Annotated in this window: 55 protein-coding genes and 2 pseudogenes (2 of these 57 running past the window's edge); 29 read left to right on the plus strand and 28 right to left on the minus strand. The window is 68.9% G+C overall.

The genetic code is table 11. The features are described 5' to 3' along the window. Both mshD and YWY_RS20705 read right to left on the minus strand, forming a co-directional pair. Positions 1-60, minus strand: partial view of a mycothiol synthase gene (mshD, locus tag YWY_RS0106855; protein WP_028847000.1) — the beginning only. It extends 837 nt beyond the left edge of the window; only the first 60 of its 897 coding nucleotides appear in the window; its start codon is at positions 58-60; its stop codon lies off the left edge, out of view. 103 nt (positions 61-163) lie between these two features. Then, positions 164-913 (minus strand): winged helix-turn-helix transcriptional regulator, encoded by a 750-nt coding sequence (locus tag YWY_RS20705; protein ID WP_038044669.1) that lies wholly within the window; start codon positions 911-913, stop codon positions 164-166. Positions 914-1,088: 175 nt separating this feature from the next. On the opposite strand from YWY_RS20705, the gene YWY_RS0106865 reads away from it, so the two are divergent. From YWY_RS0106865 to YWY_RS0106885, 5 genes and pseudogenes are all read left to right on the plus strand, one after another. Then, on the plus strand, positions 1,089-1,976 hold the full coding sequence (locus YWY_RS0106865; RefSeq protein ID WP_169725223.1) for an LmeA family phospholipid-binding protein: 888 nt from the start codon (positions 1,089-1,091) through the stop codon (positions 1,974-1,976). A 12-nt stretch (positions 1,977-1,988) separates the two neighbouring features. Further along, positions 1,989-2,399, plus strand: coding sequence for a TlpA family protein disulfide reductase (locus tag YWY_RS0106870; RefSeq protein ID WP_028847002.1), 411 nt, complete (start codon positions 1,989-1,991; stop codon positions 2,397-2,399). 403 nt (positions 2,400-2,802) lie between these two features. Then, positions 2,803-3,245 (plus strand): annotated as a pseudogene (locus tag YWY_RS20710) (DUF4395 domain-containing protein). Between the two features lie 26 nt (positions 3,246-3,271). Then, positions 3,272-4,111, plus strand: coding sequence for a sulfurtransferase (locus YWY_RS0106880; RefSeq protein ID WP_028847003.1), 840 nt, complete (start codon positions 3,272-3,274; stop codon positions 4,109-4,111). An 8-nt stretch (positions 4,112-4,119) separates the two neighbouring features. After that, positions 4,120-4,422 carry a DUF1416 domain-containing protein gene (locus YWY_RS0106885; protein WP_156899139.1) on the plus strand — a complete coding sequence of 101 codons (303 nt, stop codon included), beginning with the start codon at positions 4,120-4,122 and terminating at the stop codon, positions 4,420-4,422. 182 nt (positions 4,423-4,604) lie between these two features. Here YWY_RS0106885 and YWY_RS0106890 read toward each other — a convergent pair whose 3' ends face one another. Beyond that, positions 4,605-5,891, minus strand: a complete 1,287-nt coding sequence (locus tag YWY_RS0106890) for an adenylosuccinate synthase (protein WP_028847005.1) — start codon at positions 5,889-5,891, stop codon at positions 4,605-4,607. Between the two features lie 87 nt (positions 5,892-5,978). Here YWY_RS0106890 and YWY_RS0106895 point away from each other — a divergent pair, with 87 nt between their 5' ends. Both YWY_RS0106895 and YWY_RS0106900 read left to right on the plus strand, forming a co-directional pair. Next, a complete protein-coding gene (locus YWY_RS0106895) occupies positions 5,979-6,617 on the plus strand; it encodes a hypothetical protein (RefSeq protein ID WP_028847006.1) in 639 nt (212 codons plus the stop codon). Between the two features lie 164 nt (positions 6,618-6,781). Then, the gene (locus YWY_RS0106900) at positions 6,782-7,426 is read left to right on the plus strand and encodes an HNH endonuclease family protein (RefSeq protein WP_038044670.1); all 645 of its coding nucleotides are present in this window, start codon (positions 6,782-6,784) and stop codon (positions 7,424-7,426) included. A 180-nt stretch (positions 7,427-7,606) separates the two neighbouring features. On the opposite strand, the gene YWY_RS0106905 is transcribed toward YWY_RS0106900, so the two are convergent. Together YWY_RS0106905 and fbaA are read right to left on the minus strand one after the other, a co-directional pair. Beyond that, positions 7,607-8,017: a DUF3151 domain-containing protein gene (locus tag YWY_RS0106905; protein ID WP_028847008.1), complete on the minus strand. Its 411-nt coding sequence runs from the start codon at positions 8,015-8,017 to the stop codon at positions 7,607-7,609. A gap of 824 nt (positions 8,018-8,841) precedes the next feature. Further along, positions 8,842-9,873, minus strand: coding sequence for a class II fructose-bisphosphate aldolase (gene fbaA / locus YWY_RS0106915; RefSeq protein ID WP_028847009.1), 1,032 nt, complete (start codon positions 9,871-9,873; stop codon positions 8,842-8,844). Between the two features lie 152 nt (positions 9,874-10,025). Here fbaA and YWY_RS0106920 point away from each other — a divergent pair, with 152 nt between their 5' ends. After that, a complete protein-coding gene (locus tag YWY_RS0106920) occupies positions 10,026-10,946 on the plus strand; it encodes an SDR family oxidoreductase (RefSeq protein ID WP_028847010.1) in 921 nt (306 codons plus the stop codon). On the opposite strand, the gene YWY_RS0106925 is transcribed toward YWY_RS0106920, so the two are convergent. Further along, complete coding sequence (locus YWY_RS0106925) at positions 10,943-11,725, minus strand: dioxygenase family protein (protein WP_028847011.1); 783 nt, start codon at positions 11,723-11,725, stop codon at positions 10,943-10,945. The genes YWY_RS0106920 and YWY_RS0106925 overlap by 4 nt on opposite strands. Positions 11,726-11,854: 129 nt before the next feature. Here YWY_RS0106925 and YWY_RS0106930 point away from each other — a divergent pair, with 129 nt between their 5' ends. Continuing rightward, positions 11,855-12,592, plus strand: coding sequence for a hypothetical protein (locus tag YWY_RS0106930; RefSeq protein ID WP_028847012.1), 738 nt, complete (start codon positions 11,855-11,857; stop codon positions 12,590-12,592). A gap of 641 nt (positions 12,593-13,233) precedes the next feature. Here YWY_RS0106930 and dnaB read toward each other — a convergent pair. The 5 genes from dnaB to YWY_RS24885 form a co-directional block, all read right to left on the minus strand. After that, the gene (gene dnaB / locus YWY_RS0106935; RefSeq protein WP_028847013.1) at positions 13,234-14,634 is read right to left on the minus strand and encodes a replicative DNA helicase; all 1,401 of its coding nucleotides are present in this window, start codon (positions 14,632-14,634) and stop codon (positions 13,234-13,236) included. A 452-nt stretch (positions 14,635-15,086) separates the two neighbouring features. Next, a complete protein-coding gene (locus tag YWY_RS0106940; RefSeq protein WP_028847014.1) occupies positions 15,087-15,341 on the minus strand; it encodes a hypothetical protein in 255 nt (84 codons plus the stop codon). A 310-nt stretch (positions 15,342-15,651) separates the two neighbouring features. After that, positions 15,652-16,557: an NAD-dependent epimerase/dehydratase family protein gene (locus YWY_RS23620; protein WP_084609062.1), complete on the minus strand. Its 906-nt coding sequence runs from the start codon at positions 16,555-16,557 to the stop codon at positions 15,652-15,654. A gap of 3 nt (positions 16,558-16,560) precedes the next feature. Next, positions 16,561-18,015 (minus strand): helix-turn-helix domain-containing protein, encoded by a 1,455-nt coding sequence (locus YWY_RS20715; protein ID WP_084609063.1) that lies wholly within the window; start codon positions 18,013-18,015, stop codon positions 16,561-16,563. Between the two features lie 258 nt (positions 18,016-18,273). After that, entirely contained in the window at positions 18,274-18,618 is a 345-nt protein-coding gene (locus YWY_RS24885) for a hypothetical protein (protein WP_342665097.1), read from the minus strand. 3 nt (positions 18,619-18,621) lie between these two features. Between YWY_RS24885 and YWY_RS24890 the strand changes: the two genes are divergently transcribed. After that, positions 18,622-18,819, plus strand: coding sequence for a hypothetical protein (locus YWY_RS24890; RefSeq protein ID WP_342665098.1), 198 nt, complete (start codon positions 18,622-18,624; stop codon positions 18,817-18,819). Between the two features lie 264 nt (positions 18,820-19,083). Here YWY_RS24890 and YWY_RS0106960 read toward each other — a convergent pair whose 3' ends face one another. Further along, positions 19,084-20,280, minus strand: a complete 1,197-nt coding sequence (locus YWY_RS0106960) for an ATP-binding protein (protein ID WP_028847016.1) — start codon at positions 20,278-20,280, stop codon at positions 19,084-19,086. 560 nt (positions 20,281-20,840) lie between these two features. On the opposite strand from YWY_RS0106960, the gene YWY_RS0106965 reads away from it, so the two are divergent. Then, positions 20,841-21,326: a DUF6328 family protein gene (locus tag YWY_RS0106965; protein ID WP_028847017.1), complete on the plus strand. Its 486-nt coding sequence runs from the start codon at positions 20,841-20,843 to the stop codon at positions 21,324-21,326. Here YWY_RS0106965 and YWY_RS0106970 read toward each other — a convergent pair. Then, a complete protein-coding gene (locus tag YWY_RS0106970) occupies positions 21,292-21,507 on the minus strand; it encodes a dodecin (RefSeq protein ID WP_028847018.1) in 216 nt (71 codons plus the stop codon). The genes YWY_RS0106965 and YWY_RS0106970 overlap by 35 nt on opposite strands. A gap of 231 nt (positions 21,508-21,738) precedes the next feature. Here YWY_RS0106970 and purB point away from each other — a divergent pair, with 231 nt between their 5' ends. Both purB and YWY_RS0106980 read left to right on the plus strand, forming a co-directional pair. Continuing rightward, a complete protein-coding gene (gene purB, locus YWY_RS0106975; RefSeq protein ID WP_028847019.1) occupies positions 21,739-23,169 on the plus strand; it encodes an adenylosuccinate lyase in 1,431 nt (476 codons plus the stop codon). A 21-nt stretch (positions 23,170-23,190) separates the two neighbouring features. Then, a complete protein-coding gene (locus YWY_RS0106980; RefSeq protein WP_028847020.1) occupies positions 23,191-24,027 on the plus strand; it encodes an MOSC domain-containing protein in 837 nt (278 codons plus the stop codon). A 26-nt stretch (positions 24,028-24,053) separates the two neighbouring features. Here YWY_RS0106980 and YWY_RS0106985 read toward each other — a convergent pair whose 3' ends face one another. Beyond that, on the minus strand, positions 24,054-24,854 hold the full coding sequence (locus YWY_RS0106985) for an SAM hydrolase/SAM-dependent halogenase family protein (protein ID WP_028847021.1): 801 nt from the start codon (positions 24,852-24,854) through the stop codon (positions 24,054-24,056). A gap of 108 nt (positions 24,855-24,962) precedes the next feature. Between YWY_RS0106985 and YWY_RS0106990 the strand changes: the two genes are divergently transcribed. Continuing rightward, complete coding sequence (locus YWY_RS0106990) at positions 24,963-25,874, plus strand: sulfite exporter TauE/SafE family protein (protein WP_028847022.1); 912 nt, start codon at positions 24,963-24,965, stop codon at positions 25,872-25,874. Between the two features lie 530 nt (positions 25,875-26,404). Next, the gene (locus tag YWY_RS20725; protein ID WP_051309967.1) at positions 26,405-27,082 is read left to right on the plus strand and encodes a DUF2334 domain-containing protein; all 678 of its coding nucleotides are present in this window, start codon (positions 26,405-26,407) and stop codon (positions 27,080-27,082) included. 238 nt (positions 27,083-27,320) lie between these two features. Here the strand turns inward: YWY_RS20725 and YWY_RS0107000 are convergent, their stop codons facing one another. The 3 genes from YWY_RS0107000 to YWY_RS0107010 all read right to left on the minus strand — a co-directional run bounded on the left by YWY_RS0107000 (position 27,321) and on the right by YWY_RS0107010 (position 30,955). Further along, entirely contained in the window at positions 27,321-27,965 is a 645-nt protein-coding gene (locus YWY_RS0107000; protein ID WP_028847023.1) for an MBL fold metallo-hydrolase, read from the minus strand. 441 nt (positions 27,966-28,406) lie between these two features. Beyond that, positions 28,407-29,732 (minus strand): S8 family peptidase, encoded by a 1,326-nt coding sequence (locus tag YWY_RS20730; protein ID WP_245566583.1) that lies wholly within the window; start codon positions 29,730-29,732, stop codon positions 28,407-28,409. Between the two features lie 224 nt (positions 29,733-29,956). Then, positions 29,957-30,955, minus strand: coding sequence for an NAD-dependent epimerase/dehydratase family protein (locus YWY_RS0107010; RefSeq protein WP_028847024.1), 999 nt, complete (start codon positions 30,953-30,955; stop codon positions 29,957-29,959). A 164-nt stretch (positions 30,956-31,119) separates the two neighbouring features. Here YWY_RS0107010 and YWY_RS0107015 point away from each other — a divergent pair, with 164 nt between their 5' ends. From YWY_RS0107015 to YWY_RS25010, 5 genes and pseudogenes are all read left to right on the plus strand, one after another. Then, a complete protein-coding gene (locus YWY_RS0107015) occupies positions 31,120-31,590 on the plus strand; it encodes a L,D-transpeptidase (protein WP_051309971.1) in 471 nt (156 codons plus the stop codon). Positions 31,591-32,184: 594 nt separating this feature from the next. Continuing rightward, positions 32,185-32,424, plus strand: coding sequence for a phosphoribosylformylglycinamidine synthase subunit PurS (gene purS, locus YWY_RS0107020; RefSeq protein WP_028847026.1), 240 nt, complete (start codon positions 32,185-32,187; stop codon positions 32,422-32,424). Continuing rightward, positions 32,421-33,101, plus strand: coding sequence for a phosphoribosylformylglycinamidine synthase subunit PurQ (gene purQ, locus YWY_RS0107025; RefSeq protein ID WP_028847027.1), 681 nt, complete (start codon positions 32,421-32,423; stop codon positions 33,099-33,101). The genes purS and purQ overlap by 4 nt, the downstream gene beginning before the upstream one ends. Then, positions 33,098-35,377 (plus strand): phosphoribosylformylglycinamidine synthase subunit PurL, encoded by a 2,280-nt coding sequence (gene purL, locus YWY_RS20735; protein ID WP_038044672.1) that lies wholly within the window; start codon positions 33,098-33,100, stop codon positions 35,375-35,377. The genes purQ and purL overlap by 4 nt, the downstream gene beginning before the upstream one ends. Before the next feature lie 636 nt (positions 35,378-36,013). Further along, a pseudogene (locus YWY_RS25010) lies at positions 36,014-36,520 on the plus strand (HAD family hydrolase); the annotation flags it as partial. Positions 36,521-36,622: 102 nt separating this feature from the next. Here YWY_RS25010 and mgtE read toward each other — a convergent pair. Then, positions 36,623-37,954 carry a magnesium transporter gene (mgtE, locus tag YWY_RS0107040; protein WP_028847028.1) on the minus strand — a complete coding sequence of 444 codons (1,332 nt, stop codon included), beginning with the start codon at positions 37,952-37,954 and terminating at the stop codon, positions 36,623-36,625. Positions 37,955-38,349: 395 nt separating this feature from the next. Between mgtE and YWY_RS23120 the strand changes: the two genes are divergently transcribed. Then, complete coding sequence (locus tag YWY_RS23120; protein WP_156899132.1) at positions 38,350-38,982, plus strand: hypothetical protein; 633 nt, start codon at positions 38,350-38,352, stop codon at positions 38,980-38,982. Positions 38,983-39,100: 118 nt separating this feature from the next. Here the strand turns inward: YWY_RS23120 and YWY_RS0107050 are convergent, their stop codons facing one another. The 4 genes from YWY_RS0107050 to YWY_RS0107065 all read right to left on the minus strand — a co-directional run bounded on the left by YWY_RS0107050 (position 39,101) and on the right by YWY_RS0107065 (position 43,354). Further along, positions 39,101-39,577 carry a hypothetical protein gene (locus YWY_RS0107050; RefSeq protein WP_028847029.1) on the minus strand — a complete coding sequence of 159 codons (477 nt, stop codon included), beginning with the start codon at positions 39,575-39,577 and terminating at the stop codon, positions 39,101-39,103. Positions 39,578-40,147: 570 nt separating this feature from the next. Continuing rightward, a complete protein-coding gene (locus YWY_RS23125) occupies positions 40,148-41,140 on the minus strand; it encodes a hypothetical protein (protein ID WP_156899133.1) in 993 nt (330 codons plus the stop codon). A gap of 465 nt (positions 41,141-41,605) precedes the next feature. After that, positions 41,606-42,445, minus strand: coding sequence for a lysozyme (locus YWY_RS0107060; RefSeq protein WP_028847031.1), 840 nt, complete (start codon positions 42,443-42,445; stop codon positions 41,606-41,608). 189 nt (positions 42,446-42,634) lie between these two features. Continuing rightward, positions 42,635-43,354: a lysozyme gene (locus tag YWY_RS0107065; RefSeq protein ID WP_051309975.1), complete on the minus strand. Its 720-nt coding sequence runs from the start codon at positions 43,352-43,354 to the stop codon at positions 42,635-42,637. 301 nt (positions 43,355-43,655) lie between these two features. Here YWY_RS0107065 and YWY_RS0107070 point away from each other — a divergent pair, with 301 nt between their 5' ends. From YWY_RS0107070 to purM, 6 genes are all read left to right on the plus strand, one after another. Beyond that, complete coding sequence (locus tag YWY_RS0107070) at positions 43,656-44,036, plus strand: sterol carrier family protein (protein WP_169725224.1); 381 nt, start codon at positions 43,656-43,658, stop codon at positions 44,034-44,036. Between the two features lie 869 nt (positions 44,037-44,905). Next, positions 44,906-45,727 (plus strand): helix-turn-helix domain-containing protein, encoded by an 822-nt coding sequence (locus YWY_RS0107075; RefSeq protein WP_342665099.1) that lies wholly within the window; start codon positions 44,906-44,908, stop codon positions 45,725-45,727. 668 nt (positions 45,728-46,395) lie between these two features. Beyond that, entirely contained in the window at positions 46,396-46,632 is a 237-nt protein-coding gene (locus YWY_RS0107080) for a DUF397 domain-containing protein (RefSeq protein WP_028847035.1), read from the plus strand. Next, the gene (locus YWY_RS0107085) at positions 46,616-47,002 is read left to right on the plus strand and encodes a hypothetical protein (RefSeq protein ID WP_028847036.1); all 387 of its coding nucleotides are present in this window, start codon (positions 46,616-46,618) and stop codon (positions 47,000-47,002) included. Before YWY_RS0107080 ends, YWY_RS0107085 begins: the two co-directional genes overlap by 17 nt. 131 nt (positions 47,003-47,133) lie before the next feature. Continuing rightward, positions 47,134-48,621 (plus strand): amidophosphoribosyltransferase, encoded by a 1,488-nt coding sequence (purF, locus tag YWY_RS0107090; RefSeq protein WP_245566585.1) that lies wholly within the window; start codon positions 47,134-47,136, stop codon positions 48,619-48,621. Positions 48,622-48,657: 36 nt separating this feature from the next. Further along, positions 48,658-49,737 carry a phosphoribosylformylglycinamidine cyclo-ligase gene (gene purM / locus YWY_RS0107095; protein ID WP_028847038.1) on the plus strand — a complete coding sequence of 360 codons (1,080 nt, stop codon included), beginning with the start codon at positions 48,658-48,660 and terminating at the stop codon, positions 49,735-49,737. A gap of 240 nt (positions 49,738-49,977) precedes the next feature. On the opposite strand, the gene YWY_RS0107100 is transcribed toward purM, so the two are convergent. Continuing rightward, on the minus strand, positions 49,978-50,169 hold the full coding sequence (locus tag YWY_RS0107100) for a DUF3073 domain-containing protein (protein ID WP_028847039.1): 192 nt from the start codon (positions 50,167-50,169) through the stop codon (positions 49,978-49,980). A 202-nt stretch (positions 50,170-50,371) separates the two neighbouring features. Here YWY_RS0107100 and YWY_RS0107105 point away from each other — a divergent pair, with 202 nt between their 5' ends. Beyond that, a complete protein-coding gene (locus YWY_RS0107105; RefSeq protein WP_028847040.1) occupies positions 50,372-51,277 on the plus strand; it encodes a DUF8083 family protein in 906 nt (301 codons plus the stop codon). Between the two features lie 27 nt (positions 51,278-51,304). Here YWY_RS0107105 and YWY_RS0107110 read toward each other — a convergent pair whose 3' ends face one another. Both YWY_RS0107110 and ygfZ read right to left on the minus strand, forming a co-directional pair. Then, positions 51,305-51,859 (minus strand): RsiG family protein, encoded by a 555-nt coding sequence (locus YWY_RS0107110; protein ID WP_028847041.1) that lies wholly within the window; start codon positions 51,857-51,859, stop codon positions 51,305-51,307. Between the two features lie 72 nt (positions 51,860-51,931). Continuing rightward, a complete protein-coding gene (ygfZ, locus tag YWY_RS0107115) occupies positions 51,932-53,083 on the minus strand; it encodes a CAF17-like 4Fe-4S cluster assembly/insertion protein YgfZ (RefSeq protein WP_038044675.1) in 1,152 nt (383 codons plus the stop codon). A gap of 36 nt (positions 53,084-53,119) precedes the next feature. Between ygfZ and YWY_RS0107120 the strand changes: the two genes are divergently transcribed. Further along, the gene (locus tag YWY_RS0107120) at positions 53,120-53,953 is read left to right on the plus strand and encodes an aminodeoxychorismate lyase (protein WP_028847089.1); all 834 of its coding nucleotides are present in this window, start codon (positions 53,120-53,122) and stop codon (positions 53,951-53,953) included. Here YWY_RS0107120 and YWY_RS0107125 read toward each other — a convergent pair. The 3 genes from YWY_RS0107125 to YWY_RS0107140 all read right to left on the minus strand — a co-directional run. After that, positions 53,950-54,564, minus strand: coding sequence for a heme-binding beta-barrel domain-containing protein (locus YWY_RS0107125; RefSeq protein ID WP_028847043.1), 615 nt, complete (start codon positions 54,562-54,564; stop codon positions 53,950-53,952). The genes YWY_RS0107120 and YWY_RS0107125 overlap by 4 nt on opposite strands. A gap of 119 nt (positions 54,565-54,683) precedes the next feature. Further along, positions 54,684-55,532: a CAP domain-containing protein gene (locus YWY_RS24580; RefSeq protein WP_245566586.1), complete on the minus strand. Its 849-nt coding sequence runs from the start codon at positions 55,530-55,532 to the stop codon at positions 54,684-54,686. Between the two features lie 153 nt (positions 55,533-55,685). Then, positions 55,686-56,379 carry the 3' portion of an amidohydrolase family protein gene (locus tag YWY_RS0107140; RefSeq protein ID WP_038044676.1) on the minus strand. 623 nt of this gene lie beyond the right edge of the window, so only the last 694 of its 1,317 coding nucleotides appear in the window; the start codon falls outside the window, past its right edge — the gene reads right to left on this strand; its stop codon occupies positions 55,686-55,688.

The following is a 56,379-nucleotide window of genomic DNA, read 5'->3' on the forward strand; positions in this document are numbered from 1 at the left end:
CAGAAGGGCACGCACGGCCGCCTCGTCCTGGGAGAGGTCGTCGACCCAGCGAATGTTCACGCGGCCGACGGTAGCCGAAGATCGGCGCCGACGCGGCGGCTCGCGCGCCTGGTCCCGCGCAGCTACCGGGGCTTGCCCTGCTGCCGGACCTCCGCCGGCGCGGTCATCGGGTCAGCTCGCGCAGCTCCCGGTCCAGCGCGTCCTCCCGCTCGGGCGCCATGTCCTGCGACTCCGACGCCTTGGCCGGGCGCTCGAACTTGTAGCCGACGTTGCGCACGGTGCCGATCATCTGCTCGTACTCGGGGCCCAGCTTGGCGCGCAGCCGCCGTACGTGCACGTCCACCGTGCGGGTGCCGCCGAAGAAGTCGTAGCCCCAGACCTCCTGCAGCAGCTGAGCGCGGGTGAACACCCGGCCCGCGTGCTGGGCGAGGAACTTGAGCAGCTCGAACTCCTTGTAGGTCAGCTCGAGCGTGCGCTTGCGCAACCGGGCGGTGTAGGTGGCCTCGTCGATCACCAGGTCCCCGACCCGCAGCTCGGACTCCGGCTGCGTGGTCACGCCCTCCCGCGTGGTGGCCAACCGCAGCCGGGCGTCCACCTCGGCCGGGCCGGACGACGGCAGGATGACGTCGTCCACCCGCCACTCGCCGTTCACCGCCACCAGGCCGCCCTCGCCGACCACGGCGATGACCGGCACGGTGTCGTCCTCGGTCGCCCTGGCCAGCAGGCGGCACAGGCTCTTGGCCGACGCCAGGTCGTGCCGCGCGTCCACCAAGATCACGTCCCGGTGACCGCCGTCGAGCAAAGCGGTAACCTCGGGCGTGCGAACCCGGACCGTGTGGGGAAGCAGGCCAAGAGCAGGCAGGACCGAATTCACCGAGGACTCGTTGGTGAGCAGGAGCAGGTTCAGGCTCATCGCCTCGCACCGCCTCATGTCGTGCCGGACCGAACGCGCCGAGCTGGATTCGGCTGATACCTGAGAATAACCGCTGAATGATGCCGGATCAGCCCCCTGACGTCGGCATCACAGTTGCTTACCTGGGAAAAACGCGCTTGTCACATGCCGTTAACACGGCGGGATTGGAGCAAGGGTGACCGACCGAGACCGACGCGCTGCGCGCACCGGCCAGCCCCGGCGAGGGCGCAAACCCCGTCGTCGTGGCCGGGTTCTGCTGGTCACGCTGCTGGTCGTGTTCGGGCTGCTGGTGGCGGCCGACTTCGGTCTCGCCGCGTTCGCCGAGCACACCGTGTCGCAGAAAGCGCGAGAAAAATTCGGTTTGCGCGACGATCCCGCGGTGAACGTGCACGGTTTTCCGTTCACCACCCAGGCGCTGACGGGCGAATACGATCGCATCACCGTCGAGGCGCAGGGAATCGCCGTGCGCAACACGCTGCGCGATCTGACGCTGCTGGCCGAGCTGCGCGAGGTCACCGCGCCGCTTTCCGATTTGATCGACGGCCGGACCGACTCCATGGTGGTCGGCGACCTGGAAGTGGTGGCCAAGATCAGGCAGGCAGACATCGGCCGGCTCACCCGGCTGCCCGACTTGACCATCGAACCGGCCGCGCTGCGCTACGTGGAGACCGGCGACGAGGAGGACAAGGTCAGCATCGACGAGCTCGACGAGCAGCGCGACGCGATGGACGAGTTCCCGCCGCAGGCCGGGGTGCGGCTGGCCGCCACCACACAGATCTCAGGTCGTGAGACGCAGATCGTGGTGTTGGGCATCATCGAGTTGAGCAGCAAGGCGGTGCGCATCATCCCGAAGCGGCTGGAGTTCCAGCAGGGCAGCGAGGTCATCACGGTGCCCGATCAGGTGCGGGAGGCGTTCCTGCCCCGGTTCGACCGGACCATCCAGCCGGGCAGCCTGCCGTTCGGCGTGCAGCCGGGCGGCGTGGCGGTGGAGAACGGTGCGCTGCTGGTGCAGGGCAAGGCCAAGGACGTGCGCTTCGACCAGGGGGTGCCGTTCCACGGATAGCCGGGAGGACGGATGACGGGCCTGGTGGTGACCGCCGCGGTGTTCGCCGCCGGCCTGGTGATCGGGCTCGTCCTCCGTGGCCGTGAGGGCAAGGTGCGCAGCGGGAAGCAGCGAGCGGGACTTCCGGCCCCGGTGGCGGAATCACTGGGGCCCGGTGTGACGCTGGTGCAGATCTCCACGACGTTCTGCGCGCCGTGTCGGCACACCCGGGCGCGGCTGAGCGCACTGGCCGAGCGACAGGAAGGGCTGCGCCACGTCGACATCGACGTCACCAACCAGCCGGAGGTCGCCCACGCGCTCGGCGTGCTGCGCACCCCGACCACCATCGCCTACACCGCATCCGGCACGGAGATCGTGCGGGTTTCCGGCCTGCCGGAGACCGACAGCCTGCTCGCCGCCCTACGGCCGCACCTGGCAGCCTGATCCATTGCACGACCGACTGCAGGACCCGGCTGCCGGAGACCGAGAGCCCGCACACCACACGACAGCCCCGCCCGGCAGCCCCAACCCCACGACACAACCGACCCACCGCACGACCAGCTGCCAGACACCGACAACCCACACACCACACGACAACCCCACCCGGCAGCCCCAACCCCACGACACAACCGACCCACCGCACGACCAGCTGCCGGAGACCCAGAGCCCGCACACCGCACGACGCCCCCTCCCGTCACCCCAGCCCACTGCATCACCCTGCATGCCGGAGACCGACGACCCCTCACCACGTGACCACCCGCCCGCCATTCGGCCGACCCGCCGCGGCCGGGCGTCCACATGGTGGACACCGCTCCCATAACCAGGGAAAACGCCGTAGCGTCGGGGCATGTCCACCAGCCAGCAGATCGATCCCCGCGGCCCGCGATTCGCCGCCGGGATCACCACCGTGGTGCTCGCCGTCGTGTTGATCACCAGCTGGTGGCCGTTGCTGGCCGCGCAAGCGGTGGTGTTCGCCGCGGGCGCGTTGTTCGGCCTCCGGTTCTCGCCGTATGGGGCGCTGTACCGGGTCGCGGTGCAGCCGCGCCTCGGTCCTGCCACAGAACGAGAGGACGAGGCCCCGCCGCGGTTCGCGCAAGCGGTCGGGTTCGTCTTCGCCGTGACCGGGGTGATCGGCTACGCCTCCGGGTTGACCACGCTGGGGATCGTTGCCACGGCTGCCGCGCTGCTGGCGGCGCCTTTCTCAACGTGGCATTCAATTTCTGCCTCGGTTGCGAGGCCTACCTGCTGATCAAGCGCCTCGGCCGGCCGGCCGGCACGCAAACCACCTGATTCGCAGCCTGGGAAAGGGAGCAGTTATGAGCCGCGAAGACGTCCTGGTGTCCACCGCGTGGGCGGAGGAGAACCTGGACACGCCCGGCATCGTGTTCGTCGAAGTCGACGAGGACACCTCCGCTTACGACAAGGGACACATCCGCAACGCCGTCAAGATCGACTGGAAGAACGAGCTGCAGGACCCGGTCCGCCGTGACTTCGTGGACAAGGCGGGCTTCGAGAAGCTGCTGAGCGAGAAGGGCATCGCCAACGACGACACGGTCGTGCTCTACGGCGGCAACAACAACTGGTTCGCCGCCTACGCCTACTGGTACTTCAAGCTGTACGGCCACGAGAAGCTGAAGCTGCTCGACGGCGGCCGCAAGAAGTGGGAGCTGGAGGGTCGCGAGCTGGTCACCGAGGTGCCGCAGCGGCCGCAGACCAGCTACGTGGCCAAAGAGCAGGACCTGTCGCTGCGGGCCTTCCGGGACGAGGTCGTCGAGGCGATCAACCAGAAGAACATCGTCGACGTGCGCTCGCCGGACGAGTTCGCCGGCAAGCTGCTGGCGCCTGCCCACCTGCCGCAGGAGTCGGCCCAGCGTCCCGGTCACGTCCCGTCCGCGGTGAACGTGCCGTGGGCCAAGGCGGCCAACGAGGACGGTACGTTCAAGTCGAACGAGGAGCTGAAGCAGATCTACACCGAGGCGGGCCTGGACCTGAACAAGCCGACCATCGCCTACTGCCGCATCGGTGAGCGCTCCAGCCACACCTGGTTCGCGCTGCACGAGCTGCTCGGCCTGCAGGACGTCAAGAACTACGACGGCTCGTGGACCGAGTACGGCTCGCTGGTCGGTGTGCCGATCGAGACGGGAGCCAACTCGTGAGCGTGCAGGTGGACAGCGGCTGCGCCGCCCCGGCGCAGGAAGCCACACCGGACGACTTCGACACCCGCGGCCAGGTGGTCATCGCGGGCACGGTGACCGCAGGCGGCCAACCGTTGCCGAACGCCTACGTGCGGCTGCTCAACGCCGACGGCGAGTTCGCCGGTGAGGTGCAGGCGTCCGAGCAGGGCGAGTTCCGCTTCTACGCCGCGGCGGGCAAGTGGACGGTGCGGGCGTTGCACGCCGAGGGAACAGGTGAGGCCGCAGTGGAGACCGACGCGCCGAAGTTGTACCGGGTGTCGGTGTCCGTCTGAGACCACCTGACGCCCCGTTCTTCCTTCCGGATGTTTCCCCGGTGCCGGTTCGGCACCGGGGAAACGCGTTTTTCGGGGCCTCAAGCGGTCGTACCTGGACCGCCGCCCGGCAGGCCGCACCTCGCGGCCGCCGCACCGCTCCGGGCGGCGTACGGCGCAACTGGCCGGAGCCGCCCCTGTCCTCAGACGAACTCGTGCCGGACGATGGTCTGCTCGCGGCCGGGTCCCACGCCGATGGCCGACACCCTGGCCATGGCCAGCTCCTCGATCCGCTCCACGTAGCGCTGCGCGTTCGCCGGCAGTTCCTCGAACGTCCGGCAGCCCGAGATGTCCTCCTGCCAGCCGGGCAGCTCCTCGTAGACCGGCACGGCGTGGTGCACGTCGGTCTGCGTCATCGGCATGTCCTCGGTGCGGAAGCCGTCCACCTCGTAGGCCACGCAGACCGGGATCTTCTCCAAGCCGGAGAGCACGTCCAGCTTGGTCAGGAAGTAGTCGGTGATGCCGTTGACGCGGGTGGCGTAGCGCGCGATCACCGCGTCGAACCAGCCGGTGCGACGCTCCCGCCCGGTGGTGACACCGAACTCGCCACCGGCCTTGCGCAGGTGGGCGCCCATCTCGTCGTGCAGCTCGGTGGGGAACGGACCGGAGCCGACCCGCGTGGTGTAGGCCTTGAGAATGCCCAGCACCGTGGTGATCCTGCTGGGCCCGATGCCGCTGCCCGCGCACGCGCCGCCCACCGTCGGGTTGGACGAGGTGACGAACGGATACGTGCCGTGGTCGACGTCCAGCAGCGTGCCCTGCGACCCCTCCAGCAGCACCGTCTCCCCAGCCTCCAGCGCCTTGTTCAGCTGCAGCCGGGTGTCGGCGATGCGGTGCGCGAACTGCTCCCCGATGGCCAGCACCTCGTCGGCCACCTGGTCCGGGTCGAGCGCCCGCCGGTTGTAGACCTTGACCAGGATCTGGTTCTTCACCTCGAGCGCGGCCTCGACCTTCTGCCGGAAGATCTTCTCGTCCAGCAGGTCCTGGACCCGCACCCCGACCCTGGCCACCTTGTCCTGGTAGCACGGGCCGATGCCCCGACCGGTGGTGCCGATCTTGCGCGAGCCCAGGTAGCGCTCGGTGACTTTGTCGATCGCCACGTGGTACGGCATGATCAGGTGCGCGTCCGCGGAGATCAGCAGCTTGTCGGTGTTCACCCCGCGGGCTTCCAGCCCGGCCAGTTCGTCCAGCAGCACGCGCGGGTCGACCACCACGCCGTTGCCGATGACGTTGGTGACGCCCGGGGTGAGGATCCCGGAGGGGATCAGGTGCAGTGCGAAGTTCTGCCCGTCCGGCAACACCACGGTATGACCAGCGTTGTTGCCGCCCTGGTAGCGGACGACCCACTGCACGCGATCGCCCAGCAGATCGGTGGCTTTCCCTTTGCCTTCGTCGCCCCACTGGGCACCGATCAGCACGATGGCCGGCATGTGACACTCCTGGTATTGCGGTGAACGTCCTGCGGGCGCAGGTTTGCGCGGGAAACCGCCGGTGCGAGGGTATCGGAGGATGGCCTGGTGTGCGGCACGACGTTGGTTTGCGGTGACCTATCCGACCCTCCTGCTGCCCCCGACGTCGTCCGGGTGCCCGCCCGTCCCGGCAAGAAGCACGTGGACGAGGTCCTGCAGCGCAGCAAGCGGGTCATCGTCGTCGGCGACGACGCGGATCTCGCCGCGGTCGTGGTGCGCATGCTGCGCAGGGAAGTCCTGAGTTCGGTAGCCGTGGGATACGTGCCCGCAAGCGCGGAGTCAGCGGTCGCCGCGCTGTGGGGCCTTCCGCACGATCCGGCCGAGGCACTTCGGATCGCCACCTACGGTGAGCCACGGCCGATGACGCTGGTGCGGGATGACACCGGCGGGGTGCTGCTCGGACGCGGCCTGGTCGAAGCGGTCGACGGCGAGGCGTACTGCGACGACGTGCTGGCGCTGCGGGGTGCGGCCCGTCGTATCGAAGTGCGGCCGGACCCGGCGGGTGTCGCGGTGCGGGTGACCCACGGTCGGTTGCTGCGCAAGACGGCGACCTTCCGCGGCCGGGCCTTCCAGTACGGCGGGCGGGTGCCGGTCCACCCGGTGACCGACGGGGTCCGTCGTGACCGGCCACTGCGCCGCTGGACCGTGTACCGGCACACCGAGGATTTGCTGGCCGTCCGGCCGTGACCGGCCGATCGTCGGGCCGGAACTTCGGGCGATATGCGCGTTCTGTACACGGCCAAGCGGGTGTAGTTATCACCAAGAAGAGAATTCGTCACACTTTCAGGTAGCGCACACCGGCACGAAGCGTCACGTTCCCTCTGTCTGGCCCACGGCAGAAGGGAACCGGCATGTCCTTCACGTTTCGCCGCGCACTGACCGTTCTCGGCTCGACCGCGCTGCTCTCCACCGGAGTCGCGGCCACGTCATCCGGTTCCGCGATCGCGGAGCCACCCAACATCCCGGATCCGGCCACCGCCGCCTCGATGCTCTCCCAGCTGACCGTTCGGCCGGACGGCTCGCAGGACGGCTACGACCGTGACAAGTTCCCGCACTGGAGCAACCAAGGCAACTCGTGCAACACGCGCGAGGTCGTCCTGCGACGCGACGGAACCAATGTGCAAGTCGGCGACGATTGCTATCCGATCTCCGGCAGCTGGTACAGCCCATTCGACGGGGCCACCTGGACCGACCCGTCGGACGTCGACATCGACCACATGGTGCCGCTGGCGGAGGCGTGGCGCACCGGCGCTTCCCACTGGACCCAGGCCGAGCGGAAAGCGTTCGCCAACGACCTGAACAGCCCGCAGCTGATCGCCGTCACCGACGACGTGAACCAGTCGAAGGGCGACAAGGGCCCCGAGGACTGGAAGCCACCGTCACAGAGCTACTGGTGCACGTACGCGCGGATGTGGATCGGGGTGAAGTACAAGTACGACCTCACCACGTCTTCGAACGAGAAGGCCGCGCTGAACGACATGCTCGACCGGTGCTGATCGGGAGAGCGGGTCCCTGGACGCGTCACCGAGCCGATCGCGGCAGGCCGCACCGGCCACCACCGGCCGAGCGGCCGGTGCGGCTGTTCGAACGGTGCTGCATGCCCGCCCGGATCGCCACGTGAGACCGGGACCGAGCGCCGAAGAGCGCCGGCCAGCCAGCGCCGCTCCGCGGCAGTGCTACTTCTTCAGCCCAGTGGCCTCCACCGCCGCCGGGTCGGAGTCGGCCAGGAACTGCAGGCACCGTTCGTATTCGTCGGTCTCTCCGATCCGCTCGGCGGCTCGCGCCAGCGCCGCCAGCGAGCGCAGGAAGCCCTGGTTCGGCCGGTGCTGCCACGGGATCGGGCCGTGCCCCTTCCAGCCGGCCCGCCGCAGCTGGTCCAGACCGCGGTGGTAACCGGTGCGGGCGTAGGCGTACGCCGTCACGTTCTGGCCCGCGGCCAGGGCTTCGTCGGCTAGTTGCGCCCAGGCCTCGCTGAACTGCGGGTGCTCGGCGGCGACGTCGGCGGCCGGGGTGCCCGAGTCGAGCGCGGCCTCGGCGGCGGGATTGCCGGGCAGCTGGATCGGCTCCGGTTCGAGCAGGTTGGTCATGGCGTCATGGTGCCAGGTCATGGTGCCAGGTCAGAGAACCAGGCTGAGCAGCGTACTGCCGCCCGCGGCGACCAGAAGCACGACCATGACCAGAGCAATCGCACGTTTCGACATCATCACTGCCCATCATGACCGGCCGGGGCGGAGCTGGCGGCTCGGCTGATGCGAACGGGCCGGCCGAGGCGCTGAACGGCCGGTGGCTGCTCAGCCGAGCACTACCCGGCCAACCGCCCATCGCGCGCAACGGACCACGTGCCTGCACCGGATGCGGCGCTGCCGGTAATGGTCGAAGCCCGGCCGACAACGGGAGCACCGGCCGGGGTGTCGGGCTGTCGGGCTGCACAAGAAAACCGGCCCAAGCGCCATGCGCACCACAACCCGGCCACACAAGAACCAGTCGCCCCGCCACGCCAGCCAAGCAACCCCCACACCCACGCCACCCGGACAAGACCGAGCGCGTCGCGCCCACCCACACACAAAAGACCGGCCAACGATGCCCTCACGGCACCGGCCAGGCGAAACCGCACACACCCGTCGGCCTGTCGCCCCCAGGCAAGGCTCGTACGCACCCGCATCCAACCACCAACGCCCACCCAACGAGGCCGAGCGCACTCAACCTCCTGACACAAGAAGACCGGCCGCTAGCGCCATGCGCACCACAACCCGGCCACACAAGAACCAGTCGCCCCACCACGCCGACCAGGCACGCCGCACCCCCACGCCACCCGGACAAGACCGAGCGCGTCGCGCCCCCCACACACAAAAGACCGGCCGACGATGCCTCGTGGCACCGGCCGGCCGGTCTGCTGCCAGCGGAACGCGGATCAGCTCATCTTCTTGCCCGCGGACTTCAGGTGCTCGGCCGCCTGGACGACGCGCGCCGCCATGCCTGCCTCGGCGGCCTTGAGGTAGGACCGCGGGTCGTACACCTTCTTGTTGCCGACCTCGCCGTCGACCTTCAGCACGCCGTCGTAGTTCTTGAAGAAGTGGTCGGCGATCTGCCTACTGAACGCGTACTGGGTGTCGGTGTCGATGTTCATCTTCACCACACCGTAGGAGACCGCCTCGTGGATCTCCTCCAGCGACGACCCGGACCCGCCGTGGAAGACCAGCTGGAACGGCTTCGACCCCTCCGGCAGGCCCAGCTTCTGGGCGGCCACCGCCTGGCCGCGCTTGAGCACCTCGGGGCGCAGCTTCACGTTGCCCGGCTTGTACACGCCGTGCACGTTGCCGAAGGTCGCCGCCAGCAGGTAACGGCCCTTCTCACCCGCGCCGAGCATTTCCACGGTGCGGACGAAGTCGCCTTCCGAGGTGTACAGCTTCTCGTCGATCGCCGCCGAGATGCCGTCCTCCTCGCCGCCGACCACACCGATCTCCACCTCGAGGATGATCTTCGCGCGCTTGGCCTGCTCCAGCAGCTCGGCGGCGATCTGCAGGTTCTCCTCCAGGTCGATCGCCGAGCCGTCCCACATGTGCGACTGGAACAAGGGGTTCTCGCCCCGGTCGACCCGCTCCTGGGAGATCTGGATCAGCGGGCGGACGAACTTGTCCAGCTTCTCCTTCGGGCAGTGGTCGGTGTGCAGTGCGACGGTGACCGGGTACTTCTCGGCCACCACGTGCGCGAACTCGGCCATCGCGACGGCGCCGGTCACCATGTCCTTGACCTTCTGGCCGGAAGCGAACTCGGCGCCCCCGGTGGAGATCTGGATGATGCCGTCGGACTCCGCCTCGGCGAACCCACGCAGAGCCGCGTTCAGGGTCTCCGAGGACGTCACGTTGATCGCCGGGTAGGCGAATCCCCCTTCCTTCGCGCGGTCCAGCATCGCGGCGTAGGTTTCCGGGGTTGCGATGGGCATCGGCGCTCCTTGTGCTCGCGGTATCAAGCCTGGTCCAGGGCCCATCCTACGGACGGGACACGGGCCCGTACCACAAGCGGTCTGCCCCTGTGGGCAGTCTCCTGTTAGGCTCGGCTCGACCTACTCTCCGGTAGCTGCTGCGAGGAGGTGCCGTGGCCGGCAACCCGTTCACGTCCAGGTCGCTGAGGAACAGGGTCGTGCTGATCACGGGAGCCGCCAGGGGCATCGGCGCCGGGCTCGCCGAGCGCTTCGCGGCGCGCGGGGCCAAGGTCGCGCTGCTCGGCCTGGAGCCGGAGGAACTGGCCGCGGTGGCCCGCCGCATCGGGCCGGACGCGGCGTGGTGGGAGGCCGATGTCACCAGCTGGCAGGACCTGGAGAAGGCCGTTGCCGAGGTCGTGCAGCGGTGGGGCGGCATCGACGTCGTGGTGGCCAACGCCGGCATCGCCAGCACCGGATTCGTGCGGTCCGTCGACCCGGTGGCGTTCGAGAAGGTCATCGAGGTGAACCTGCTCGGCGTCTGGCGGACGTTCCGCGTCGCGATGCCGCACGTCATCGAGCGCAAGGGCTACTTGCTGGCCATCTCGTCGCTGGCCGCGATCGCGCACGCCCCGGGGATGGCCAACTACGCGGCGTCGAAGGCCGCCGTCGAGGCGTTCTGCAACAGCCTGCGTGCCGAGCTGCGGCACCTGGGGGTGCGGGTGGGGGTCGCGCACCCCACCTGGATCGGCACCGACCTTGTCACCAGCGCCGACCGGCACCCGGTCTTCGGCAAGATGCGCGGGCGGATGCCCGCCTTCCTCGGCAAGACCTATCCGCTCGAGGTCGCCCTCGATCACCTCGAACGCGGCACCTTGCGCCGGGCACGCACCATTCACGTGCCGCGCTGGGTGGGTGCCATGAAGCTGCTCCGTTCGCTGCTGCCGCCGTTGATCGAGATCGGCAGCGGGCGAACCGGCGTGGCCCAGGCCGATGCCGAAGCGATGCGGGACATCGCCACCAGGGGCGCACGGGAATCCGCGGTGGTCGGCCCGGGCGCGCGAGCGGCGCTGGAGAAGTCCGACCAGGCCGGCTAGCCGAGCTGCACCGACCGTTTCGCCAGGCCGTACCAGAAACCTTCGATCGCCGTCCGCGCCACGCCTGCCTCTTCGCCTGCGCCGAGGCTGACGAACAGCGGCGCGAAGTGCTCGGTGCGCGGGTGGGCTCTGCCGGCGGCCGGCGCTTTGTGGTGGAAGTCCAGCAAGGCGTCGACGTCGCCGGTGGACAGCACCTCGTTGCCCCAGTCGTCGAACTCGACCGACCAGGACGGCGGGGGCGCGTCGGCGGGGCCGGACATCGGGTTCATCTCGCGCAGGTTGTGGGTGAAGAAGCCGCTGCCCACGATCAGCACGCCGGCATGCCGCAGCGGCGCCAGCCTGCGGCCGATCTCGTACAGCTCGCGCGGGTCGAGCGACGGCATGGAAATCTGCAGCACCGGAACGTCCGCCTGCGGGTACATCTCCATCAGCGGCACGTAAGCGCCGTGATCGAGCCCGCGGTCCGGGGCGTCCGCGGTGGGATAACCGGCGCCGGCGAGCAGTCTGCGTACCTCGGCAGCCAGCTCCGGAGCGCCAGGGGCCGGGTATTGCACGTCGTAGTAGCGCTGCGGAAAACCCCAGAAGTCGTACACCAAGGGGCGGGTGGAGGTTGCCCCGATGGTCAACGGGGCGGCTTCCCAGTGCGCCGAGACCACCAGAACGGCTCGCGGCTTCGGTAGCCGCGCGGACCAGGCGGCCAGCTCGGCCGGCCAGACGGGATCGTCCGCCAGCGGCGGTGCGCCGTGGCTGAGGTAGAGGACCGGCATCGGTTGGCTCATGCCGTAGGGAACCCTTTCGGCGACGGAGCTATTCCTGGGGCCAGGTCGGCCGGGGAGTCCTGCTGCCGGGGCGCCCGGGCGAAGAGAATTCCCTCGGCCGGTGGGCCGCATCTCGGTAGCGTTCGGCCCATGCAGACGGTCACGCTGGCCCAGCGCCCCGAGCTCGCCGACAGGCTGTGGGACTTCCCCGGCGTCTGGGGGGAGTTCATGTACCAGGACCGGACCGCCGACCTGTACTACGACACCTGCGTGCGGCTGTATCCGGAGTACGTGATGCTCGCGCTGGACGGTGACCGGCCGATCGCCCGCTCGTTCAGCGTGCCGCTGGCCTGGGACGGTGATCCTGCGGCCGGGCTGCCCGAGGACGGCTGGGACTGGGCGATCCGGCAGAGCGTGCAGACCCGGTTCTCCGGCAGCAACCCGAACCTGGTGTGTGCACTGGAGATCAGCGTGCAGGCCGACCACCGTGGCAAAGGGCTGTCCGGAGTCATGCTGGAGGCCATGCGACGCAACGTCGCGGCTCTGGGCTTCACCACCCTCGTCGCCCCGGTCCGTCCCAGCGGCAAACACCAGCGCCCGGACGAACCGATGACCAGCTATGTCGCGCGCACCCGCGACGACGGGCTCCCGGAGGACCCGTGGCTACGGGTGCACGTGCGGGCAGGCGGCACGGTGGTGAACATCGCCCCGATGTCCATGCAGATTTCCGGGACGGTGGCGCAATGGCGTACATGGACCGGCTTGCCGTTCGACCACCGGGGTCCGGTGCACGTGCCCGGGGCACTCGTCCCGGTGTTGTGCGAACCGGACCACGGCTATGCCACCTACGTCGAACCGAACGTGTGGGTTCTGCACCGGATCACCTGATGATCATCGGCGCGCCCTGCGGGCCGCTCCGGCTGGCATCCGCGCGAACGCCGCTCTTCGGAGCTGGTCACCCACCGGGCGAGGTCGGCGATCTCGCAGCGTCTGCTTCAGCGCTGCCAGCAGGCCGTCAGCTGTGAATGGGAGCCGACGTCCATCCCGCAGCACCCGTCGGTACGGCCGATCCCGGGGCACCCCCTCAGCACAGCCCATCCCACGGCATCCCGTCGGCACGACAACATCCCGTGGCACCGCGTCAGCGCGGCCGATCCCACGGCACCTCCTCAGCACAGCCCATCCCGCGGCACCCCGTCAGCACGACCCATCCCGCGACACCCCCTCGGCACGACCTATCCCACGGCACCCCGTCAGTACAGCCCATCCCCCGGCACCCCCTCAGCACGACCCATCCCACGGCACCCCGTCAGCGCGGCCGATCCCGCGGCGCGCCGTCGGCGCGGTCCGCCAGGTACTCGGCTGCGTGGATGTTGCCGGACGGCCCGCAAATCCCGTCCCGCTAGCTTCGATGCCCCGATGCGCTCCGGTGCGGCCTGGCAAGGAGGCCACGACAATGACCGCCGCTCCCCGTACCGCCCCTGCAGGCCGGCCATCGCCCGGCTGACCAACCCGCCTGACCACCGCCGCTACCCCCGGGCGAGGTCGGCGAAGCGGGAGTAGTGGAGCTGGTGGGCGACGGTGACGGTGGTGGTGGGGCCGGCGCGGTGTTTGGCCAGGATGAGGTCGGCTTCGCCGGCGCGCGGGTCGTCGCGTTCGGTGGCGTCTGGCCGGTTGATGAGCAGGACGATGTCGGCGTCTTGCTCGAGCGCGCCGGATTCACGCAGGTCGGCGAGCATGGGGCGCTTGTCGGTGCGCTGCTCCGGGCCACGGTTGAGCTGGCTGATGGCCACCAGGGGCACGTCGAGTTCCTTGGCCAGCAGTTTGAGCTGGCGGGAGAACTCGGAGACTTCCTGCTGGCGGGATTCGACCTTCTTGCCGGAGGTCATCAGCTGCAGGTAGTCGAGCACGATGAGTTTGAGGTCGTGCCGCTGCTTGAGCCGCCGGGCCTTGGCCCGGATCTCCATCATGGTCATGTTCGGCGAGTCGTCGATGAACAGCGGCGCCTGGGAGATCTCGGACATGCGGCGGGCCAGGCGGGTCCAGTCGTCGTCGGACATCCGGCCGCTGCGCATGTCCTGCAGGCGGATCTTCGCCTCGGCCGAGAGCATGCGCATGACGATCTCGGTGCGGCTCATCTCCAGCGAGAAGATCACGCTGGTCATGCCGTGCTTGATGGAGGCGGACCGGCAGAAGTCCAGCCCGAGGGTGGACTTACCGATACCGGGTCGGGCCGCCACGATGATCATCTGACCGGGGTGCAGGCCGTTGGTGACCTCGTCGAGGTCGGTGAACCCGGTGGGCACCCCGCGGGCCAGGCCGCCCTCGGAAGCAATCGCGTCGATTTCGTCCATGGTGGGCTGGAGCAGGTCCTCCAGCGCCACGTAGTCCTCGCTGGTGCGGCGTTCGGTGACTTCGAAGATCGCCGCCTGGGCCCGGTCCACCACCTCGTCCACGGCCGCGCCCTGGGCGTCAGCGGCGCCGTAGCCGTACTGCACGATCCGGGTACCTGCCTCGACCAGCCTGCGCAGCACCGCCTTCTCGGCCACGATCTGCGCGTAATAGGCGGCGTTGGCGGCCGTAGGCACGGTGGCGATCAACGTGTGCAGATACGGGGCACCGCCCACGCGGGCCAGCTCGCCGCGGCGCTCCAGCTCCGCCGACACCGTGATCGGGTCCGCCGGCTCACCCCGGCTGTACAGGTCGAGGATGACGTCGTAGATCGCCTGATGCGCGGGACGGTAGAAGTCGGCAGGCCGCAGCACCTCCAACACGTCGGCAATGGCGTCCTTGGACAACAACATCCCCCCGAGCACCGACTGCTCGGCCGCGATGTCCTGCGGTGGTTGCCGGTCGAACCCGCCACCCGGGGTGGAGGACGCCGGAGCGGACCCGGTGAGTGCCGGACTGCGGTCGTCGGTCAATGCCACCGCCGCTGAACCTCCCCGTCTCGAACACTCGTTCGATTCCCAGTATGCCGCACGAATCCCCCTGCCGCGGGCAGGCTGCGGTCGTGTCGGACCACGAATCGGCGACCCGCCGTCCGCCGGGGTGGCGCCGCCCGCCCCGGCCACGGTGACTCGGCCGCAGGTCGACGCTCACTTTTGTCGGGTTTGACGGGTCTTTCGCCGCAGCTGCCGGCGGCGCGGACGTTGGCACGCTAAACCGCTCCGCGCACCCCTGCCAAATCGGCCTGGGGATGAATTGTGGATGACCTGTGGACTACTTGGGGGCAACTGTCCCCAGTCGCTCACAGGAGCCCGCGAGGCTGTGGACAACTTGGGGACAACTATCCCCCATGTGGGAAAAACCGCAGGTCAGACCCTGTGGATAAGTTGTGGATAAGATTGTGATCAGACGTTCGGCGTGTCGCGGCAAAACGTCATCCCGGGCGTGTCGCGCTTCCCGGCGGCCGGCACGCGTCACGGCCGCCGTAGCCAGCCGTGCCGCGGCCGGCCCGCATGATCGACGTCTCGCCGATCCGGCGGATCCGGTCGCCCAGCTCCCTCATCGTCGTCGGATCGAACCCGCCACCGTCGAGCTCGGACAGCAGCAGGCTCAACGTGCGCACCACGCCGGGGTTCACCTCGGCGATCCGGGCGAACAGCTCGCGATCGCGGTCGATCGCATCGTTCACGGCTGCTCCGCACACCCGGGATCGGGGCGAACCTGGTGGATCGGCGCGCCCGGCCACAATCCGCACCTGGCGCAGGGGTAGTGCGGATATCGCAGTTCGTAGGGGTGCGCGATGTTCCGCCATTGCTCCTGGTGGGGTAGCGCTTCGGCATGTCGGTCAGGACGGGCCGATGCTGCGGCGCGGGGTCAGCTTGGCGTGATGTGACGGCCATGCCGTGATGAAACCGCGACTGTCGCTCGGCGGGACTGCCGATCCGGCGAATTCTGGGAATATTCGCTTCCGGAATATTCCTATCCGGAACAGCTGCGGATCAGGGCTTGCCATGCGTCGGCGAGGATGGTCTCCACCGCGGAGCGCCGTGGGTGCCAACCCAATTCGCGGCGTATCCGTGAACTGTCGGCCAGCAACACTGCCGGCTCGTCCACCGGGGCCCGTGCTTCACCCGCACCGGGCGGCCATTGACCTCTTCTGCGATCTTCACCAACTTGGCGAGTGATGTGCCGCGCCCGCTTCCGACGTTGTACGTCCGCCACTTACCGGGAGTACATGATTCCAGCGCGAGCACGAACGCGTCTGCCATGTCAGCGACATGCACGAAATCTCGGACGACCATGCCGTCACCATTGAGAGTCAGCTCCGGTGCGATGCCGGCTTGCACCGCGACGATCCTCGGCACGATCCGCGTGTTGTCCTGGTCCGATGCGCCGTGCGCAGCTCCGGCGACGTTGAACGCGCGAAGCGCTACGGCGCCGATCGCGCCGGTAGCGGTGCAGCCGGCAACGATGTGGTCTGCGGCGAGCTTGCTCGCGCCATACGGATTTGCCGGCACGGTGGGCGAGTCCTCCGTCACTGGCTGCGGGACGTTCGTCCCGTAAACAGCGGCAGTCGAGGCGAGTACCAGCCGTTTCGGCGTTGCCGGACTCGCTGTGGCGAGCAATGCCGATACGACGTTGAAAGTTCCACCGACGTTGACTGCCCAGTAGTCGGATGCGGCGGATGCTGACTCGCGCGTTCTTGTCAGAGCAGCCAGATGACAGACGGCGTCGACGCCGGCGACTGCTGCACGGACAGCGTCGGAATCGCGCACATCGGCGACAGGCCCTGACAACTGGCCGCTGCGTCGCGCCATTGGGACGACGTCGTGACCTGCCTTGGCCAAGGCAGCCACAACCGCCCTGCCGACGAAACCGGTTGCGCCGGTGACCAGTACTCGCACGCCTCAAGCTCCCAGCAATCGGTGCCGATGCTCCCAGGCCAGCGTGAGGCACGCGCGCGCAATCGGCGACAGTGGCTCGTCACGCAGCCGCTGGATCGAGTCCGAGGTGAACGGGATGCCCACGGTCGGCCGGCCTGCCGCTGTGCCCACCGCGGAGCCTTCGTCGTTCCGGGCGACCATGGTGGCGAAGAGACGGTCGAAGACCGCCCCTTCGATCACCGCGACGGTGAGAAATTCGATCCACAACGTCAGTGGTTCCACCACCAGGGCGCAGACGAATACGCGGAAGTCCCCGGCATCGCGAGCGGCCATGAATGACTTGAACGGATCACTGTTCAAGTAGTCGACGGGGTCCACCGAGTTTTCGTCGTGCTCGGGGTTGCCCAGAAATTCTTCCGAGTATTCGCGTTGAATGTTTCGCCAAATGGAAAAATCGTTGGCCTGATGGGCGGGGGCCAAAGCCGCGGGCTGGAACATCCCGGCGGGGATCACGTGGTACATGCCACCGGCCGCAGCGACCGACTTGGCGTCCCTACGGTGCAGGTAGATTCGGTGGCCGTCGATCGGGTCTCGTCTGATCGTCAGGGTGTTGATGCTCGGCATGACTGGCCGAGCCGCCAGGTCGAACGGGTCGGCGACATGGCGACGCAGGGTCAAATCGGCAAAGCTCGGACGTCCCCGCCCAGCGCGCAACCACGCATCGGCGAACTCGTGAGCTACCGCCTCATGCACATCGAGCACATCGAAGTAGCACGTGTAGCCGAACTCGAAGACGCCTTTCCCTGCGGACCACCTCGCATCCAGCAAACGGTATCCGAAGCGGTTGTCGAGCAATCTGGGGCGGGCCAGATCACGCAGTGCCAACGAATAGCGGCGGTATCGCGCACCAGTTGCCGTGAGCGGGCGAACGTGGGCGGTTTGCTCGATGCTTCCGGTGATCGCCGGGATTGGCATCCGATCGTCCGGTCGCCAGGTCAATCGGATGTCGGCCAGCTCCACCGGCTCGCCCGGTGTCCAGTCGTCCCTGGTAAGAACCGTCGTTCCGGGTATACGAGCAAAGCCGGGGTACAAGTCGGCCGCGAGATCGCTCAACGTGACCCGGTGCGCGTTGAGTTCGGAACGTACGACCCGCCAAGCTTGCTGGCTCTCCCATTCCGAGCCCTGCAGGTCGCTGATCTGTCGTGGATCCGGAACGGAGTCCGCGCTGCAGTCGGGTAGAACGCCGAAATGCTCCGGCGGGATGCTCACTTCGCGAAGCTCGTCGAGCTTCAGCAGGATGTCACCGTTCTCGATCTTCGAAACCCTCGACTGTGTGGTGTGCAGAAGCTCGGCCACCTCTGTCTGGGACAGTCCGCGCTCCTGGCGGAACCAACGGATGACGTCACCAGCATTGGACCCGTCCGGTGGCGCGTCCGAAGATCCGGCTACATACAGCCACCGACCGGTGTCCTGTGCCACGCCTGCCTCCCTTCTGCCAAATCACAGTTTGCCGGGAAGCCTGGCACCTTCGTGCCCGCTACAGCCTGCACAGCGACATCGGACTGCCGATGGTTCCGATAGTTCATCATCCGACGCGTCCGGCACTACCCGGACGCCCGGTTGACAAGTCGGCCGTGATGGCGCGTCCAAGGAGACTGGTGGGTGCAGGTCGGACGGACGTTGCAAGTGTGCTTGGCGAGGCCGTACGTGGTGTGCGATCGCGGCCGATCGCATCGTTCACGGCTTCTCCGCACATCCGGGATCAGGGCGCACCTGGTTGGTCGGAAGAAAGGATCCCACTCCGTTGCGTATCGGATCACCGGCCATTCCAACCTCTCCGCCCCAACCATTCCGCTGGTCGCTGACGAGATCCGTGCCGAGCTGGCCCAGCACGATCCCGCCACGCTGGTCGGGGTGAGCTGCCTCGCGCGTGGCGCGGATCAGGTGTTCGCCCGCGTCGTCCTGGAGTAGGGCGGCAAGCTCGAAGTCGTCCTGCCCGCCGCCGACTACCGGGAGCGCAAGGTCAAGCCGGACAACGCCGCCGAGTTCGACGAGCTGATCGGCAAGGCCGACAAGGTCCATGCCATGCCGTTCCAGCAGTCCAACCGCGAGGCGTACATGGCCGCAAGTGAGCACGTGCTCAGCAATGTGGATGTCCTGATCGCAGTGTGGGACGGCGAGCCGTCAGACGGCTACGGAGGAACCGCCGACGTGGTCACTGCTGCTCGTGCACGCAGCATTCCGGTCACTGTGATCCGGCCGGAGGGTGCAGCCCGCGAGTGATGCCAAGCAGGCCAGGCGCCGATGATGGCCCGTCGCAGCACCGGCCGACGGAGCGGCCGGATGCAGACATTGGAAAACCCCGTGGTGCTGCCAGGTCGGGGGTCCGCCAGCATCACGGGGTCACCTGGGCTATCGGCGCCCACATACAGCGTGTTACAGATTTCCCCGACTGTGACATGAATCACTCACCGGTCGATAGACAGCGCCAGAAATATCCCTTTACGTCCAGTTTTACCTGGTCATTGCGGGGTAACGCGCAGGTAATCAATCGTCCGGCCGGTTCAACAGGTACTGGCCGAAGTGCGGCACCGTGAACGCGATACGGCCACGCTCGGCGGAGTACACCAGGCCCTTCTTCATCAGGCTGTCTCGCGCCGGCGACAGCGACGAAGGCTTCCGGCCGAGGTAGACGGCGACGTCCGCGCTGCGCGCCGACTCGTCGCGACCATTGGTCAGTTCCGCCATGGCCAGCAGGTACTCCCGTTCCGCCGGAGTGGCCCGCTCGTACCGGGAGCCGAAGAAGCCGACGGCGAGCTCGGCTTCCGCTTCCGGCGCGGAGACCTCGACGTCTTCGGGACCGATCGGGTCGGTGGGGGCAGCATCCCAAGCAGCCTTGGCATAGGCCTGGATGAAGTACGGATAGCCGCCCGACGCTTCGAACAGGGCGTCCAGTGCTTCCGGTTTGATGCCCGCGCCTTCTCGTTCGATCGGCACCCGGACCGCCTGATCGGCGTCTCCGCGTTCCAGCCGGTCGATGCGCGTGTACCGGAAAAGCCGCTCGGAGTAGGACTTCGACGCGGACAGGACCGTGGGCAGATGCGGCAGGCCGGCGCCGACGACGACCAGAGGAGCACCGGACTGCGACAGCTCGTGGCACGCCGCGCACAGCGCGGACACGTCCTGCGGCTGCAGGTCCTGCATCTCGTCGATGAGCAAGGCGACGCCGGTACCGACGTCCGCGGCGAGCTCGGCCACGTCGGTGAACAGTTCGACCAGGTCGATCTCGATGTCTCCGGAATCGGCACGTCCCGTCGCTGCCGGTACGTCGATGCCGGGCTGCCAGCGATCACGCAGCTTGGCGTCCGGCTTGCTGGCGCGTAGCGCGAAGGCCTTGAGCACGCCAAGAACTTCGTCCACGCGATCGGGTGCGCGGTGGCGGACGGCCAGGTCCCGGATCGCCCGGTGCAGCGCGGCGGAAAGCGGCCTGCGCAGCTCGGAGTCCGGGCGCGCTTCGATCTTGCCGGTGCCCCAGCCGCGCCGCATCGCCATCGAACGCAGCTCGCCGAGCAGGACGGTCTTGCCCACGCCGCGCAGTCCGGTGAGCACCAGGCTGCGCTCCGGGCGTCCGCGCGCGACTCGTTCCAGCACGACCTCGAAGGCATGGAGCTCGCGCTCCCGTCCGGCGAGCTCGGGAGGGCGTTGCCCCGCACCGGGAGCGAACGGGTTGCGAACCGGGTCCATGCCCTAGAACAGTATCCGCATCTCTAGCGCAGACCCGATATTGCGGCATACAAGGCTACGGCGTGTCGAGGCGCCGCCCGCGGCCTCCGAGGACCGACACGTCGGCCAATGGCGCTTTCTACGGCTCTATATGTCTCGCGCTAGATAAGGCAATAGAACACGAGCGGCGACCCCATGGAAGCCGGGTCGGCGAGGACGAGTAGTGCACAGTATTCGACCTTCTACTATTCGACGAATAGATGGGTATACATCGACAGAGTGCGGTGTCGCGCCTTGTACGGCTCTCTAGGACGGAGCCAATACGGCCACATATTCGCCTAGGCACCTGGGGGACGGGCCACGGTTCCTGCGGCTCGCCTGTGGAACTCATCGGCGTCGCGCCGCCGGACGTGGTGGGCGAGTAGGCGGGTTCTGAACGTGGCCGGCTGACCGGCGGCGGGCCGACGCCGAGCTTTGAGCGTTCGGCGTCGGCCTCAGGGGCGCGGTTTGCCCGTCGCTGAACCGGTCAAGTCCAGCTCCTGTGCGTTTGACCTTCGTTCGAACAGGTGAATGCTGTGGACATGACGGGGCGGGGTGAGACGGAACACCAGCGGCTGACCCGCAACGTCAACGAGTTGCTCGGTGAGCTGCGGGTCGCCCAGGCCGGCGTGCAGATCTTGTTCGGCTTCCTGCTCGCCGTGGTGTTCACGCCGATGTTCGCCGAAGCCGGACTGCTGGTGAAGGCGTTGCACCTGGCCGCCGTGCTCCTTGCGGTGCTGGCCACCGCGCTGTTGTCCGCCCCGGCCACGTGGCACCGCGTGCTGTTCCGGAAAGGACTGCGCCGGGAGATCCTTGCCGAAGGCAACCGCATGGTTCTGGCCGGCCTGGCCTGCCTGGCGGCAGCGCTCACCGTCACCGTGTCGTTGATCGGCTACGTGGTGTTCGGCCTGGTCGCACTGATCGTGCTCGCGGTGCTGGTGTCCGCGTGCTTCACCTACCTGTGGGTGGTCGCTCCGCGCAGGCTGCAGCGGATCAAGCAGGATCCTCCAGCCGGAAACCGACCTTGAGACCGACCTGGAAGTGCCCCACGTCGCCGTCGACGATGTGCCCGCGGATCTCGGTGACCTCGAACCAGTCGAGCCCGCGCAGCGTCTGCGAGGCCCGGCGCACGGCCCTCCGGATGGCGTCGCTGACGCTCTCGGTGGAGCTGCCGACGATCTCGGTCACGCGATAGGTGCGGTTGCTCATTTCGACTCCTCACGCCCGGTGATGGTCAGTGATCGACTGTGACCACCGTGATCGACCGTGACCACAGTGGTCGACGGTGGCCACAGTGGTCGACGGTGGCCACAGTGATCGATAGTGGCCGCAGTGATCGACAGTGATCGACACTGCCCCGATTCTTCCCCGCCGTGGCGGTCGCCGCACTCGCACCAAACGCCGAGACTGACGCTTCAGCGCTGCCCGTACGCTGTAGGCGTGACCGAGAAGCCGCAGATCCCGAACGTCCTGGCCAGCCGGTACGCGTCCGCGGAGCTGGCACGGTTGTGGTCTCCGGAGCACAAGATCCGGCTGGAGCGGGAGCTGTGGCTGGCGGTGCTGCGGGCCCAGGCCGAGCTCGGTGTCCCGGTACCCGACGGGGTGATCGAGGCCTACGAGCGGGTCATCGACCAGGTCGATCTGGCGTCGATCGCCGCGCGTGAGCGCGTCACCAGGCACGACGTGAAGGCACGTATCGAGGAGTTCAACGCGCTGGCCGGGCACGAGCACGTGCACAAGGGCATGACCTCCCGCGATCTGACCGAGAACGTCGAGCAGCTGCAGCAGAAGCGGTCGCTCGAGCTGCTGCGGGACCGCACGGTCGCCGTGCTGGCGCGGCTGGCCCAGCTGGCCGCCGAGCACGCCACGCTGGTCATGGCGGGCCGCTCGCACAACGTCGCCGCGCAGGCCACCACGCTGGGCAAACGCTTCGCGACGGCCGCCGACGAGCTGCTGGTGGCCTTCGAACGGCTGGAGGGTCTGCTGCAGCGGTACCCGCTGCGCGGGATCAAGGGCCCGGTCGGGACCGCGCAGGACATGCTCGACCTGCTGGGCTCGCAGGCGGCGGTCGAGCAGCTGGAACGGGTGGTGGCCGAGCACCTGGGCTTCGAGCGGGTGTTGACGTCGGTCGGCCAGGTCTACCCGCGTTCGCTGGACTACGAGGTCATCACCACCGTCGTGCAGCTGGCCGCCGCGCCGTCCAACCTGGCCACCACGATCCGGCTGATGGCCGGGCACGAGCTGGTCACCGAAGGATTCCAGCCCGGCCAGGTGGGATCGAGCGCGATGCCGCACAAGATGAACACCCGCTCGTGCGAACGGGTCAACGGGCTGGCCGTGGTGCTGCGTGGGTATGCGTCCATGGCGGGCGAGCTGGCCGGCCAGCAGTGGAACGAGGGTGACGTGTCCGACTCGGTGGTTCGCCGGGTCGCCCTGCCCGACACGTTCTTCGCCGCCGACGGCCTGCTGGAGACGTTCCTGACCGTGCTGAGCGAGTTCGGTGCGTTCCCCGCGGTGGTGGAGCGCGAACTGAACCGTTACCTGCCGTTCCTGGCCACCACGAAGGTGCTGATGGCGGCCGTGCGCGCAGGCGTCGGGCGGGAGGCCGCGCACGAGGCGATCAAACGTCACGCGGTGGCGGCCGCACTGGCCATGCGGGAGCAGGGCGCCGCGGAGAACGACCTGCTCGACCGTCTCGCGGCCGACGAAACACTGCCGCTCGACCGGGCGCAGCTGGAATCGCTGCTGGCCGATCCGCTGTCGTTCACCGGGCTGGCCTCGGCGCAGGTGGATTCCGTCGTGCGCCGGGTGGACGAGATCGTGAAGCGGTACCCGGAGGCGGCCGCGTACACACCCGCCCCCATCCTCTAGTTCCGGCATAGAGTCGGCCGCATGCCGCTCCCGGTCGTCCATTCGCTGCACTACTACCCGGTCAAGTCGTGCCGCGGTGTCAGCGTGCCTGCGTCCGACGTGCTGGCCACTGGCCTCCGCCACGATCGCTCGTTCGCTGTGGTCGACGAGTTCGGTCGCTGTATCACTCAGCGCGAGTACCCGGCGTTGGCCGCAGTCACCGTCGACCTGCGAGATGACGTGCTGACGGTGAGGGCGTCGTCGCAGGGGCAGTTGAGCATTCCTGTTCAGCTCGACGGCAAGCGGCACCCGGTGACCGTGTTCACGTTCAGCGGCGACGGAGTGGATCAGGGTGACGACGCTGCGACGTGGTTCGGCGACTATCTCCGCAGGCCGTGCCGCCTGGTACGGGTGGCGCCGGATCATCATCGGGTGGCCAGCGGCGAAACGCCGGGGACGACCGGGTTCGCGGACGGGCAAGCGCTGACGGTGGCGTCTCTGGCGTCATTGGCCGACCTGAACGAACGCATCGTCATGCGCGGCGGCGAACCCGTGCCGATGGATCGCTTCCGGCCCAACATCGTCGTCGACGGCTGGACCGAACCGTTCATCGAAGATCGAGCACGGCGGATGATCGTCGGGACCGCCGAGATCGGCTTCGCCAAGCGAGACACCCGGTGTTCGATCACGCTGGTGGATCAGGCGACGGGCGTGCGGCGGGGATCCGAGCCGATCCGCACGCTGGCCACCTACCGACGTGACCCGGAGAAGGGACGGGTCGCCTTCGCGGTGAAATGCAATGTCGTCCGGCCGGGCCGCCTCGCCGTGGGAGATCCGGTCGACGTGACCGCGTGGGGCCCCGGGCTGACGGCCGATTGAGGCAGCGGCCGGCCCGATGCTTGGTCCTAGTCCGCGGAGATCGTCACTTGATCGGTCGCGGTGGCGCCGAGCCCCAGCCGCTGTGCCGCTGAGCCGCCGTTGACGGCGATCGCGACGTGGCCGGCGGAATCGGCCAGCACCACCAGCTCTCCGTCACTGACGTCGGCGAACGTCCTGCCGACAACGCCGTCGAACCGCTGTTGGATGCGCACCCTGGTGCCCTCGGCCAGGCCGGCCTCCGTCAGGCTCGACGCCTGCGCCGTCAGCTGCACGTTCCCGAACCGGTCGATCGTCGCCACTCCGGCGACGACTTCCCCTGGGCGCACCGACGGTGCCGGCGTGGGCAGCCGATGCAGCTCGTCGAGCGGAATCGACGGTCCGAACTCGGCCGGGTCGACACCGGCTGCCAGGTGAGCCGCGGCGGGCGCGAAGAGGTCGCGACCGTGGAAAGTCGACGAGACCGGGTGCAGGCGGAATTCCTCCGCCACCAGCTCGATCGCGTGCCGGGCTCCGCCGAGCGCATCGGCCGCAGGCAGCAGCAGACCGTTGTCCGGGCCGACCAGCACTCCGGACGCGGCGATCAGCACGATGCCCCTGCGCTCGGTCCCGACACCGGGGTCGACCACCGCGAGGTGCACCGCGGGCGGCAGGTAGCCGACCGCTTGGGCGAGCGCGAAGGCCCCGTGCCGGATGTTCCCCGGCGGCACGCCGTGCGTGATGTCGATGATGCGGCAGCGTGGCGCGATGCGGGCGATCACGCCGTGGCACACCCCGACGAACGGGTCACGCAGGCCGTAGTCCGTGGTGAACGAAATCCACTCGTACATGCCCGCTCCGTCGCTCGTTCAACATGTGGGAAGCGTTTCCAAATGATGGCTCGGCCCTCACGATCGTAGGCGTTTGTCACGCGACAGAGTGAACGCCGAGGAGAGGACATGCCCAGTTTGCTGTTGTTCGGGTTAGCCGGATTTCTGGCCCAGCTGGTCGACGGGTCACTGGGCATGGCCTTCGGCGTCACCGCGACGACCGCGCTGCTGGCCATCGGCGTGGCGCCGGCGCTGGCATCGGCGGCCATCCACCTTGCCGAGGTGGGCACCACGCTGATCTCCGGTGTCTCGCACTGGCGTTTCGGCAACGTCGACTGGCGCACCGTCGGTTTGCTTGCGGTGCCTGGCGGCATCGGGGCTGCCGTCGGCGCGTACGCACTGGTCTCGGTGTCCACCGAGTTCGCCAGTGTGTGGATCGCCGCGCTGCTGACCCTGCTCGGCCTCTACGTGCTGGTGCGGTTCGCTTTCCTGCGGCTGGGGACGCTGGTGGCGAACCGTCGGCCGGGAGCGAAGTTCCTCGGGCCGCTCGGCCTGGTGGCCGGCTTCGTCGACGCGTCCGGCGGCGGTGGCTGGGGGCCGCTTGCCACCACCACCCTGCTGTCCAGCGGCCGGCTGCACCCGCGCAAGGTGATCGGGTCGGTGAATGCTGCGGAGTTCATCGTGGCGCTGTCGGCCAGCGTCAGCTTCCTGTTCGCCCTGAGCGGGTCCGGCGTGGACTTCACCATCGTCCTCGGGTTGCTGCTGGGTGGCGTGATCGCGGCTCCGGTGGCCGCGTGGCTGGTGCGCTTCTTGCCGCCCCGCGTGCTCGGCGCCGCCGCAGGCGGCCTCATCGTGCTCACCAACACCGACAAGCTGCTGTCCGAGTTCGGCACCGCACGCAGCCTCAACATCGCCATCCACGTGGCCGTGGCCGCGCTGTGGATCATCGCGGTCGTGTCGGCGGTGCGGGCCACGCGTGCCGAGCGCGCCAAGGCCGAGAAGACCGAGGAAGGCGAGCTCGCACTCGCGGCGGAGGGCTGATCCGGAAAGGCCACTACGGCGCCGACGCCTGCGGCGCTGGCGATCTGGGCGAAGTCGCCGCCCGGTGGCCCGCGGCGGGTGACACCGAGGTGGCCGGCGCCGTATGGCCTGGCGGGCCGAGTGGTCTCGGCACCGGGCTGCTCCTTGGGCCGGCCACGGGGTACCGGGCGGCGTTGACTCGGTGAGCTGGACAAGGCGCCCCCGGCTCCCGATGATTCGCACGAGCGGTCCGGGACCTGCAGGCACCCGGTGATTCGAACGAGCGGCCCGGGCCGACAGGCACCCGGTGAGGTGTGTCAGGCCGTCAGGCCGGCCCCGGCACCCGGTCACCCCAGCCGGGCAGGCCAAGCCAGCCCCGGCACACCACGGGATCAGCAGGCGTCATCCGCCGACCGTTTCCGAGAAGGTCCGGGGCTGCAGCGTCTTTGTCACGTTCCGGTAGCGCCGCCGTCATGGGACTCTGGCTCACTGGACACGTGGCTTCACGACTCCTGGTTTCACTCTCCGGCGCAAGCGCACCGACCCTTCCGGTGCTGACCGAGATCACCGCCGAGCTGCGGGCTCGCTCGACACCCGTGGCTCTGTTCGTTCGCCCGCGCGGCGTGGCGGCGTCGCCCGTCCTTGCCGACTGGGTGAGGTCCCGTGTGCACAGCGGGGACGACCTGCTGATCCACGGCTACGGCGACCCGATCCCGCAGCAGCGGCCGGTCCTGCGCAGCAGCCGCGCCGAGTTCGCCGGGTTGTCCGAGCACGAAGCCGGCCTGCGGATCAGCGCGGCGACCAGTGCCATGGCACAGGCCGGGATCCCGGCCCGCGAGGTGACCGGGTTCGCCCCGCCGGGCTGGATGGTTTCGGACGGGACTTTGACCGCACTGCGGAAGAGCCGCCTCGCGTTGTGTGCGGACGGCGGCCGGGTGCACGATCTGCGCACCGGAACCGTCCACCGAGGGCGGGTGTTTCCGTTCGGCGGCGGTGGCTCGGAGCGCGCAGAAGCCCTGCGCTGCTTCGCCTTGCTGCTGACCGTTGCGCGCATGGTCAATCGCGTCGAGCTGCTTCGCCTGCACATCGACGCAACGCAGGCGGTCCGACCGGGGCCGCGACAAGCGTTCCTGGACGCGGTGGACATCGCGTTGGAGGCCGGGGCCGTGCCCCAGGCGTATCGGCAGCTCGTGGCGCGCAAGACGGATCGCTCGGGCAAAGCCGCATGACCGCGAGAGCTGTGCCTTCGCGACCCCGTCGCCGCTGCCGACCATCTGCACGCCGAGCAGCCGGCCGTCGGGGGTGTGCACCATTACGAACCCGGCAGGGCCGTGCGTTGCGCATGAACCGCAAGGCCGTGAAAGCTGCGCACAAAGCCGCATAGCCGCACGACCCGCGAGGATGCGCAACCGACCCGGCTTTTACGCGGCAACCTTCGGCGGCAGCGCTAGGTGCCGCTCAGACCGCTCAGACTCGCTGAACCTCCAGCGCTTGGCCTGCGCCGAGGACACGAACCTCGGTGCCTTCCGGCGCGAGATTGGTGAACAGCCCATAGTGCATCGCCGGATTCACCAGCACCGCCTCGTGGATCGGCACTGCGATGCGCGGCTTGACCGCCCGCAGGAAGTCGACGGCCTCAGACGCTTTCAGCCACGGCGCAGCGGTCGGCAGGCCGAGAACGTCGATGCGATTCTGCGGGACCCGGAACGAGTCCCCCGGGTGGTAGAAGGCACCACCGTCGAAGACGTAGCCCACATTGCTGACCGTCGGGATATCCGGATGGATCACCGCGTGTTCGCCGCCGACCACGTGCACCGAGGTTTCGCCGAACTGCAGCGACTGCCCGGGATAGGCGGTCTCGCTCTCCAGCCCGAGCTTGCTGACCAGTTCCTGGGTGCCCGCGTCGGTGATCAGCCGTGCCGACGGGTTCGCCTCCAGCAGACCCGGCAGCTTCTCCGCGTCGATGTGGTCGAAGTGCTGATGGGTGATCATGACCGCGTCCAGGTCACGCAACTGCTCGAACCCGGAGGAGAACGCGCCGGGATCGATCAGCACGCGCGCCGTCTCGGTCTCCACCAGAACGCACGAGTGTCCGTAGTGAACGATGCGCATCAGGCCGTCCTCGCTGGCGGGGGCATTGCTGGCAGACCTCCAGGCTAACGGGGCACCCCGGTGGAGGCGAGCCCGCCGATTGCGTGGCAATGCCACGCCACCTCGGCGCCGTGCACCGGCCACCGAAGAGCGCGGGTGCCGCAAAGCGCCCAGCTCGCCTGTGCCGAGCGCCTTCACGAAGCGACAGCTCTTCCGATGGCCGGCGACTCAATGGGCGGCACTCACCGGACGGGACCAGGATTGCTCGTGCAGCTGCGGGCGGCTTGCGCTCCCGAAGGCCCGACCCGGACCCGTCGTGCGCGAGGCCAAGCGGGACACCTTGCTCACCATCACCGGCCGCCCCCGGGCCCGACCTGGCGCGCGAGGCCAACCAGTTCACCAGGGTGCACGGGTCGGCGCGGGTCACGGTCCCGACCCGGCGCGCGAGGCCAACCGGCCCGCCTACCGCCTGGTTCGCACTGCCTTGGCCGCGTCCACTTCCCCTTCGCCGTAGAAGGAATTGAGTTCCTTCCCGCCGGTGCAGCGGTCGTCGTCGGGACACGGGACATCCCGCGCCTGCTTGCGCAACAGGGCTGCCAGCTCGGCCGGGCCGGCGTCCGGGTGGACGCTGGCCAACAGCGCCACGACTCCCGCGACATGTGGCGACGCCATCGACGTTCCGGCTTTGTAGCCGAACCCACCACCGGGGACCGTCGAGTACACGCCGCGATCCTGGCCGCCAAGCGGGTCACCACCGGGAGCAGCCACGTCGATCTTGGCCACGCCGTAGTTCGAGTACGACGCCTTCACGCCGGCATCGCCGGTGGCGGACACCGTGATCACGCCGGGGATCTCGGTCGGGATGTCCAAGCAGGAGTTGCCGATCGGGCGGTTCTTGATCGGTGTGGAGTCGTTCGGGCTGGTGCTGTCGGTCGTCTTGTTCGCCAGGTCGTAGTCGGAATTCCCGGCCGCCGCGACATGCAGGACGCCGCGGTTCTGGGCGTAGCGCACCGCGCGCCGGACGCCGTCCAAGATCGCGGCTTGGTCGACATCGTTCGGGCAGACGAACTGCCACGGGTCGGTGTAGTAGCTGTTGTTGGTGACGTCGAACCGCTGATCGCCGGCGAACATGAAGGCGCAGACGGTGTTCTCCGGGAAGAACAAGCCGGTGGGCTCCTCGGCGATGCGCACGGACGCGATGCGTACGCCGGGGGCAACGCCGACCACGCCGACGCCGTTCTTGGCCGCCGCGATGGTTCCGGCGACGTGGGTGCCGTGCGAGCCGGTGTCCCGCCAGGCGCCTTCCCGCCGGTCGAGCCTGCCGTAAGCGCAGGATGCGGACTTGCCCGCGACGAAGTTCTCCTTCAGGTCGGGGTGCTGGTCGTCGACCCCGGTGTCGAGGACGCCTACGACCACGTCACGGGAACCCGTGGTGACCTTCCACGCCTCATCCGCGCGGATCTGCTCCATGTCCCACCGCAGCCGCTCCTTCTCGGTGGGCTGCTGCTGGGTGGGCGCCTTCGGGATCGGCGGGTCGTAGGCCTGCCTGGGCACGTCGGACGTGCGGGTCGCGCCGACGGCCTGAACACCGCGGACCGCCCGCACGGCGTCGGCGAACTTCTCGCCCTTGGCGTGGGCGACCACCACGCCGATTTTGTCGTACGCCGCGAACACCGTGCCGCCGTTGTCGACCACCGCCTTCTTCGCCGCCTCGACGTCGGCTGGGTCCGCCAGCACGAAGTAGGAGCGCAGCCCCTTCTCCCAGTCGGCCTTCGTCACCTTCGCCACCGGGGTGCCGGTGAGGTGGTGTCCGGTTGCCGCGGCCGGCGCAGCGCTCACCGGAGCGGTGGCGGCCACGCACAGCGCAGCACTGAGAGCGGCAGCGGCGGCCGCGGAGCCGACGCGGCGCGCGGGGCTCGAAGCTCGCATTCGGGTCCTCCAGAACTACGGTCGGCTCACGCCTGTTCGCAGTCAGTTTTCCCGGTCACGGACGGCTGCGCGGGGACCGTGCGTCAATTACCCACGATCGAGATCAACTCTGCCTCTTCGACAGGGGTCAAGCCCGCCTTGCGATCCCGGTCCACCCCCAGCGCCCGCTCGTGATCCAAAGCAGCACGCGCGGCGTCGGCCACCGGCCGGTGCCGCAGTCCGGCTTCGGTGGCCGGCTCGGCGTCGTGGTCCAACATCCCGTACACCTCGTCCGGCGCCCAGACGGGCAACGAGCGCGGGCCTGACCAGGGCCTGACCTCGGCGGCTCGCAGCTTCTCCGGCGCGGCGGGCACGAGCTCTCCCGCAAAGCCGACGGCGTCGGCGATCTCGGCCAGCAGGGAGGGCAACGGCACGGCCGGAGTGATCGCGTCGAACACCCCGCCGAGTCGCTGCTCGGCGGCGTCGACCATCCAGGCCGCCAGGTCACGCACGTCGACGTATTGCGCAGGCTGATCCGGCACGTCCGGCACCAGCACTTGACCGCCACGCGCGAAACGCATGGGCCAGTAGCCGAACCGGTCGGTGTGGTCTCCGGGGCCGCTGATCAGGCCCGGCCGCACGATGAACGCGTCCGGGAAGGCGTCCAGGACCGCGTTCTCGCTCGCCACCTTGATCCCGCCGTACAGCTGGGGATCGGCCTCGCGGTCGGCAAGCGTGGCGTGCTCGCGGCGCGGTGGCAGGAGCGGGGCTCCCGGCCGCTGCCCCCGCTTCCGGTGATCGGCATACACGTTGACGGAGGAGACGAACAGCCAATGGCCGGTCGTGCCCGCCAGCACCCGCAGCGCGTCTGCCGTCCAGGTGTAGGACAGCAGTGATGTGTCGACCACCGCGTCGAACCGCTCGCCGACCAGCTGGTCGAGGGTCGACGGGTCGTCTCGGTCGATCCGCACCAGGCGGGTGCCGTCCGGCACCGAGCCGGATTCGCCACGGGCGGCACACAGCACCTCGTGCCCACGGCGGGCCGCTTCGGCCGCCACCGCGCGGCTGAGGAACACCGTGCCGCCGAAGATCAAAAGCCGCATGACCCGAGCTTGCGCCCGGGTCCCCGGCGAAGTCCACCGAATGTCGCTGACAGCAGATCGAACTGCTGACAGCAGATCGCTCTGTACGCTACGCGTCCGTAAGACTACGCTGTGACGCACAGATGCTGTGATCGACTCGGAGGGCGCGGAGGGGAGGCCCCGTCATGATCTCCACGGTGCGGAGGGCAGCGGCTGCGGTGGCCGCTGTGCTGGTCGGCTTCGCGACGATGCTCGCCGTGGCGCCGTCCGCAGCCGCGAAGGGCACCGATTACGGCAGCTGGCCGTGCAGCAGGGTGTGGGCTTCCCGGGCGTGCGTCGATCTCAGCGCCAAGCGGGCGTGGCTGAAGTACAAGAACTCGAGCACGATCTACGGCCCGGTGCGCATCTCGTCCGGAAAGCCGGGCTATCGCACGCCGACCGGCACGTTCACGGTCAAGTACAAGCGGAAGAACTACTGGAGCAAGCAGTACAACGGGCCGATGCCCTACTCGGTGTTCTTCACCTGGCAAGGGCATGCATTCCACTACGGCAGCGTGCAATCCCAGTCGCACGGCTGCGTTCGCCTTACCCAGACACCCGCGCGCAAGTTCTTCTACCACTTGCAGGTCGGCGACAAGATCCAGATCGTCCCGTAGGCACCCGGCGGCAAGACAAATTGGTGCTGGTCGTTGCGTCCAGCGGTCGAGATGCCCCACGGTCAGTGCGCGTGCATGTGCGGTTATGACCTGACAACGGATCGACGGCCGTCACCAGCGGTGAAGATCGGAGGTGGTCACCGAACTTCGAAGCATTGGGATCAGTGGTGAACGTCGCATATTGATTGGCGGCGAACGTCGCGCATTGTGGGTTGTCTCCGACAAGTAGGGCTGGTAGCTGTCACCGAGCTGCGTGACCTGCCAATGCGATGAGCCAGGAACCGGCGCGATGCGAATCGGCCGCACCGGCCGAGCTCACCTTCACCACGCCGAACAGGGAGAGTCCAGCGCCGCCGATGTGGACGCTGTCACTGCTCCAATTGCGGGACCGATGCCACCATCACCCGGTCGCGGCTGGCAGCAGGCGTGCACGGCTCGCGAGTCGCGCGACCGACGCCGGGTCGGCCGCGGGAGCAGCTCGCGTGCCGGCGCGGCAGCGGTCCGCCTCACACCCGTGGGCGGCGAGCTCGATCCGAACCGCCCAGGTCGGCTAGGCTCGAGCCGTCCCCTTCCCCGCCATTCTCGGGAGTTCGTGTGGCTCGGGTCGTTGTCGACGTCATTCCCAAACCGGAGATCCTCGACCCTCAGGGTCAAGCCATCGTCAAGGCACTGCCGCGCCTCGGCTTCACCGGTGTGCGCGACGTACGGCAGGGCAAGCACTTCGAATTGGAAGTGGATGACGAGGTGGACGACGCCACCTTGGAGAAGATCGCCGAAGGATTCCTGTCCAACCCCGTCATCGAGGATTACGTGGTGCGGCGGGTGGAATCGTGAAGATCGGCGTCATCACTTTCCCCGGAACACTGGACGATGTCGACGCCGCCCGTGCGGCGCGGGCCGTCGAAGCGGAGGCGGTGCCGCTGTGGCACGCCGATGACGATCTGCGCGGCGTGGACGCCGTCGTCGTGCCTGGCGGCTTCTCCTACGGCGACTACCTGCGCGCCGGGGCGATCGCACGGTTCGCGCCGATCATGCAGTCGGTCGTGGACGCGGCCCGCCGCGGCATGCCGGTGCTGGGCATCTGCAACGGCTTCCAGATCCTCTGCGAGGCCGGCCTGCTGCCCGGCGTGATGCTCCGCAACGTCGGCCTGCACTTCGTCTGCAAGGACCAGTGGCTGCGGGTGGAGAACACCGAGACCGCGTGGACCACGCGGTTCGAGCCGGGCGCCGAGATCCTGATCCCGATCAAGAACATCGACGGCCGTTACACCGCGTCCGCCGAAACCGTGCGCGAGCTGGAAGCCGAGGGCCGGGTGGTGTTCCGCTACGTGGAGGGCAACCCCAACGGCTCGATCAACGACATCGCGGGCATCTGCAGCCCGGACGGCCGCGTGGTCGGCCTGATGCCGCACCCGGAGCACGCCATCGACGCGCTGACCGGCCCGTCGGACGACGGCCTGGGTGTCTTCTACTCCGTGCTGGACGCGACCCGCTCACTGGTGACGGCATGACCGAGATCGACACCGTCGACAAGGCGGCCACCGACCCCGACCGCCCGCAGCCGTACGCCGAGCTCGGGCTCAAGGACGACGAGTACGCCCGCATCCGCGAGATCCTCGGCCGCCGGCCCACCGAGGCCGAGCTGGCCATGTACTCGGTGATGTGGAGCGAGCACTGCAGCTACAAGTCGTCGAAGGTGCACTGGCGGCACTGGAAGGAGAACACCACACCGGAGATGCAGGCCAAGCTGCTGGCCGGCATCGGCGAGAACGCGGGCGTGGTCGACATCGGCGACGGCTGGGCGGTCACGTTCAAGGTCGAATCGCACAATCACCCGTCCTATGTCGAGCCGTATCAGGGCGCGGCCACCGGCGTCGGCGGCATCGTGCGCGACATCCTCGCCATGGGCGCCCGCCCGCTGGCGGTGATGGACCCGCTGCGGTTCGGCGCGGCCGACCACCCGGACACCAAGCGCGTGCTGCCCGGCGTGGTGGCGGGCATCGGCGGCTACGGCAACTGCCTCGGCCTGCCCAACATCGGCGGCGAGGTCGTGTTCGACCCGTCCTACCAGGGCAACCCGCTGGTCAACGCCATGTGCATCGGCGCGATGCGGGTGGAGGACCTGCAGCTGGCCAAGGCCTCCGGGGTGGGCAACAAGGTCATCCTGTTCGGCGCCCGCACCGGCCTGGACGGCATCGGCGGGGTGTCCGTGCTGGCCTCGGAGTCGTTCTCCGACGACGAGGACGTCGCCTCGCGAAAGAAGCTGCCGTCGGTGCAGGTCGGCGACCCGTTCACGGAGAAGGTGCTGATCGAGTGCTGCATGGAGCTGTTCGCCCAGCGGCTGGTGGTCGGCATCCAGGACCTGGGCGGCGCCGGGCTGTCCTGCGCCACGTCGGAGCTGGCCTCCGCCGGTGAAGGCGGCATGCACATCGAACTGGACAAGGTGCCGCTGCGCGCCAAGGGAATGACCCCGGCCGAGGTGTTGTCGTCGGAGTCGCAGGAGCGCATGTGCGCGATCGTGCGGCCCGAGGACGTCGACGCGTTCATGCGCGTGTGCCAGAAATGGGACGTGCTGGCCACGGTGATCGGCGAGGTCACCGACACCGGCAGGCTGGTCATCACCTGGCACGGCGAGACCGTGGTGGACGTTCCGCCACGGACGGTGGCGCACGAGGGCCCGGAGTACCACCGGCCGATCGCCCGCCCGGCCGACCAGGACGAGCTGCAAGCGGACGACCCGGCGAAGCTGCCGCGCCCGTCGACCCCCGAAGAGTTGCGCGAAACGCTGCTGCGCCTGATCTCGTCGCCGAACCTGGCGTCGAAGGAGTGGGTCACCTCGCAGTACGACCGCTACGTGCGCGGCAACACCGTGCTTGCGCAGCCCTCGGACAGCGGCATGATCCGCATCGACGAAGAGACCGGCCGCGGGGTGGCGGCGTCCACCGACTGCAACGGCCGGTACGTCAAGCTCGACCCGTACGTGGGCACGCAGCTCGCGCTGGCCGAGGCGTACCGGAACGTGGCGACCACCGGCGCGACACCGCTGGCGGTGACGAACTGCCTGAACTTCGGCTCGCCGGAGGACCCGGGCGTGATGTGGCAGTTCGAGCAGGCCGTCAAAGGCCTGGCGGAAGGCTGCCGCGAGCTGGGCATCCCGGTGACCGGTGGGAACGTGAGCTTCTACAACCAGACCGGTTCCACCGCGATCCTGCCGACCCCGGTCGTCGGCGTGCTCGGCGTGATCGACGACGTGCGGCGGCGCATCCCCACCGGGATCGGTGCCGAGCCGGGCGAAACGCTGATCCTGCTCGGCGAGACGAGCGACGAGTTCGGCGGCTCCGAGTGGGCGCACGTCGTCCACGGACATCTCGGCGGCCGCCCGCCACAGGTCGACCTGGCCAGGGAGAAGCTGTTGGCGGAGATCCTCGTCGCGGGCTCCCGCGACGGCATGCTGTCGGCCGCGCACGACCTCTCCGAAGGAGGCCTGGCGCAGGCTCTGGTGGAGGCGGCGCTGATCGGGCAGACCGGTGCGCGGATCATCCTGGACGAAGACCAGGATCCGTTCGTTCAGCTGTTCTCCGAGTCGGCGGGCCGGGTGCTGGTCGCGGTGCCACGCACCGAGGAACTGCGGTTCACCGAGATGTGCACCGCGCGCGGGCTGCCGTGGCGGCGCATCGGCGTCGTCGACCCGGAGTCGAACGCCCTGGAGATCCAGGACGTGGCGACCTTCCCGCTGGACGAGCTGCGGCAAGCCTGGGAAGGCACGCTTCCGGCCCTGTTCGACTGACGCGAAGGCACAAGCGAAACCTCGGCGGCCCGGCCGTGGGGCTCAGCCTCGCGGCCGGGTGTCGTGTGTCGGCTTGCAGGCGCTCCAGCTCCAGGGCGAGCATCGAGCGGTCATGTGTCGGATTCGTGTTCACCTCCGAGGCCCAGCCTCTCGTTACGCCCTTGGCGTGACGTACCAGCGATGCCGTGTCCGCCAGCAGCACAGCCAGTTCTGCAGCGCGGTCGGCCGTCAAAGTCCTCACGTCACGGGCCGTGCCGTCCAACGCCCACTGCCTCTGACGGAACACGACGGCCAGCACCACGTCCTGTTCGCGGAGCATGCTCCTGGTGCACGCCAAGCGCCCGGCCACATTCCGGATCTGGCACACCCATGTGGGGCTTGATGGGCAAAGACGCCGTGCTATCGCACCTCGCCATCCACCCCGATGACGACGACGTCGGGTCACAGTTCGTCAAGCAGTCGCGCATTTGGTTCGACAGTATGTGGAACACCGTTGCACGGGGGCTGTCCGAATGACCGCCGCGGCTCGACTGATCAGGTCGGCCAACTGCGTGCTGCTCGACTTCGACGGTCCGGTGTGCTCGGTGTTCAGCGGCATACCGGCTCCCGAGTGTCGCCCGCCGACTGCGTGCCGAGCTGACCGGCCCGCTGCCGCCCGCCGTGACGGAGGCGTCTGATCCGTTCGTCGTCCTTCGATACGCGGCCACCCAGGGGCGAGCCGACGACATCGACGCCTTGCTCACCTCGCTCGAGGTGCGATCGGTACAGGCGGCCAAACCGACCGACGGCATTGCTCACCTGCTTTCCGCACTCGCGACCGTGGGTGTCCCCGTCTGCCTCGTGACGAACAATTCCACGGCAGCAGCTCGGACCTTTCTGGACAAGCACGATCTCGGTCGTCATGTCGACACTGTGGTCGGGCGGGTGCCCGGCCGGCCTGATCTGCTGAAGCCGCATCCACACCTCGTGCGTACCGCGATGGCACGCCACGGGATGCGGCCCGGACAATGCGTGTTGGTAGGCGACTCCGTCAGCGACGTCCAGGCCGCTCGAAACGCCGGAACACGGGTGATCGCCTACATCAACAAACCCCACAAACGCGCTCGGCTACATGCCGCAGGCCCGGACGCGACCGTGGCCTCCATCGCCGAACTGACCCGAAGTCTGCCCACCCCGACCTGGGTTCCAGCGCGGCCCGCACGCGGCAACGTCCTGCCCGGCGAAGTCGGCCGAGCGTGCGGCGACTCAAATACCCAGCACCGCTCGGGCGATCAAGAAGTAGATGATCAGCCCGGTGGCGTCGACCAGGGTGGTCACCAGCGGCGCGGAAACCACCGCCGGGTCGATGCCGACGCGCTTGGCCAGCAGCGGCATCGTCCCGCCGATCATGGCCGCCCAGACACAGATCACCACCAGGGACAGCGCCACCGCGACGGCGATGGACGTGCTGGCGACCAGCGCAGCGAAGGCGAAGGCCACCGCGGCGAGCGCAACCCCTACCAGGAGCCCGACGCGCGATTCGCGGAACGCCACTCGGATGACGTCGCCGCTGCGAAGCTCACCGACGGCGAGCGCGCGCACGGCAGCCGTTGCCGCCTGCGCGCCGCTGTTGCCGCCAGTGCCGACGAGCAGCGGTATGAAGGCGGCGAGCTGAACGACCTGGGACAACGTCGATTCGAACGCTTCGAGCACGCCGACCGTCAGCGTGGCCGCGATGATCAGCAGCAACAGCCAGACAACACGTGAGCGGGCGAGCGAGAGCACGCTGACCGCCATGTAGTGGCCGGACCACGGCGTGGTCCCTGATTGGCGGGCGACGTCCTCGGTGTCCGCGGCCTCGATCACCTCGAGCGCGTCGTCGACCGTCAGCACGCCGACCACCCTGTTCTCGCTGTCGACCACGGTCAGCGCGAGAACGTTCAACTCCTGGATGAGGCGGGCCGCGTCCTCGGCACTGTCCGTGGTGTGCGCGCCCGGTTCGTCCTCGTGGGCGAGTTCGCTGACGGTCTGGTTCGGATCGGCGAGCACGAGCTCCCGCAGCGTCACATATCCCAGATAGCGCCGGCTGTCGTCGACCACCGGAAGCGTGTAGATGGTCTCCACCTCGGGTCCTCGCCGGCGCACCAGCTCGAGCGCCTGCCGCACCGTCAAGCCCTGGCGCAGCACCAGCACCTCCGGGCTCATGATGCGGCCGACCGTGCCGTCCTCGTAGCCGAGCAGGGCCGCGGTCATCTCCCGTTCCCGCGGCGACAACCCGGCAAGCACCCGGCGGGTGAACTTGGCGGGCGCCTCGCCGAGCAGGATGGCCCGGTCGTCCGGAGCCATCGCCTCGATCAGTTCGCGGAACGTCTTGTCCCGGAGGCCCTCCAGGATCTTCTGCTGGTCCACCGGCTCCAGTTCTTCGAAGACCGCGAGGGCCTTGTCCTTGTCCAGCAACCGGAACAGCAGGACCGCATCAATGGCGTCCCGGCGAGCCAGTTCGTCCGCGACGACGTGCGGCGGGTGCTGCTTCAGCCACCGCTGCATGCCCGCGACGTCGTTGCCGGCCACCAGCTGCTGCAGCTCGTCCACACCCATGGTTCCTCCGCGTGCCTCGCGGTGCCGACATTACGGCGGTCTTCGCCGATCCGCCCGGCGCCTGTCCCGGGATGTGATCAACACAGAGCACTGCTTCACGCGCAGGAGTGCACCGCCGCACCTGCGACGCAGCATTGCCTCACGCACAGGGATGGCGTTGCGGCGGCACCCCACCGGACGGCGGCCCGGCAAGCACTGCTTCACGCACCGGGTGGCGTACTTCGCGGCGCAGTGATGCCCGCGCTTCCCGTCCCGGGGGAAGGCGACCGGCGAGGGGACGACGCACTCGATCGTGATCCGCCCTCCCCATTCCGGGGGGGCGTGCCCTGCCGTCGGCGATCACGCGTGATTCACTCATAACTCGCAAAGGGAACAAACATCATAGGAGAGCACGCATGCGGTATTCGACCCGGTTCGTTGCCGCCGCTGCCCTGTCTGCGGCTTTGACCTTGCTGACCGGCTGTGAAGACCGGCCCGCGGCCGGCTCAGGCGCGGAGATCGTCGACGGCAAAGCCTCCGGCGGCAGCGGGAACCACGAGGCACCAGCCGTCGATCCCGGGCAGGCCGAAGACGGCGAAGCAGCACCGGGTACCCGCGACAACCCCCTCGAACCGGGCACCAAGATCAAAGTCGGCGACTGGACCGTCGCGGTCACGGACGTCACGCTCGACGCGACCGACAGAGTGCTCAAGGAGAACGAGTTCAACGAGCCTCCGGCCAAGGGCCGTCAACTCGTCATGTTCACCGTGCAAGCCACCTACGAGGGCAACGACTCGGGTACCGCGATCGTCGATTTCCGCTGGGCGATCGTCGGAGGCAAGGGCAACACTTTCGGCACCGGCGCGGAAGACTACTGTGGCGTCATTCCGAAGCCGCTCGACGAGACCGGGGAGACCTTCCCGGGCGGCACGGTCACCGGGAACGTCTGCATCTCCGTCCCCACCGAGCAATTGGACGGGGCGACCATCCTCGTCGAGCCGACGTTCAGCCTCCGCGAAGGCCGGACCTTCTACGCGCTGAAGGAATGACCGCCCCCGTGATCGACGCTCGCGCGTAGCGAAACAAAGTGATGCCCGCGTCGCCCGGTCGGCGACGCGGGCATCACCGAATCTCCGGTTTTTCAGTTGAACGAAAATTCTCCTGTTGTCAGCCGAACTCGAATTCGCTCACACACCACTCGCCGTCGGCGTCCGGGAGCCGGAGCGTGATCAATCCAGTCGCATCCTGCGCACCGAGCTTGCCTGTCAAGTTCGTCTGGATGCGCTCCGGATCCACGATCGCCCGGCCCAAGACGATGTAGTGCTGCATCCCGGCCACCCGGTCGGCGATCACCCTGGCCCACCTCAGCGTCGATGTATTCGCCTTGGCGGCCGCGGCGTTGCCATTGCTGATCTCTGACAGGAATCTCCCGCGGGTCTCCTTGGCGACCTCAGGAACCTCGTCCTCCTCACTCGGTATCGTCCCCTCGGCTGCACGTTTCTGGCCAACCGGCTCCTTGGCCGAGCCCCCCCCCGATTGGCCAGAGCTGGTCTGCCCGCTCTCACCGTCGCTGCTGCCACCGGACAAGAAGAAGCCGGGCGCAACGAACCCGGTGATACCCAGTGCCGCCAGCGCTACCACCACGGCAACGACAGTGACGATCAGCGGTGCTTTGGACTTCTTCGGCGGCTGAGGCGGATAGCCACCGGAAGCCCCGCCGCGGGAAAGCCGCCAGCCGGGGGACAGTGCTGCCCATGGGGCGCACCCTGACTTCGGCAAGCCGCCCTGGCCCTGCGGATACGGCTGCTACGCCGGCCCCCGAGGCTGGTTGTGCGGACCGTACGGATTGGTCATGACATTCCTCCGCGTGCGCCGGAGACGAAAAGGAAACCACCGCGACCAGCCCTGGGACCACCGGCTTTCTCGGTGTCCTCTGGTGTGCTCGTGGCCTGCCGAGGATTCAGCGGATTCGATTCCACCGACGTCAGAGCAGTTCCCCAGTTCATGCCGAGCTTGCGTGCGCGTGGCAGGTTGTCTGGCAGTCCGGCACCCGGCGACGGGCGAGCGCCCGGCCGTCGGAAAGCACGGCAACACCCGAGCCAAGGGAAAGGCACGGCAAACACCCGGCCTTCGCGGAAGGCACGGCAAAACGAATGCCCGCACCGCCTCGTCGGCGGCACGGGCATTCGCTGATCGTGGCCGGAGCGCAGCGACCTATCCGATCGTGGCGTAGAACAACATGCTCACGCACCACGTGGCGCCGTCGTCCGGGCTCATCATGGAGAGGACGCCGCTCGCCTTCTTGCCGCTCATCGTTCCCCCCAGGTCCGCGCGGACACCCGAGTCGATGTCCTGCGTCGCTTCGAGAACGATGTTGGCCCCGTTGTCCACCACCTTCTGCACGTCCTCCTTCAGGTATTCGGCGGCCGCGCAGAGCATCGCACTGGCACCTTCGGCGTCCCCGGCGTTCACCTTGTTCACGAACTCGGACATCGCGGCCTTGCCGACCGGCGGCGCCTCGTCGAATCCCCCTTGCGGACCGTCCGGCATCCCCGCGGGCGGCGCGGGACTTTGCCCCGGGTTCATCGCGGGCCCTTCGGCATGACCGCTGAGCCGGGCGTCGCTCCAGCACCACTTGTCACCCTGCTTGGTCATGATGCCGGTGACGTTCGCCGCACCCTTGGCCGTCACCGCGTGCACCTCGGCCATCGCTTCGGTAGGACCGGTTTCCCGGGCCTGGCCGGTCAGCTCCACAGACTGGATCTGCGGCACCATCTTGATGACGTCGTCCACGTTCGGTCCGGTCTGCTGGCACTTCAGGCCGAACAGCGCGTCCACGTTCTTGTTGTTGATCTCCGCCACGATGCGCTCGGCCAGCGCCTGCGGGCTGGATGTGGGGTCGGTCTGCTGGCCACCGCCGCCACTGTCCTTGTTGCCGTCGGACTTCTCGTCGTCGTCGGAGAGGAAGAAGCCGGGGGCCACGAACCCGGTGATGCCGAGTGCGCCCAAGGCGATGACCACGACGGCGACGATGGTCACGATCACCGCCGTGTTGGACTTCTTCGGTGGCTGGGGTGGATAGCCGCCACCTGCGGGGAAGCCGCCGGTGGCGGGGTACTGCTGCTGGCCGTAGGGCTGTTGGCCCTGCCCTTGTGGGTAGGCGCTCTGCGGCTGGCCCTGGCCGTATGGAGCATTCGGTTGTGTCATCTCGTTCCGATCAGTCGATCCGATGAACTCGCGAACCGTGCGCTTGGCGATGGCACGAGCTCGCCGAACGTGACCGCGAACCGGCCAGGGACTATCCGGTGACTGCCCTGGCCGTCGGCACCGGGAGGCAGGCCCCGGTCGCCGGCGCGCGGGCACCGGGGGTCGTCACATGGTCCTCCACGTGCTTGCGCCACGAACTGTGCTGGCGGGTCAAGGAACGAATCTGTTCCTGATACCGCCGTGTCGGATTCTGCCTGGCGGCCGCGAGCGGCGAATCACGGACAGGCGAAACGTGTGCGCTTGCGAAGCGGCGGCGGTGATGAGCGGAACGCCCCGGGAGTGACCACGACGGCATCCACGGCGGGCGCCACCAGCGAGGCCGCTGCTGCGCGAGGGAGGCAAGCGCCGAGCAGCAAAAGGCCCGCTGGGTGCAGGGAACCCAGCGGGCCGTGCGTCGCGCGGAGATCAGCCGTTGTTGGCCAGCACCCGCAGACGCTCGATGGACCCGTTCCACCGGTCCTGGTCGATCGGGCTCGAGGTGTACTGCCAGAACGACCACACCGACCATCCCGACGGCAGCGTGCCGACCGAGCTGCTGTAGCGCGCCACCCACAGCGGCACCGTCTTCTCCAGGCCGTGACCGCTGCCCACGCACTGGTTCCACCAGCTGGTCGAGGTGTAGATCACCGGCCACCGCCCGGTGCGCTGGTAGTACGTGTCGTGGAACTCCTTGATCCACTTCTGCATCTGCGCCTTCGTCAGGCCGTAGCACGTCGAACCGTAGGGGTTGTATTCCATGTCCAACGCGGCAGGCAGCGTTTGGTTGTCACGCGACCAGGCGCCCCCGTTGTCGGCCAGGAAGTTCGCCTGCGCTTTCCCGCTCGAACGGTCCGGCAATGCGAAGTGATAGGCGCCGCGGATGAATCCGCGGTTGTACGAGCCCACGTATTGCTGGGCGAAGTACGGGTTCTTGTAGGTGGTGCCTTCCGTGGCCTTGACGTAGGCGAACCGCTTGCCCTGGTTCCACCAGTAGTTCCAGTCCACGTTGCCCTGCCAGCCGCTGACGTCGATTCCGTAGACGGTGGCCGCCGCGGAGACGTCCTTCGGCGTCATCGGGCCGGCGTCCACCCGTTCGTGCTTGCGGATCTGCGAGCCCATCGGGTGGTCGTACTTGGCCACGTACCGGTCGATGTCGGCGGAGGTGGTCGGTGTCGCGGTGGCCGGTCCGCTGAACGCCACCGCAACTGCCACACAGCCCGCCGCGACGGCGGCAATACGCAGCCGTCGGGATGTGATTGTCTTCATTGGAGTGTCCTCCGTGCCCTCGTCTTGTGGCGGTAGCAGGCCCGCCGAAAGTGATTCTCGGCGATAATCTTCCGCTTGTCAGCAGTTGCCGCAAATTTCTACTGCGCGATGACAGAGCGGCAGAAAAATTAATGGTGAATTACCATTTCTACACCCGGATGGAGTAGAACCGTGCGCGGTGCGTGGCGATCACCACCCGGTGGCGAGTCTGCGCAACGTGCGCATCGAAGAGTGGAAGTAGTTCTGATCCCCCGGCAGCGAACCGGAATCGGAGAACTGCCAGAACGTGTGCCGTTCCCATCCCTTGGGCAGCGCGCCGATGTAGGTGTTGTACCGGGCGACCCACAACGGACTGTGCGCGAACGCACCGGAGTTGCCGGTGCACAGCTTCCACCAGCTGGTCGAGGTGTAGATGACCGGCAGCCGCCCGGTCCGGTCGGCGTAGACCCGGACGAACGCCCGGATCCACGAACGCATCTGCCGTTGGGTCAGGCCGTAGCACTTGTCCGTGCCGTAGGGGTTGTATTCCATGTCCAGCGCGCCCGGCAGGGTGCGGCCGTCGTTGCGCCACTGGCCGCCGTGCCGGACGAAGAACTTCGCCTGGGTACCACCACCGCTGAGGTCGGGCCGGGCGAAGTGGTAGGCGCCGCGGATCAGGCCGGCTCTGGCCGCACCGTCGTACTGCTGGGAGAAGTGGGGATTGCGATAGCCGGTGCCTTCGGTCGCCTTGACGTAGCTGAACCTCGCGCCCTTCTCCGAGACCAGGTACCAGTTGACCTCTCCTTGCCAGCCGCTGACGTCGTTGCCGAGCGGCCGGTGCAGCTTCGGCGGTTTTCCGTGCAGCCCGCCCTCGTACTTGGCGATCTGGGATCCCGCGTAGTGCTCGTCGGCGTTCGCGTAGGGATCCATCGGATGGGCGGTACGGTGCCCGTCCGCAGTGGACGGCCGTGCAGACACCGGCGCGATCGGTTCCCGAGGAGCCGACGACACCGCATCACCGGCAGCAGCCGTCGCGGCCGGGGCGAGAGCGGTGGCGATCAGCGAGCAACTTGCCACAGCGGCAAGGGCGCGTCGGACGGGCAGCAGCACGGGCCCTCCCCTCGGTGCAGCGGTTGCACGAATCCTTTTCACGATGAATCCGCTGCCCTGATCCGGCGACTCGAGGTCACCTGAAGGACTGACGGTCGGGCCGGCCAGGCATGCTGGGGCCATGGCAGTGACTTCGGATCCAGTGCGCTTGCGGCAAGCCATGCAGGCCGTGGTGGAGTGGCTGGACGCCGACCCGGACGCGCCCGCGCCGCCCCGTGCCCAGCTGGCCGAAGCCGTGCGGCTGAGCCTGCGTGCCTTGGCCGCGGACGCGCCGGGGCGGTCGGTCGAGGTGCGCGTCCCGCCATTTGCGGCCGTGCAGTGCATCGAAGGCCCCCGGCACAGCAGGGGCACGCCGCCGAACGTGGTGGAGATGGCGCCGCGAACCTGGCTCGAGCTGGCACTCGGCCGAGTCCGGTGGCAGGAAGCGGTGGCCAGCGGTGCAGTGACCGCGTCCGGTACCCGCGCGGATCTGAGCGCGTGGTTGCCGCTGGTGCGGCTGTGACGCGGCGGGGCACCGCGACCGCGTTCTTTCGGACCTTGCGGCTGACCACGTGCGACGCAATGCCGGGTGCCGGTGAGCGGCTCGAGTCGCGGACCGTCCGCCCACGGTCGACGCACCGAGTCCCGGCCTGACCAGCTCCCCGTCCGTCGGTTCGGCTGCTCCAGATCGCGCATCGGGGAACGATCCCGGCGAGGCCGTTCGCCACGACGTGCTGGATCCGTTCGGCAGCCGCGTGGTCGTTCGCCGGGGCCGGAAAGTTCGCCGGGGCTCGAAAGTCCGTGATCCCTGCGCAGGAGCCGAATCCTCCGTGACCGCCTCGGCCAGCTCGCGGGTCGCCCCGTGATCCCCACCCAGGAGCTGGATCTGCATCGTCACCGGCCAGCTGTCCACCGGTACGCGGGATCCCCGGCGCAGGACCCGGATGCCACCACTGACCACCGCCTCCCGCTGCCTGCCCCTGCGTGATCCCGCACACGACCCGGATGCCACCCTCAAGGCGGCCAGGGTGTCGCACCTGGCGCGACCGGCGTACAGGACCCGGATGGCCGGGCGACTACCACCCTGCATGATCGCGGCGGGACGGAGGTGCGTCGCCGGTGCCCGGCCACGGCGGACAGCGACCCGCAGGCGGCACGGGGGTGGGAGCGGTGGCCGCATCCTGCGACCGTCACACTGTTCAGCGATCCAGGTCACGCGAAGGGTCTTCGGTCGAGCTCGCTGCGTGACGAGTCGGCTCCCTTGACCGAAATGCCCGCTGCGGTACGCTGAGTTGTCTGTCAACCGCATGCTGCGACGAAAGGATGGCGATGCCACCGCAGCTCGGAGACGATGCCGAGCCGCCCCAAGGTGGTGGACCGACCGTCCGTCGGATGGTTCTCGGCGCGCAGTTGCGCCGCCTTCGCGAGGCCGCCGGCATCACCAGGGCGCAGGCCGGTTACGCCATTCGTGGTTCCGAGTCGAAGATGAGCAGACTCGAGCTGGGCCGCGTCGGATTCAAGAAGCGCGACGTCGCAGACCTGCTGACGCTGTACGGCGTGCACGACGAGAAGGACCGCGAGCAGCTGCTGGCGATGGCCGCGGAGGCCAACAAGCCGGGCTGGTGGCACCGGTACAACGACCTGCTGCCCTCCTGGTTCACCGACTACGTGGGCCTGGAGGAGTCGGCGAGCCGGATTCAGACGCTGGAGATGCAGTTCGTGCCCGGCTTGCTGCAGACAGAGGAGTACGCGCGGGTCATCGCCTGCCACGGCCGCAAGGAGTGGATCAACGAGGAGGTCGAGCGCCGCATCGCGCTGCGCATGCAGCGGCAGCGCATCCTGTCCAGGCCGAACCCGCCCAAGGTGTGGGCGTTCCTCGACGAATCGGTGCTGCATCGGCCGATCGGCGGGCCGAAGGTGCTGAAGAAGCAACTGGAAGTGTTGCTGGAGTGGACCAGCCAGCCGCACGTGACGGTGCAGATCCTGCCGTACGAGCGCAGCGGGCACGCCGCCGAGTGCGCGTTCACCATGCTGCGGTTCGCCGAGGCGGAACTGCCGGACGTGGTCTACATCGAGCACCTCACCGGCGCGCTGTACCTGGACAAGCCCGAAGAACGCGAGCCGTACAGCAGGGCGATCGACCGCCTCGCCGTGGACTGCGAGACCCCGGCAGCGAGCAGGGCGATGATCGAGAAGGCACTCGCCACCCTCTGACCCCCACCCCGCAGATCACCGTGGTTCAGCGCCGAACGGTTGGCGCGAACCGCTCCGTCCGACAGACCTCGTGAGGATCACTGCGGTCCCACGCCGAACGGCCTGGTGCGCGGTCCTTCCACCGACCAGCTGGTGAAGGCAACCGGCCGAACAGCTGCGCAGGCAACCGGCGCCACGATCACCGGCCGACCCGCATCCCGGCCCGTCTAGACGCCTTCCATGGTGAAGTCGATGGTGCGATGCAATCCGTGGAGCGTGCGCCAGGTACTGCCAAACAGCCGGGACCGGCACCACGTACCGCCGCCCGAACGGCCGAATGACTCGGACCTGCCGTGCGGACATCCCGCCGTGGGGCCGATCCGCCCGCTTACCGGCCGCACCGACTGTCCGCAGAGACGCTGATCGTTGTCCCGATCACCCCGCCGTCCGAGCCACTCGCCCCCACCGACATCGAGCCCGATTTGCCGGATTTTCGGCAGGCGGATGGCCTTTGCCTGGTGCTTGTGGGTACGCCGGCGGTGAACGACCGGGCAGGTTTATCAAAAAGTGGTGAAACTCCCCCGCATATCGTCTGTCGCTCTCCGGGTCGATCATGTTACTGTGCGCTCGCACAGCCAGATGCACGTGCATCTGCAACCTCCGAACGTGAGTCGGGAAGGTAGGGGATCATGGCGAAGAGGGTGTACAACGGCATGCCGGCCACCGAGCTCGACGTGCAGTGGCGGAAGAGCAGCCGTAGCGGCGCACTGGGCAACTGTGTCGAGGTGGCGCGGCTCGACTCGGGTGCGATCGCGGTGCGGAACTCTCGTTTCCCCGACGGCCCCGCCCTCATCTACACCCCGGCCGAGATCGCTGCGTTCGTCCAAGGAGCCAAGGACGGCGAGTTCGATGACCTCGTCAGCTGAGGAACCCGAGTACTCGACGCAGTTACGACAGCTCGTTGCGCGGGGCTTCCGCTTCGTCCACCCCACCGACGCCTCCGGTCAGCTGGCCGCGGTGGTCGGCGTCCGGGTGCACGACGGGGTGATCGACGTCGTGCGGCTGGAAGCCGAGGACGACGTCAGCGCCATGCGGATACCCGCCGACGAGGACGACGTGATGGCCCCGCGCCGGGTGTTGTGGCAGTCATCCGGCGCGGTGACCCGGGTGCTCGCCGATGTGCTCGAGCTTCCGGACGATCCCGGTGACCAGGACGACGACCAGGGGAACGTGGTCCGCGGTTGCTGGGTTCCGGTGGACCACCGGACGTCCAAGTGGGTCCCGGCCAGCGCGTGACATGCACGACTGACGCCGCTCGAACGGCTCCTGCGCGGACGGAACGCCCGTACACTGGCCTGGACCGGTCGCCTCCGTTCGCGCAGGAGCTGTGAGAGGTGTCGAGCACAGACGCTAACCATCTTGAGCCCGTGCCGCGGGAGGAATGCGGCGTGTTCGGTGTCTGGGCTCGGGGTGAAGAAGTCGCCAAACTGGCCTACTACGGCCTCTACGCATTGCAGCATCGCGGCCAGGAAGCCGCGGGCATCGCGGTGAGCGACGGCTCGCAGATCGTGGTCTTCAAGGACCTCGGGCTGGTCTCCCAGGTCTTCGACGAGAAGGTGTTGTCCTCGCTGGAAGGCCACATCGCCGTCGGTCACTGTCGCTACTCCACCACCGGTGGCGGCCGGTGGGAGAACGCCCAGCCGTCGTTCCAGACCACGCACGCGGGCAGCGGCATCGCGCTCGGCCACAACGGCAACCTGGTCAACACCGCCGAGCTGGCGGAGCGGGTGCGCGAGCAGGGCCTCGAGCCCGGCAGCCGAGCGACCACCGATTCCGACGTACTGACCACGCTGCTGGCGGGCGCCGCGGCGGACAAGGGTGTCGAGGCCGCCGCACTGGACCTGCTGCCGACCGTGCGCGGCGCCTTCTGCCTGGTGTTCGCCGACGAGAACACTCTCTACGCCGCGCGCGACCCGTACGGTATCCGGCCGCTGGTGCTCGGCCGCCTGGAGCGCGGCTGGGTGGTCGCCTCGGAAACCGCGGCACTGGACATCGTCGGCGCCTCGTTCGTGCGCGAGGTGGAACCGGGCGAGCTGCTGGCCATCGATTCCGACGGGCTCCGCTCCAACCGCTTCGCCAACCCGAACCCGAAGGGCTGCTTGTTCGAGTACGTCTACCTGGCCAGGCCGGACACCACCATCGCAGGCCGCAGCGTGCACGCCGCCCGGGTGGAGATCGGCAGGCGACTGGCCAAAGAAGCACCCGCCGACGCCGACCTGGTCATCCCGGTGCCGGAGTCCGGCACCCCCGCCGCCATCGGCTACGCGCAGGCCAGCGGCATCCCGTACGGGCAGGGGCTGGTGAAGAACGGCTACGTCGGCCGCACGTTCATCCAGCCGTCGCAGACCATCCGGCAGCTGGGCATCCGGCTCAAGCTCAACCCGCTGCGGGACGTCATCCGCGGCAAGCGCCTGGTGGTGGTGGACGACTCCATCGTGCGCGGCAACACGCAGCGCGCCCTGGTGCGCATGCTGCGCGAGGCGGGCGCGATCGAGGTGCACGTGCGGATCGCCGCGCCGCCGGTACGCTGGCCGTGCTTCTACGGCATCGACTTCGCCTCCCGTGCCGAACTGATCGCCAACGGCACGGACCTGGAAGGCATCCGGCGGTCCATCGGAGCCGACTCGCTCGGCTACGTCTCGCTGGAAGGCCTGGTGGCCGCCAGCGAGCAGCCGCGCAGCAGGCTGTGCGCCGCGTGCTTCGACGGCGACTACCCGATCCCGCTGCCGGACGAGGCGAAGATCGGCAAGCATCTGCTCGAGGACATCGAGAAGGGCGTGCGTGGACCGGACGGCGCCTCGTCTTCGGCGGTGTCGAGCGGGTACGGTGCCGAGGACGCCCTCCAGCGTCCCTGAGACCGCCAGATGAAGTCCCATGACGGAAGGCCATCGGTGAGCACACCGACCGACGCATCACGATCCACGTACGCAGCCGCAGGTGTCGACATCGCCGCGGGGGAAGAAGCCGTCGAACGCATCAAGCCCTACGCGCAGCGGGCGACCAGGCCCGAGGTGCTCGGCGGGCTCGGCGGGTTCGCCGGCCTGTTCCAGCTGAAGCTGGACCGGTGGACCGAGCCGGTGCTGGCGTCCTCCACCGACGGGGTGGGCACCAAGATCGCGGTCGCCCAGGCCATGGACGTCCACGACACGGTCGGCATCGACCTGGTCGCGATGGTGGTGGACGACCTGGTGGTGTGCGGGGCCGAGCCGCTGTTCCTGCAGGACTACATCGCGATCGGCAAAGTGGTGCCGGAGAAGGTCGCGGCCCTGGTGAAAGGCATCGCCGACGGGTGCAAGCAGGCCGGTGCAGCGCTGCTCGGCGGCGAGACGGCCGAGCACCCCGGCCTGATGGAGCCGCATGCCTACGACCTGTCCGCGACCGGTGTCGGCGTGGTGGAAGCCGCGGACATCCTCGGCCCGGAGCGGGTCCGCCCCGGTGACGTGGTGATCGGCATGGGCTCCAGCGGCCTGCACTCCAACGGCTATTCACTGGCCCGCAAGGTGCTGCTGGACGACGCCCGCCTGCCGCTGACCGGCTACGTGGAGGAGTTCGGCCGGACGCTCGGCGAAGAACTGCTCGAGCCGACCATGATCTACGCCAAGCACTGCCTTGCCCTGGTGGCCGAGACGGAGATCCGCACCTTCGCCCACGTCACCGGGGGTGGGCTGGCGGCCAACCTGGAACGGGTCATGCCGCGCGGCCTCACCGCGGTGCTGGAGCGGGCGACCTGGACACCGCAGCCGATCTTCAAGATGATCGCCCAGCGCGGCAAGGTCGGCACCGCCGAGATGGAGCGGACCTTCAACATGGGCGTGGGCATGGTCGCGGTCGTCGCACCGGACGACGCCGAGCGTGCGCTGGCTGTGCTGACCGCGAGGCACGTGCCCGCGTGGATTCTCGGCCAGGTGCAGCGTGCCGAGGACCCGGACTGCCCGCGCGCCGAACTGCGCGGCGCTCATCCGCGCTACTGACGCGCGCAGCCTATACGGTCCGAATTCACCGGACGACGGTGACGAGGGATGTGCCGTCGTGCGCTCCGCGAGCACACGACGGCACATCCGATGGCCCCGATGCATCCCACGGGCGACGTCCGTGGTGGGGTGCCCCGCCGCTGTCGCCCTTCGGGTGCGCCGAAGGGCGCCATCCCGCTACCGGCTGCCCGGCTGCGCGGGACGCCCGGTACGGATGACGCGCGGTGCTACCACTACCCGTCAGCGGCGGTACTCGTCCTCGTAGTCGTAGTCGTAGTCATAGTCGTACTCCGACTCACGACCGCTGTCGGATTCCTTGGACGCCTTCCCGGAAAGCTCCCGCTTGAGGGCCTCCAGGTCCGTGGGGGGAGTGCTGTACTTGAGCTTCCGGGCCACCTTCGTCTGCTTGGCCTTGGCACGGCCGCGCCCCATGGCTCGACCCCCTCACACAGGGGCGGGGCGGCCGGGGGAGTCGGCGGCCCCGCATCGTCTCAACATTTTCCTCTACACACCGTACCGTGTCCTGCCCGTCGCTCGCGACGCGGCTCGGCGGGTAAATCGTCACATGTGACGAAATGGCCGCCGCGGCGCCGGGCGTCGCGGCCTGGCGGGCGGTCCATGACACGATGAACACGTGCTCCGCCCTCATGCCGCGTACCTGCGAGTCTATGAGCCCCTCGAGGCCTTCGGCGACCCGGCCGACCCGCACTTGCATGCGGCGGTACGTGCTGCCCAGCTGACGAAGACCTCGGCGGGCGAGCGCGAACGCACACTGTGGTTCACCTCACAGCGGGTCACGCCGCCGCGCTTGCTGCCCGTCGAGCCCACCGACCGCGGCGCTTCGGGCAACGACATGGCGGACGTTCTGGTGCTCTCGCCGGACGAGGTGCCCGCCGGCCGCGGGGTCACCGTCGGTCCCGGCCCGCTGGTGTGCCCGCTGGAGCTGCGCGTGCGGTCGGCCGCCGCGCTGATGGCCTTCCTCAACGAGTCGCACCCGGTGGTGCGCGCGCACGTCCTGGACGCCAGCGGCGCCACCATCGAGACGGCCCGCGCCCGGGCGACGTCCGTCCTGCGCCAAGCCGACCACACCGCCCTGCACGTGGTCTCGTCGACGTGGAGCGTTCCGCTGCCCTGGTTCACCATGGTCGACCCGGCCCAGCGGCGGCTGGTGCTCGGCACCGGACAGCACGACCCCAACCGGGAGGTGTCCTGGCGGGTGGCCATGGCCGACGCCCGCCGGCGGGTGGCCCAGGCGCGCGAGCTGGCCGAGACGGTGCTCGGCGACGAGGGACCCACGCGCGTGCTCGTCGACACCGACCGCTGGCTGGCGAACTTCCACCCGAACTCCGCGGTGGAGCTGGACTACGGCGGGCTGGTGCAGCTGATTCCGGACGAGAAGCTTTCCACGGACACGACCGCGGAGAAGGTGCATGCCGTGCTGGCGGCGCTGCGAGACGGTGACGTGGAGAAGCTAACCGATCTGTTCGCCGAGCTGCAGGACTTCTGGGGTGAGCTGGCCGCGCGGGAGCGGTGCAACTGATCGGCCGCGTCCGCCGCGGCCGGAAGCTCACTCGCGCTCGCGCTGTTCGGCCAGCAGGTCGTCCACCGACGCGGTGCCCCGCGCGTAGCGGGACGCGATCTCGGCGTTGATGGTGTCCACGACCTTCTGCACCTCGCGGCGGAACTGCGAGACCGTGGCCTCCTGCTCGGTGTACCGGCGCAGGCTGTCGTCCAGCTCCTCGTCGGACAACGCGCCGACGTCGGTCAGGCCGGCATCGGCCAGCAGGGCATCGATCTGCCGCCTGCTGCGCTCGGTGACCCTGGACGGCTCCAGCGGCTGGTACCGGCCGCGCTGGCCGACCGACTCGTCGGCCAGGATGGTGCGCAGCTGGTCGATCAGGTTGGTCTGGTCACCGGTGCGACGCCGACGCTGCTCGGCCTTGACGATGTCGATCCGTGCGTGCAGCAAGCGCCGCAGGTAGGACAGATCGGTCTCCTCCTGCGCCGCTTCGTCCCTGCGCCGCCGCAGGTCGGCCAGCGGCAGCCGGTCCAGGTCGGTGGCGAACCCTGGCCCGAGCACCCGGTCGATGCGCCGCCTGCCACCGATACGCACTTCGATCACGGCGTCATCTTGCTCCAGCCGTCCGTGCACTGCCAAGGCGGGTGGGGTGCTGTCACGCGGATGGCCGCAGCCTCAGCGGATTTTGAACCGTTCGAGTGTCCGACGACCGGGGCCGACGTGCTCCCCCGGTTCGGAGTCCGGGTCGATGGCGGCCTGCACCACCCGGTCGTCCACCCCGGTGAGCAGCTCGGCGTCGGTCGGCACCGAGCGCTTGACGAGCGCCAGCGCGATCGGGCCGAGCTCGTGGTGCTGGATCACCGTGCCGACCCGTCCCACGGTGCGCCCGTCGAGCACCACCGGGTCACCGGTCTCCGGCAGCACGTCGATCGACCCGTCCAGGTGCAGCAGCACCATCCGGCGGGGCGGCCTGCCCACGTTGTGCACCTTGGCCACGGTCTCCTGCCCGCGGTAGCAGCCCTTGGCCACGTGGGCCGCGGTGCCGATCCAATTCACCTCGTGCGGGATGGCACGCTCGTCGGTGTCCACGCCCAGCCGTGGGCGCAGCGCCTCCACCCGCAGTGCGTCGAAGGCCCAGCTGCCCGCGGGCCGGGCGCCCGCTTCCACCAGCCGGTCGAACCACTCGACGAGCTCGTCGCGCGGCACCAGGAGGTCGTACGAGCCGCGCCCGGGCCACGGCATTCGCCGGACCACGACACCACGAGCGGCGGCCGAGGCATAGTCCTGGGCGTCCGCCGTGCCGGTGGGGAGCCCGGTCTTGGCGAGCACGTCACGGGCGTCCGGCCCGAGGACGCTCAATACGGCACGCTCGGCGGTCGCGTCGGTGATCGTGACCTTCGACCAGAACCGCATGGCGTCCAGGTACTCCAGCAACGGCTGTTTGCCGCCTTTGGGCAGCGCGTTGGTCACCTGTACGCCGGGGTCGGCGTCCAGCCACACGGCCGGCTCCTCGTCGCCGTCCGGTTCCGGGTAGGCCAGCGTCATGTGCGCCTCGATGCGGCCGTGCGCATCGAGCACCAGAGCCTCGGTGCCGCTGCCCATCGGCAGCTCGCTGACGTGCTGGGAAATCACCAGGTGCAGCCAGGACAGCCGGTCGTCGCCCCGGACGGCCAGCACCTGCCGGTGCGACCGGTCCACCACGGCCGCGCTCCTGGCGGCCGCGCGCTGTTCGGCGAACGGGTCGCCGAAGTGCCACGGGACGCCGGCCTCGGGATGGTCGTCCGGCGGCTCGACGGCCCGCGGGCGGGTCAGGTTCGGTGAGTTCACGGGCCTCCTCGTGCCGATGCCTCTACCCTGACGATTATGCGCTCGCTGGTATTCCTCGATGGACGCACCGCCGACCCGGACACCGCGCAGATCAGGGTGGACGACCAAGTCGTCCAGCGCGGCGACGGGGTGTTCGAGACCATCCTCGTGGTCGACGGCAAGGCCAGGGAGCTCGGCCCGCACCTGCAGCGGCTGGCCCGCTCTGCGGCGATGCTGGACCTGCCGGAGCCGGACCTGGCCGCGTGGGAGCGGCTCAGCCAGGCGGTGATCGACGGCTACCACGGCGGGCGGGAGATGGCGCTGAAGCTCGTCTACACCCGCGGGGTGAACGGGGTGCCCACCGGTTTCGGGCTCGGTTCACCGGTGGAGGAGAAGATCGTGCGGCAACGGCAGGAAGGCGTTGCCGTGGTGACCTTGGAGCGCGGGCTGGACCCGTCGCTGGTGGACACCGCCCCGTGGCTGTTGCTCGGCGCCAAGACGCTGTCGTACGCGGTCAACATGGCCGCGGTGCGCGAGGCGGAGCGCCGTGGTGCGGACGACGCCGTGTTCGTTTCCGGTGAGCGCGTTCTGGAAGGGCCGACCTCGTCGGTGGTCGCAGTGAAGGACCGCACCCTGTACACCCCGCCTGCCGCGCTGGGCATCCTGCCGGGGACGACGCAAGCAGCGGTGTTCCGGGCCGCCGAGCGCGCCGGCTGGGGCACGAAGGTGGAGCAGCTGCGGGTGGCCGACCTGCTCGCCGCCGACGCGGTGTTCCTGACCTCCTCGGTGCGGCTGATCACCCGCGTGCACACGATCGACGGGCAGCGGCTGCCGGATGCGACCGCGCTGCACCGCGAGCTGACCGAGCTGTACGAAGCGCAGTACGCCTAGCCGACGATCCGCTCGAGGCGCGCGGAGGTGTGCGGCTGGAGCGGCTGGCCGGCCATGGCCCGCTCCTCGACGTAACCGAGGTCGCCGTCGCCGATGATCCCGTACAGCCGCTTGGCCCCGGTGACCTGCTTGGCGGACACGGTGCGCATCACCGCGTCCGTGCCCATTTCCCACGACGTCTGGGTGCGGGGCTTGCCGTAGAAGACTTCGAGAATGCCGGTGCTGTGCGCCAGCAGCAGCTCGAACGAGCCGTCCGGCTGCGGCCGCCACCAGCCGGTCTCCCTGGCGGCCGTGTGCACCACGTTGCCGTCCGCGTCGAGCAGCCAGGACCGTGCCTCGTGGAAGAGGAACGGCCTGCCGTCGTGCGCGATGACGATCTGCTGGGCGAACGAGCGAGGGCCGTCCATGGTCGGGTAGTCGACCTGGCCCTCACCCCGCCAGACACCGACCAACGGCAGCAGCGGCTGGCACGCCTCGTGCAGTGGCGGCCCCTCGCGCAGGTTGGCCGTGTCCCCGTCGATGGGCAGGCCGTCCAGCTGCGGGATGTTCCGCCACCGGGTCAGCTTGGCGCGCTCCGCGGCGGCTTGGATCGCTTCGTTGCCGTCGGACATCGGTGCCGGCTTCAGTCCTGGTACAGCCGGTACACGACGTAGCCGGCGAACCACGTGACGGCCACGATGGCCAGGATCAGCAGCGAGGTGAACAGAATCTCCACGCTGCCGATCCTAGGTCAGTAGCCGAACACCTGCGTCCACACCCAGCCGTCTTTGCTCAATCCCACACCGATGGTGCGCAGATCGCAGTTGAGGATGTTCGCCCGGTGCCTGTCGGATGCCATCCAGCCGCGCACCACGCTCTGCGCGCTGCGGTGGTCCTTGGCGATGTTCTCCGCGCCCGGGTTGGGGTACTCCTCGGCCCTGGCCCGGTCGACGAACGAGGCACCCTCCGGGGTGGTGTGGTCGAAGTAGCCGCGTGCGACCATGTCCGCGCTGTGCTTGCGGGCGGCGCGCGCGAGCCGGTCGTCGACGGTCAGCGGCTGGCAGCCCGCGGCTGCCCGTTCCTTGTTCACCAGGTCCACGACGGCCTGCTCCTCGGGCAGCGGCGCGTCCGACGGCCGGGGGTCCTGGCTGGGCGGTGCCTGGCGCTCCTCCGCGGTGTCCGATCGGAGCGACCTGGCCGGTGCGGGGATCCGGACGGCCATGGCGGCGGTGTGGCCCGTGGCGCGCAAGTTCTCGAACACCTGCGCCAGCCAGGTCAGGTCGATGAAGCGCGGGAGTCGCCATTGCAGGGGAGCGTCGCCGGGCACCCTGACGGCGAGGGCGTGCCTGGTCCGTTCGGCCGGCTCGAAGTGCCGCCCGTCCACCGAATCGCGGTGCCGGTCCGGGCTCGATCCCGGGTGACGACCGTCCAGGACCTCCGGATGACGTCCGTCGTCATGGACGGAGACCGCCACCCGGTGGCCGGCCGCCGACGCGCCGGGGCAGTCGGCGGCGTACGCGACGCCCGCTCCCGCACCGCCGAGCATGATCGCCATCAGTCCTGCTGCCACGTACTTCCGTCTCGCATGTGGATCGATCATGGGTGCGATGGTGCGTCGCGAAGGGCACCGGCGAACGATCACGACGAAGCGGTGACGAGCGCAGGAGCACACAGTCGACCCGCAGGGACATTTCCCGTCCGCACGGTGATCCGGCGGACCGGTCGAATGCGTGTAGGAGTCTGTTGCGCCCGGTCAGACCCGGACCCGTGCCGTGGCCGCTGCGACGTCGGCCTGCGCCTGTTGACGGTCGACGCGGGTCGGCTCCCCTTCCGCGACCACCAGCTCACCGGCCACCCAGACGTCGCTGACCCGCCGCGAGCCCGCCGCCCAGACCAGGTTGGCCAGCAGCTGCTCATCCGGCACGTCGATGCCTGCCGCGAACGCCGGGTCGTCCGGGTCGATGTGCACCAGGTCGGCCCACCGGCCGGTTGCGATCGCGCCGATGTCGTCCCGGCCGAGCGCGGCGGCACCGCCCCTGGTGGCCAGCAGCAGCGCGGCATCCGCGGGCAGGGCGGTGGAGTCCTCGGTGGCCAGCCGGGACAGGAACGCGGCCAGCTGCATCTCGTGCCACAGGTCGAGGTCGTCGTTGGACGCCGGCCCGTCGGTGCCCAGCCCCACCCGGACGCCCGCTCTCCGCAGGTCGGCCAGCCGGGCGATGCCGGAGGCGAGCTTGGCGTTCGACCCGGGGCAGTGCGCCACGCCGGTCCCCCGCTCGGCGAACAACGCGATGTCGTCGTCGTCCAGATGGACGCAGTGCGCGGCCAGCACCCGGCCGTCGAGCATGCCCAGCTTGTCCAGCAGGCGCGGCACCGAGCCGTGCTCGGCCCGCTGCTCGGTGTCCTCGTTGCGGGCTTCGGCCACGTGGATCTGCACCAGGGCGTCGCGC

Origin of the sequence: Thermocrispum agreste DSM 44070 (genome assembly GCF_000427905.1) — a bacterium.
GTDB lineage: Bacteria > Actinomycetota > Actinomycetes > Mycobacteriales > Pseudonocardiaceae > Thermocrispum > Thermocrispum agreste.

What these genes read in the sequence shown, in the direction of transcription:
- YWY_RS0106930 (WP_028847012.1), top strand. Translation starts at nt 11,855, where the DNA reads ATGCAGACGGTCACGCTGGCCCAGCGCCCCGAGCTCGCCGACAGGCTG.
- YWY_RS0107075 (WP_342665099.1), top strand. Translation starts at nt 44,906, where the DNA reads ATGGTTCTCGGCGCGCAGTTGCGCCGCCTTCGCGAGGCCGCCGGCATC.
- mgtE (WP_028847028.1), bottom strand. Translation starts at nt 37,954, where the DNA reads ATGGGTGTGGACGAGCTGCAGCAGCTGGTGGCCGGCAACGACGTCGCG.
- purL (WP_038044672.1), top strand. Translation starts at nt 33,098, where the DNA reads ATGACCGAGATCGACACCGTCGACAAGGCGGCCACCGACCCCGACCGC.
- YWY_RS0106880 (WP_028847003.1), top strand. Translation starts at nt 3,272, where the DNA reads ATGAGCCGCGAAGACGTCCTGGTGTCCACCGCGTGGGCGGAGGAGAAC.
- YWY_RS0107100 (WP_028847039.1), bottom strand. Translation starts at nt 50,169, where the DNA reads ATGGGGCGCGGCCGTGCCAAGGCCAAGCAGACGAAGGTGGCCCGGAAG.
- YWY_RS0106870 (WP_028847002.1), top strand. Translation starts at nt 1,989, where the DNA reads ATGACGGGCCTGGTGGTGACCGCCGCGGTGTTCGCCGCCGGCCTGGTG.
- YWY_RS0107010 (WP_028847024.1), bottom strand. Translation starts at nt 30,955, where the DNA reads ATGCGGCTTTTGATCTTCGGCGGCACGGTGTTCCTCAGCCGCGCGGTG.
- YWY_RS0107015 (WP_051309971.1), top strand. Translation starts at nt 31,120, where the DNA reads ATGATCTCCACGGTGCGGAGGGCAGCGGCTGCGGTGGCCGCTGTGCTG.
- YWY_RS0106905 (WP_028847008.1), bottom strand. Translation starts at nt 8,017, where the DNA reads ATGACCAACCTGCTCGAACCGGAGCCGATCCAGCTGCCCGGCAATCCC.
- fbaA (WP_028847009.1), bottom strand. Translation starts at nt 9,873, where the DNA reads ATGCCCATCGCAACCCCGGAAACCTACGCCGCGATGCTGGACCGCGCG.
- YWY_RS24890 (WP_342665098.1), top strand. Translation starts at nt 18,622, where the DNA reads ATGCCGTTCCAGCAGTCCAACCGCGAGGCGTACATGGCCGCAAGTGAG.
- YWY_RS24580 (WP_245566586.1), bottom strand. Translation starts at nt 55,532, where the DNA reads ATGATCGATCCACATGCGAGACGGAAGTACGTGGCAGCAGGACTGATG.
- YWY_RS0106990 (WP_028847022.1), top strand. Translation starts at nt 24,963, where the DNA reads ATGCCCAGTTTGCTGTTGTTCGGGTTAGCCGGATTTCTGGCCCAGCTG.
- YWY_RS0107120 (WP_028847089.1), top strand. Translation starts at nt 53,120, where the DNA reads ATGCGCTCGCTGGTATTCCTCGATGGACGCACCGCCGACCCGGACACC.
- YWY_RS0107065 (WP_051309975.1), bottom strand. Translation starts at nt 43,354, where the DNA reads ATGGATCCCTACGCGAACGCCGACGAGCACTACGCGGGATCCCAGATC.
- YWY_RS0106970 (WP_028847018.1), bottom strand. Translation starts at nt 21,507, where the DNA reads ATGAGCAACCGCACCTATCGCGTGACCGAGATCGTCGGCAGCTCCACC.
- YWY_RS20705 (WP_038044669.1), bottom strand. Translation starts at nt 913, where the DNA reads ATGAGCCTGAACCTGCTCCTGCTCACCAACGAGTCCTCGGTGAATTCG.
- YWY_RS0107080 (WP_028847035.1), top strand. Translation starts at nt 46,396, where the DNA reads ATGGCGAAGAGGGTGTACAACGGCATGCCGGCCACCGAGCTCGACGTG.
- YWY_RS0106960 (WP_028847016.1), bottom strand. Translation starts at nt 20,280, where the DNA reads ATGGACCCGGTTCGCAACCCGTTCGCTCCCGGTGCGGGGCAACGCCCT.
- YWY_RS0107070 (WP_169725224.1), top strand. Translation starts at nt 43,656, where the DNA reads ATGGCAGTGACTTCGGATCCAGTGCGCTTGCGGCAAGCCATGCAGGCC.
- YWY_RS0107060 (WP_028847031.1), bottom strand. Translation starts at nt 42,445, where the DNA reads ATGAAGACAATCACATCCCGACGGCTGCGTATTGCCGCCGTCGCGGCG.
- YWY_RS0106900 (WP_038044670.1), top strand. Translation starts at nt 6,782, where the DNA reads ATGTCCTTCACGTTTCGCCGCGCACTGACCGTTCTCGGCTCGACCGCG.
- YWY_RS23120 (WP_156899132.1), top strand. Translation starts at nt 38,350, where the DNA reads ATGCGGTATTCGACCCGGTTCGTTGCCGCCGCTGCCCTGTCTGCGGCT.
- YWY_RS0106965 (WP_028847017.1), top strand. Translation starts at nt 20,841, where the DNA reads ATGACGGGGCGGGGTGAGACGGAACACCAGCGGCTGACCCGCAACGTC.
- YWY_RS0106985 (WP_028847021.1), bottom strand. Translation starts at nt 24,854, where the DNA reads ATGTACGAGTGGATTTCGTTCACCACGGACTACGGCCTGCGTGACCCG.
- YWY_RS0107125 (WP_028847043.1), bottom strand. Translation starts at nt 54,564, where the DNA reads ATGTCCGACGGCAACGAAGCGATCCAAGCCGCCGCGGAGCGCGCCAAG.
- YWY_RS0107085 (WP_028847036.1), top strand. Translation starts at nt 46,616, where the DNA reads ATGACCTCGTCAGCTGAGGAACCCGAGTACTCGACGCAGTTACGACAG.
- YWY_RS0106890 (WP_028847005.1), bottom strand. Translation starts at nt 5,891, where the DNA reads ATGCCGGCCATCGTGCTGATCGGTGCCCAGTGGGGCGACGAAGGCAAA.
- YWY_RS24885 (WP_342665097.1), bottom strand. Translation starts at nt 18,618, where the DNA reads ATGGACCTTGTCGGCCTTGCCGATCAGCTCGTCGAACTCGGCGGCGTT.
- YWY_RS23125 (WP_156899133.1), bottom strand. Translation starts at nt 41,140, where the DNA reads ATGACACAACCGAATGCTCCATACGGCCAGGGCCAGCCGCAGAGCGCC.
- YWY_RS0106925 (WP_028847011.1), bottom strand. Translation starts at nt 11,725, where the DNA reads ATGAGCCAACCGATGCCGGTCCTCTACCTCAGCCACGGCGCACCGCCG.
- YWY_RS0107000 (WP_028847023.1), bottom strand. Translation starts at nt 27,965, where the DNA reads ATGCGCATCGTTCACTACGGACACTCGTGCGTTCTGGTGGAGACCGAG.
- YWY_RS0106980 (WP_028847020.1), top strand. Translation starts at nt 23,191, where the DNA reads ATGCCGCTCCCGGTCGTCCATTCGCTGCACTACTACCCGGTCAAGTCG.